54 protein-coding genes (2 of these 54 running past the window's edge) are annotated in these 55,984 nt (G+C 71.4%); 42 read left to right on the forward strand and 12 right to left on the reverse strand.

The window, feature by feature from the left end; genetic code table 11:
* The 3 genes from leuD to ACIQHQ_RS30205 all read left to right on the forward strand — a co-directional run.
* Positions 1 to 451, forward strand: partial view of a 3-isopropylmalate dehydratase small subunit gene (leuD, locus tag ACIQHQ_RS30195; RefSeq protein WP_390989419.1) — the 3' portion only. It extends 143 nt beyond the left edge of the window; only the last 451 of its 594 coding nucleotides appear in the window; its start codon lies off the left edge, out of view; its stop codon occupies positions 449 to 451.
* 277 nt (positions 452 to 728) lie between these two features.
* Positions 729 to 959 carry a hypothetical protein gene (locus tag ACIQHQ_RS30200; protein WP_402617731.1) on the forward strand — a complete coding sequence of 77 codons (231 nt, stop codon included), beginning with the start codon at positions 729 to 731 and terminating at the stop codon, positions 957 to 959.
* A 136-nt stretch (positions 960 to 1,095) separates the two neighbouring features.
* A complete protein-coding gene (locus tag ACIQHQ_RS30205; RefSeq protein ID WP_402617734.1) occupies positions 1,096 to 1,740 on the forward strand; it encodes an HU family DNA-binding protein in 645 nt (214 codons plus the stop codon).
* A gap of 71 nt (positions 1,741 to 1,811) precedes the next feature.
* Here the strand turns inward: ACIQHQ_RS30205 and ACIQHQ_RS30210 are convergent, their stop codons facing one another.
* Together ACIQHQ_RS30210 and cofC are read right to left on the reverse strand one after the other, a co-directional pair.
* Positions 1,812 to 2,015, reverse strand: a complete 204-nt coding sequence (locus ACIQHQ_RS30210; protein ID WP_402617737.1) for a hypothetical protein — start codon at positions 2,013 to 2,015, stop codon at positions 1,812 to 1,814.
* A gap of 9 nt (positions 2,016 to 2,024) precedes the next feature.
* Positions 2,025 to 2,663: a 2-phospho-L-lactate guanylyltransferase gene (gene cofC / locus ACIQHQ_RS30215; RefSeq protein ID WP_402617740.1), complete on the reverse strand. Its 639-nt coding sequence runs from the start codon at positions 2,661 to 2,663 to the stop codon at positions 2,025 to 2,027.
* Between the two features lie 158 nt (positions 2,664 to 2,821).
* Between cofC and ACIQHQ_RS30220 the strand changes: the two genes are divergently transcribed.
* Genes ACIQHQ_RS30220 through ACIQHQ_RS30230 form a run of 3 tightly spaced genes read left to right on the forward strand, consistent with a single transcriptional unit; the run spans position 2,822 to position 5,837 of the window.
* Complete coding sequence (locus ACIQHQ_RS30220; RefSeq protein ID WP_402617742.1) at positions 2,822 to 3,613, forward strand: lysophospholipid acyltransferase family protein; 792 nt, start codon at positions 2,822 to 2,824, stop codon at positions 3,611 to 3,613.
* Entirely contained in the window at positions 3,610 to 4,620 is a 1,011-nt protein-coding gene (locus ACIQHQ_RS30225; protein WP_402617745.1) for an NAD(P)H-dependent glycerol-3-phosphate dehydrogenase, read from the forward strand. The genes ACIQHQ_RS30220 and ACIQHQ_RS30225 overlap by 4 nt, the downstream gene beginning before the upstream one ends.
* A 59-nt stretch (positions 4,621 to 4,679) precedes the next feature.
* On the forward strand, positions 4,680 to 5,837 hold the full coding sequence (locus ACIQHQ_RS30230) for a D-alanine--D-alanine ligase family protein (RefSeq protein ID WP_402617748.1): 1,158 nt from the start codon (positions 4,680 to 4,682) through the stop codon (positions 5,835 to 5,837).
* Between the two features lie 22 nt (positions 5,838 to 5,859).
* Here ACIQHQ_RS30230 and ACIQHQ_RS30235 read toward each other — a convergent pair whose 3' ends face one another.
* The gene (locus ACIQHQ_RS30235) at positions 5,860 to 6,378 is read right to left on the reverse strand and encodes a DUF3515 domain-containing protein (protein WP_402617750.1); all 519 of its coding nucleotides are present in this window, start codon (positions 6,376 to 6,378) and stop codon (positions 5,860 to 5,862) included.
* Between the two features lie 20 nt (positions 6,379 to 6,398).
* On the reverse strand, positions 6,399 to 6,632 hold the full coding sequence (locus ACIQHQ_RS30240; RefSeq protein WP_003997603.1) for an Lrp/AsnC family transcriptional regulator: 234 nt from the start codon (positions 6,630 to 6,632) through the stop codon (positions 6,399 to 6,401).
* Between the two features lie 206 nt (positions 6,633 to 6,838).
* Here ACIQHQ_RS30240 and ACIQHQ_RS30245 point away from each other — a divergent pair, with 206 nt between their 5' ends.
* Together ACIQHQ_RS30245 and thiD are read left to right on the forward strand one after the other, a co-directional pair.
* Positions 6,839 to 7,804: a thiamine-phosphate kinase gene (locus ACIQHQ_RS30245; protein WP_402617753.1), complete on the forward strand. Its 966-nt coding sequence runs from the start codon at positions 6,839 to 6,841 to the stop codon at positions 7,802 to 7,804.
* Positions 7,801 to 8,592 carry a bifunctional hydroxymethylpyrimidine kinase/phosphomethylpyrimidine kinase gene (gene thiD / locus ACIQHQ_RS30250; RefSeq protein WP_402617755.1) on the forward strand — a complete coding sequence of 264 codons (792 nt, stop codon included), beginning with the start codon at positions 7,801 to 7,803 and terminating at the stop codon, positions 8,590 to 8,592. The genes ACIQHQ_RS30245 and thiD overlap by 4 nt, the downstream gene beginning before the upstream one ends.
* Positions 8,593 to 8,780: 188 nt before the next feature.
* On the opposite strand, the gene rpmB is transcribed toward thiD, so the two are convergent.
* Positions 8,781 to 8,966, reverse strand: coding sequence for a 50S ribosomal protein L28 (gene rpmB / locus ACIQHQ_RS30255; RefSeq protein ID WP_003993230.1), 186 nt, complete (start codon positions 8,964 to 8,966; stop codon positions 8,781 to 8,783).
* A gap of 266 nt (positions 8,967 to 9,232) precedes the next feature.
* On the opposite strand from rpmB, the gene ACIQHQ_RS30260 reads away from it, so the two are divergent.
* Positions 9,233 to 10,942, forward strand: a complete 1,710-nt coding sequence (locus tag ACIQHQ_RS30260; RefSeq protein ID WP_402617758.1) for a DAK2 domain-containing protein — start codon at positions 9,233 to 9,235, stop codon at positions 10,940 to 10,942.
* 84 nt (positions 10,943 to 11,026) lie between these two features.
* On the opposite strand, the gene ACIQHQ_RS30265 is transcribed toward ACIQHQ_RS30260, so the two are convergent.
* Together ACIQHQ_RS30265 and ACIQHQ_RS30270 are read right to left on the reverse strand one after the other, a co-directional pair.
* Positions 11,027 to 13,945: a tetratricopeptide repeat protein gene (locus tag ACIQHQ_RS30265; protein ID WP_402617760.1), complete on the reverse strand. Its 2,919-nt coding sequence runs from the start codon at positions 13,943 to 13,945 to the stop codon at positions 11,027 to 11,029.
* The gene (locus tag ACIQHQ_RS30270) at positions 13,942 to 15,780 is read right to left on the reverse strand and encodes an HSP90 family protein (protein WP_402618057.1); all 1,839 of its coding nucleotides are present in this window, start codon (positions 15,778 to 15,780) and stop codon (positions 13,942 to 13,944) included. The genes ACIQHQ_RS30265 and ACIQHQ_RS30270 overlap by 4 nt, the downstream gene beginning before the upstream one ends.
* A gap of 187 nt (positions 15,781 to 15,967) precedes the next feature.
* Here ACIQHQ_RS30270 and ACIQHQ_RS30275 point away from each other — a divergent pair, with 187 nt between their 5' ends.
* From ACIQHQ_RS30275 to mutM, 8 genes are all read left to right on the forward strand, one after another.
* The gene (locus ACIQHQ_RS30275) at positions 15,968 to 19,213 is read left to right on the forward strand and encodes a helicase-related protein (RefSeq protein WP_402617763.1); all 3,246 of its coding nucleotides are present in this window, start codon (positions 15,968 to 15,970) and stop codon (positions 19,211 to 19,213) included.
* Between the two features lie 107 nt (positions 19,214 to 19,320).
* Positions 19,321 to 19,908 (forward strand): 16S rRNA (guanine(966)-N(2))-methyltransferase RsmD, encoded by a 588-nt coding sequence (rsmD, locus tag ACIQHQ_RS30280; protein ID WP_402617766.1) that lies wholly within the window; start codon positions 19,321 to 19,323, stop codon positions 19,906 to 19,908.
* 26 nt (positions 19,909 to 19,934) lie between these two features.
* A complete protein-coding gene (gene coaD / locus ACIQHQ_RS30285) occupies positions 19,935 to 20,414 on the forward strand; it encodes a pantetheine-phosphate adenylyltransferase (RefSeq protein WP_402618060.1) in 480 nt (159 codons plus the stop codon).
* Positions 20,415 to 20,535: 121 nt separating this feature from the next.
* Positions 20,536 to 21,585, forward strand: a complete 1,050-nt coding sequence (locus ACIQHQ_RS30290; protein ID WP_402617769.1) for an ATP synthase F0 subunit B — start codon at positions 20,536 to 20,538, stop codon at positions 21,583 to 21,585.
* Between the two features lie 126 nt (positions 21,586 to 21,711).
* A complete protein-coding gene (locus ACIQHQ_RS30295; protein ID WP_402617772.1) occupies positions 21,712 to 22,356 on the forward strand; it encodes a YceD family protein in 645 nt (214 codons plus the stop codon).
* Between the two features lie 2 nt (positions 22,357 to 22,358).
* Entirely contained in the window at positions 22,359 to 22,532 is a 174-nt protein-coding gene (rpmF, locus tag ACIQHQ_RS30300; protein WP_007493396.1) for a 50S ribosomal protein L32, read from the forward strand.
* 7 nt (positions 22,533 to 22,539) lie between these two features.
* Positions 22,540 to 23,391: a ribonuclease III gene (rnc, locus tag ACIQHQ_RS30305; protein ID WP_402617775.1), complete on the forward strand. Its 852-nt coding sequence runs from the start codon at positions 22,540 to 22,542 to the stop codon at positions 23,389 to 23,391.
* 106 nt (positions 23,392 to 23,497) lie between these two features.
* Positions 23,498 to 24,358: a bifunctional DNA-formamidopyrimidine glycosylase/DNA-(apurinic or apyrimidinic site) lyase gene (gene mutM, locus ACIQHQ_RS30310; protein WP_402617778.1), complete on the forward strand. Its 861-nt coding sequence runs from the start codon at positions 23,498 to 23,500 to the stop codon at positions 24,356 to 24,358.
* On the opposite strand, the gene ACIQHQ_RS30315 is transcribed toward mutM, so the two are convergent.
* The gene (locus ACIQHQ_RS30315) at positions 24,348 to 24,746 is read right to left on the reverse strand and encodes a winged helix-turn-helix transcriptional regulator (RefSeq protein ID WP_402617781.1); all 399 of its coding nucleotides are present in this window, start codon (positions 24,744 to 24,746) and stop codon (positions 24,348 to 24,350) included. The genes mutM and ACIQHQ_RS30315 overlap by 11 nt on opposite strands.
* Before the next feature lie 107 nt (positions 24,747 to 24,853).
* Here ACIQHQ_RS30315 and ACIQHQ_RS30320 point away from each other — a divergent pair, with 107 nt between their 5' ends.
* Positions 24,854 to 25,438, forward strand: coding sequence for a flavodoxin family protein (locus ACIQHQ_RS30320; protein WP_402617784.1), 585 nt, complete (start codon positions 24,854 to 24,856; stop codon positions 25,436 to 25,438).
* Between the two features lie 15 nt (positions 25,439 to 25,453).
* Here the strand turns inward: ACIQHQ_RS30320 and ACIQHQ_RS30325 are convergent, their stop codons facing one another.
* Positions 25,454 to 26,575 carry a CAP domain-containing protein gene (locus ACIQHQ_RS30325; protein ID WP_402617787.1) on the reverse strand — a complete coding sequence of 374 codons (1,122 nt, stop codon included), beginning with the start codon at positions 26,573 to 26,575 and terminating at the stop codon, positions 25,454 to 25,456.
* 161 nt (positions 26,576 to 26,736) lie between these two features.
* On the opposite strand from ACIQHQ_RS30325, the gene ACIQHQ_RS30330 reads away from it, so the two are divergent.
* The 4 genes from ACIQHQ_RS30330 to ACIQHQ_RS30345 all read left to right on the forward strand — a co-directional run bounded on the left by ACIQHQ_RS30330 (position 26,737) and on the right by ACIQHQ_RS30345 (position 33,019).
* Positions 26,737 to 27,018: an acylphosphatase gene (locus ACIQHQ_RS30330; RefSeq protein ID WP_402617790.1), complete on the forward strand. Its 282-nt coding sequence runs from the start codon at positions 26,737 to 26,739 to the stop codon at positions 27,016 to 27,018.
* Positions 27,019 to 27,395: 377 nt separating this feature from the next.
* Positions 27,396 to 27,599, forward strand: a complete 204-nt coding sequence (locus ACIQHQ_RS30335; protein ID WP_402617793.1) for a hypothetical protein — start codon at positions 27,396 to 27,398, stop codon at positions 27,597 to 27,599.
* A gap of 211 nt (positions 27,600 to 27,810) precedes the next feature.
* A complete protein-coding gene (smc, locus tag ACIQHQ_RS30340) occupies positions 27,811 to 31,377 on the forward strand; it encodes a chromosome segregation protein SMC (protein ID WP_402617796.1) in 3,567 nt (1,188 codons plus the stop codon).
* 223 nt (positions 31,378 to 31,600) lie between these two features.
* Positions 31,601 to 33,019 carry a sugar porter family MFS transporter gene (locus ACIQHQ_RS30345; protein ID WP_402617799.1) on the forward strand — a complete coding sequence of 473 codons (1,419 nt, stop codon included), beginning with the start codon at positions 31,601 to 31,603 and terminating at the stop codon, positions 33,017 to 33,019.
* 515 nt (positions 33,020 to 33,534) lie between these two features.
* Here ACIQHQ_RS30345 and ACIQHQ_RS30350 read toward each other — a convergent pair.
* Positions 33,535 to 34,506: an LLM class flavin-dependent oxidoreductase gene (locus ACIQHQ_RS30350; RefSeq protein WP_402617801.1), complete on the reverse strand. Its 972-nt coding sequence runs from the start codon at positions 34,504 to 34,506 to the stop codon at positions 33,535 to 33,537.
* A gap of 150 nt (positions 34,507 to 34,656) precedes the next feature.
* Here ACIQHQ_RS30350 and ftsY point away from each other — a divergent pair, with 150 nt between their 5' ends.
* The gene (gene ftsY, locus ACIQHQ_RS30355; RefSeq protein WP_402618064.1) at positions 34,657 to 35,856 is read left to right on the forward strand and encodes a signal recognition particle-docking protein FtsY; all 1,200 of its coding nucleotides are present in this window, start codon (positions 34,657 to 34,659) and stop codon (positions 35,854 to 35,856) included.
* 99 nt (positions 35,857 to 35,955) lie between these two features.
* Here ftsY and ACIQHQ_RS30360 read toward each other — a convergent pair whose 3' ends face one another.
* A complete protein-coding gene (locus ACIQHQ_RS30360) occupies positions 35,956 to 36,621 on the reverse strand; it encodes a bifunctional DNA primase/polymerase (protein WP_402617803.1) in 666 nt (221 codons plus the stop codon).
* 444 nt (positions 36,622 to 37,065) lie between these two features.
* Between ACIQHQ_RS30360 and ACIQHQ_RS30365 the strand changes: the two genes are divergently transcribed.
* The 5 genes from ACIQHQ_RS30365 (at position 37,066) to ffh (ending at position 44,685) form a co-directional block, all read left to right on the forward strand.
* Positions 37,066 to 38,559 carry a hypothetical protein gene (locus ACIQHQ_RS30365; protein WP_402617806.1) on the forward strand — a complete coding sequence of 498 codons (1,494 nt, stop codon included), beginning with the start codon at positions 37,066 to 37,068 and terminating at the stop codon, positions 38,557 to 38,559.
* 342 nt (positions 38,560 to 38,901) lie between these two features.
* Positions 38,902 to 40,242, forward strand: a complete 1,341-nt coding sequence (locus tag ACIQHQ_RS30370; RefSeq protein ID WP_402617809.1) for an ammonium transporter — start codon at positions 38,902 to 38,904, stop codon at positions 40,240 to 40,242.
* On the forward strand, positions 40,239 to 40,577 hold the full coding sequence (locus ACIQHQ_RS30375; protein WP_030231663.1) for a P-II family nitrogen regulator: 339 nt from the start codon (positions 40,239 to 40,241) through the stop codon (positions 40,575 to 40,577). Before ACIQHQ_RS30370 ends, ACIQHQ_RS30375 begins: the two co-directional genes overlap by 4 nt.
* Before the next feature lie 28 nt (positions 40,578 to 40,605).
* Entirely contained in the window at positions 40,606 to 43,053 is a 2,448-nt protein-coding gene (locus ACIQHQ_RS30380) for a [protein-PII] uridylyltransferase (protein WP_402617812.1), read from the forward strand.
* 81 nt (positions 43,054 to 43,134) lie between these two features.
* A complete protein-coding gene (ffh, locus tag ACIQHQ_RS30385; RefSeq protein WP_402617815.1) occupies positions 43,135 to 44,685 on the forward strand; it encodes a signal recognition particle protein in 1,551 nt (516 codons plus the stop codon).
* Between the two features lie 177 nt (positions 44,686 to 44,862).
* Here the strand turns inward: ffh and ACIQHQ_RS30390 are convergent, their stop codons facing one another.
* Entirely contained in the window at positions 44,863 to 45,717 is an 855-nt protein-coding gene (locus ACIQHQ_RS30390) for a methyltransferase domain-containing protein (protein ID WP_402617818.1), read from the reverse strand.
* A 562-nt stretch (positions 45,718 to 46,279) separates the two neighbouring features.
* On the opposite strand from ACIQHQ_RS30390, the gene ACIQHQ_RS30395 reads away from it, so the two are divergent.
* The 14 genes from ACIQHQ_RS30395 to ACIQHQ_RS30460 form a co-directional block, all read left to right on the forward strand.
* Positions 46,280 to 46,882: a hypothetical protein gene (locus tag ACIQHQ_RS30395; protein ID WP_402617821.1), complete on the forward strand. Its 603-nt coding sequence runs from the start codon at positions 46,280 to 46,282 to the stop codon at positions 46,880 to 46,882.
* Between the two features lie 293 nt (positions 46,883 to 47,175).
* The gene (rpsP, locus tag ACIQHQ_RS30400; RefSeq protein WP_010044494.1) at positions 47,176 to 47,595 is read left to right on the forward strand and encodes a 30S ribosomal protein S16; all 420 of its coding nucleotides are present in this window, start codon (positions 47,176 to 47,178) and stop codon (positions 47,593 to 47,595) included.
* Between the two features lie 2 nt (positions 47,596 to 47,597).
* Positions 47,598 to 47,837, forward strand: coding sequence for an RNA-binding protein (locus tag ACIQHQ_RS30405; protein WP_003973401.1), 240 nt, complete (start codon positions 47,598 to 47,600; stop codon positions 47,835 to 47,837).
* Between the two features lie 81 nt (positions 47,838 to 47,918).
* Positions 47,919 to 48,461: a ribosome maturation factor RimM gene (gene rimM / locus ACIQHQ_RS30410; protein ID WP_402617825.1), complete on the forward strand. Its 543-nt coding sequence runs from the start codon at positions 47,919 to 47,921 to the stop codon at positions 48,459 to 48,461.
* Positions 48,461 to 49,294, forward strand: coding sequence for a tRNA (guanosine(37)-N1)-methyltransferase TrmD (gene trmD, locus ACIQHQ_RS30415; protein WP_402617827.1), 834 nt, complete (start codon positions 48,461 to 48,463; stop codon positions 49,292 to 49,294). Before rimM ends, trmD begins: the two co-directional genes overlap by 1 nt.
* Positions 49,295 to 49,430: 136 nt before the next feature.
* Positions 49,431 to 49,781, forward strand: a complete 351-nt coding sequence (gene rplS, locus ACIQHQ_RS30420) for a 50S ribosomal protein L19 (RefSeq protein WP_003993262.1) — start codon at positions 49,431 to 49,433, stop codon at positions 49,779 to 49,781.
* A 45-nt stretch (positions 49,782 to 49,826) separates the two neighbouring features.
* Entirely contained in the window at positions 49,827 to 50,552 is a 726-nt protein-coding gene (gene lepB, locus ACIQHQ_RS30425; protein WP_402617830.1) for a signal peptidase I, read from the forward strand.
* Complete coding sequence (lepB, locus tag ACIQHQ_RS30430) at positions 50,545 to 51,639, forward strand: signal peptidase I (RefSeq protein ID WP_402617833.1); 1,095 nt, start codon at positions 50,545 to 50,547, stop codon at positions 51,637 to 51,639. Before lepB (ACIQHQ_RS30425) ends, lepB (ACIQHQ_RS30430) begins: the two co-directional genes overlap by 8 nt.
* Positions 51,527 to 52,489: a signal peptidase I gene (gene lepB / locus ACIQHQ_RS30435; protein WP_402617836.1), complete on the forward strand. Its 963-nt coding sequence runs from the start codon at positions 51,527 to 51,529 to the stop codon at positions 52,487 to 52,489. Before lepB (ACIQHQ_RS30430) ends, lepB (ACIQHQ_RS30435) begins: the two co-directional genes overlap by 113 nt.
* Before the next feature lie 51 nt (positions 52,490 to 52,540).
* Positions 52,541 to 53,320, forward strand: coding sequence for a signal peptidase I (lepB, locus tag ACIQHQ_RS30440; protein ID WP_402617839.1), 780 nt, complete (start codon positions 52,541 to 52,543; stop codon positions 53,318 to 53,320).
* Positions 53,310 to 53,834 (forward strand): NUDIX hydrolase, encoded by a 525-nt coding sequence (locus ACIQHQ_RS30445; RefSeq protein WP_402617842.1) that lies wholly within the window; start codon positions 53,310 to 53,312, stop codon positions 53,832 to 53,834. Before lepB (ACIQHQ_RS30440) ends, ACIQHQ_RS30445 begins: the two co-directional genes overlap by 11 nt.
* Positions 53,835 to 53,890: 56 nt before the next feature.
* Positions 53,891 to 54,199 carry a DUF2469 domain-containing protein gene (locus ACIQHQ_RS30450; RefSeq protein ID WP_003993268.1) on the forward strand — a complete coding sequence of 103 codons (309 nt, stop codon included), beginning with the start codon at positions 53,891 to 53,893 and terminating at the stop codon, positions 54,197 to 54,199.
* Positions 54,200 to 54,329: 130 nt separating this feature from the next.
* A complete protein-coding gene (locus tag ACIQHQ_RS30455; RefSeq protein WP_402617845.1) occupies positions 54,330 to 54,701 on the forward strand; it encodes a YraN family protein in 372 nt (123 codons plus the stop codon).
* Positions 54,702 to 55,984 carry the 5' portion of a YifB family Mg chelatase-like AAA ATPase gene (locus ACIQHQ_RS30460; RefSeq protein WP_402617847.1) on the forward strand. Its footprint extends 343 nt past the window's final position, so the window shows 1,283 of its 1,626 coding nt (coding positions 1–1,283); its start codon is at positions 54,702 to 54,704; its stop codon lies off the right edge, out of view. It begins immediately after the preceding gene.

Below are 55,984 nucleotides of genomic sequence, written 5' to 3' on the forward strand. Positions count from 1 at the left end.
GGACGCGTCGTTCGTGCTCAACCAGCCCGAGCGGCAGGGCGCGACCGTGCTGGTCGCCGGTCCTGACTTCGGCACCGGCTCCTCCCGTGAGCACGCCGTCTGGGCGCTGCAGAACTACGGCTTCAAGGCCGTGATCTCCTCCCGCTTCGCCGACATCTTCCGCGGCAACTCGCTCAAGAACGGCCTGCTCACGGTGGTTCTGGAGCAGAAGATCGTGGATTCGCTGTGGGAGCTCACGGAGAAGGACCCGCAGGCCGAGATCACCGTCGACCTGGAGAGCCGCGAGGTGCGCGCCGAGGGCATCACCGCCTCCTTCGAACTCGACGAGAACGCCCGCTGGCGGCTGCTGAACGGCCTCGACGACATCTCGATCACCCTGCAGAACGAGGCGGACATCTCCGCGTACGAGGCGAAGCGCCCGGCGTTCAAGCCGCGGACGCTCCCGGTCTGACCCCGGGCACGCTCCGCCGCCCCTGGACAAGGCGACTTTCGGCCACTGCGGCACCCCCTCTGTACCCCCGATCAGCCCGATCGGGGGTACAGCCGTGTCTGCACCCGAACGGCCCTGTCCACCCTCTGTTCGGCTGCCAACTTCCCACGTTAAGGCGGTGGTTGCGGGGGTACGTGAGTGGTACAGCCGTGACTTCCACGTGTGCCGGAGAGGCCGTCCGAGGCGGCAGTTGTCCCCTGCGCAGGCGACAACTCGCCCCAGATGGCACAATCTGTGCATGGAACACGACGGCCAACTCGAGCTCTATGCGGCGGTCGCGGGCCAACTCAAGGAAGCGCACACAAGGGTGCGCGCACTGCAAGTCCCGGAGGGCGTACGGATGGCGCTGACCCGGAAGCTGCTGGTCATTACGGCCGCGGCCAAGCACGATCTCGCCGACGCGGCAAGGCGGCTGGAGCGGTTCACCGCGGACCTCGACGAGGGACGTCTCCCCGACGAGGAACCCTGAACCCACCGACACCGTCGAGTTCGTTGCGGCACAAGGGTGATAAGCCCGTTTCGTGTTTGATTTGCGGTATATATCTGCCTAACGTGCGAAAAAGCTTGAACACTTTCGTTCTAGCGATGTCTCCGAAGGGGAAGACGTGAACAAGGCGCAGCTCGTAGAAGCGATTGCCGACAAGATGGGCGGCCGCCAGCAGGCTGCCGACGCTGTCGACCATGTCCTGGACGCCATCGTCCGCGCGGTCGTCTCGGGTGAGCGGGTTTCGGTCACCGGCTTCGGTTCGTTCGAGAAAGTCGACCGTCCGGCGCGGTACGCCCGTAATCCTCAGACGGGCGAGCGGGTTCGGGTCAAGAAGACCTCCGTTCCGCGTTTCCGTGCCGGTCAGGGCTTCAAGGACCTGGTCAGCGGTTCGAAGAAGCTGCCGCGTGGTGGCGAGGTCTCCGTCAAGAAGGCGCCCAAGGGCAGCCTGAGCGGCGGTGCCGGCGCGACGGTCAAGAAGGCCGCCGCGAAGAAGGCGACCACGAAGTCGGCCGCCGCGAAGAAGACCACCGCCAAGAAGACGACGGCGAAGAAGGCCACCACCACGAAGTCGGCGGCCGCGAAGAAGACCACCGCGAAGAAGGCGCCCGCCAAGACCACGGCGACGTCCAAGACCACCGCCGCGAAGAAGACCACCGCCGCGAAGAAGGCCCCGGCGAAGAAGGCCACGGCCACGAAGGCGCCCGCCAAGAAGTCGACGGCGCGCAAGACCACCGCCAAGAAGACCACCGCCCGCAAGAAGTAAGGGCACTGGGGTACTCACGCGCCGGGCCGGACTCCGCATGGAGTCCGGCCCGCGGCGTGTTCAGGAAGTGATCAGAGGGTCTGCAGGGTCACCAGTGTGATCCGCGGGGCGTCTTTCGTGCCCTCCACCTCGATACGGACCCGCTGGCCGGGGCGCAGCAGCCGAAGGCCCCCCGCGTCGAACGCGGCCGCGTCGAAGGGCACCGGGGTGCCGTCGTCCAGGAGCACCTGCCCGCTGCGGCTTTCGGGGTCGTACGTGTACGCGGTCGCCTGCATGGCCGCAGCCTACTGCCCGGGTATCAGCAACCGCGCGGCGGCCGCGGCCGTATGAGGGCCGACCCCCAGGGCCAGCGCGCTGCGCAGGTCGGCGCCGGTGTCCACGTCCTGGCGTACGGAGTCCACCGCGGTGAGGGGCAGTTCCACCGCCCCGGAGGCACGGTGCCGGGCCCGGGAATCCGCACCGAAGGCCGGGCGCAATGCACAGCCCGGTGCTGCGGCCAGCAACGTCGTGCCGATTCCGGCCGCATCCGGAAGAAATGCGCGCGGGAATTCGGCGGCGGTTTCGAGAATGCGGGACAATTCCGCGGGGCGCAGTGCCGGCAGGTCGGCGTTCAGCGCGGCCACCGCGCCGGACGGGCGGACGGAGCGTACGGCCCGCGCCGCGTGTGCCAGGGCGGCGTTGAGGCCACCGCCGGGCTCGTCGGGGATGATCGCGGCGCCCAGTGCGGCCAGCTCACGGCCCGCCCGGGCGTCGTCCGTGACGACTGCCACATCCCGCACCGCGGGGCAGGCCAGCGCGGCCGCCACCGTGTCCTGGGCGAAGGCCAGCGCCAGGTCCGGCCGCAGCCCGTCGTCCGCGGTGTCCGCGAGCCTGCTCTTGGCCTGGGCCAGGGGCTTCAGGGGTACGACCAGGGTCCACTGCACGGATGTTCCGTCCTCCTCTTGTCGCGGTCATTGTCACCCGGGGCATCGGGCGGGCGGCGTGCCGGGGCGTACGGTGTTCTCGACAGACCGGCGGCCTGGGGCGACACTTGTGCGGCCCCCCGTGGCCCCGGCTTCAGGCCCTAGAGGAAGGTGTCCGCGTGCCCCGCCGCAGAATCGGCTTCTGGTACCGCTTCGCCGCGGTGATCTGTAAACCGCCGCTGGTGGTTCTGCTCAGGCGGGACTGGCGCGGAATGGAGCACATTCCGGCTGAGGGTGGCTTTATCACCGCGGTGAACCACAATTCGCACATCGACCCCTTCGCTTACGCACACTTTCAGTACAACACCGGGCGCGTCCCGCGATTCCTCGCGAAGAGCGGGCTTTTCAAGAAGGGATTCGTCGGAGCCGCGATGCGCGGCACCGGGCAGATCCCCGTCTACCGCGAGAGCACGGACGCGCTGAGCGCCTTCCGGGCCGCCATCGACGCCGTGGACCGCGGCGAATGCGTCGCGTTCTATCCCGAGGGCACCCTCACCCGCGACCCGGACGGCTGGCCCATGACCGGCAAGACCGGTGCCGCGCGCGTGGCCCTGCAGACCAAGTGCCCGGTGATCCCCGTGGCGCAGTGGGGCTGCAACGAACTGCTGCCGCCGTACGCGAAGAAGCCGCATCTGCTGCCGCGCAAGACGCACCGCGTGCTCGCCGGGCCGCCGGTCGACCTCGCCCGGTTCTACGACCGGGAGATGACTGCGGACCTGCTGAAGGAGGCCACGGAGGTCATCATGGCCGCCGTCACCACCCAGCTGGAGCTGATCCGCGGTGAGAAGGCGCCCGAGACGCCGTACGACCCGCGCCGGGAGCGGATCGAGCAACGGCGCCGCACCGAGGCGCAGACGACGACACACCAGAAGTCCGGACAGACCGTGCAGGAAGAGGGGCTGGGCAAGTGAGCAAGCCGGTCAAGGCGGCGGTCCTGAGCGCCGGTTCGTGGGGTACGGCCTTCGGCATGGTGCTCGCCGACGCGGGGTGCGAGGTCACCCTGTGGGCGCGCCGCCCGGAGGTCGCGGAGGCGATCAACGCCACGCGGACCAATCCCGACTACTTCCCGGGCGTCGAGCTCCCGGAGAACGTACGGGCCACCACCGACCCCGCGCAGGCCGTCGCGGACGCCGACTTCACCGTCCTGTCGGTCCCCTCGCAGACCCTGCGCGCCAACCTCGCCGAGTGGAGCCCGCTGCTGGCCCCCGACACGGTCCTCGTGTCGCTGATGAAGGGCGTCGAACTCGGCTCCGCGATGCGGATGAGCGAGGTCATCGACGACGTCGCGAAGGTCGGCCCGGACCGGATCGCCGTGGTCACCGGGCCCAACCTGGCCCGGGAGATCGCCGCGCGGATGCCGGCCGCGGCCGTGGTCGCCTGCACCGACGAGGCCGTCGCCCAGCGGCTGCAGGCCGCCTGCCACACCCCCTACTTCCGCCCGTACACCAACACCGACGTGGTGGGATGCGAACTGGGCGGAGCCGTGAAGAACGTCATCGGCCTCGCCGTCGGCATCGCGGACGGCATGGGCCTCGGTGACAACGCCAAGGGATCCCTCATCACCCGCGGTCTCGCCGAGACCACCCGTCTCGGCATGGCGCTCGGCGCCGACCCGCTGACCTTCTCCGGACTCGCGGGACTGGGCGACCTGGTGGCCACCTGCTCCTCGCCGCTGTCGCGCAACCACACCTTCGGGACCAACCTCGGCAAGGGCATGACCCTCCAGGAGACCATCGCGGTCACCAAGCAGACCGCCGAGGGCGTCAAGTCCTGCGAGTCGGTGCTGGATCTGGCCCGGCGGCACGGCGTCGACATGCCCCTCACGGAGACAGTCGTCGGCATCGTGCACGAGGGCAAGCCCCCGGTGGTGGCTCTCAAGGAGCTGATGTCGCGCAGCGCGAAGCCCGAACGACGCTGAGCGACGCGAGGCCGCGCGCGCTGACTCGCGGCCTTACCTACGGGTACTCTCAACGCGATATGAGCACCGAGAACCTCCCCCAGAGCCCCGAGCAGCCGCCTCGCAAGCCGCGTGTGGCCGTCGTGTTCGGCGGGCGCAGCTCCGAACACGGGATCTCCGTGGTCACCGCCGGCGCCGTCCTCAAGGCCATCGACCGGACGAAGTACGACGTCCTGCCGATCGGCATCACCCAGGACGGGCGTTGGGCGCTCACGGCGGACGAACCGGAGCGGATGGCGATCGTCGACCGGCGTCCGCCCAGCGTCGACCTGCTCGCCGAGTCCACCGAGGGCGCGGTGATCCTTCCCGTCGATCCCGCCAGCCGCGAAGTCGTCTACAGCGAGCCGGGTTCGGTGCCCAAGGCCCTCGGCGAGGTCGACGTGGTCTTCCCGGTGCTGCACGGCCCGTACGGTGAGGACGGCACCCTCCAGGGCCTCCTGGAGCTCTCCGGCGTCCCGTACGTGGGTTCGGGTGTGCTCGCCTCGGCCGTGGGCCAGGACAAGGAGTACATGAAGCGGGTGTTCACCTCCTTCGGGCTGAAGGTCGGCCCGTACGTGGTGGTGCGCCCGCGCGAGTGGGAGCAGAACCAGGCGGCCGCCCGCAAGAAGATCGTCGACTTCGCAGGCGAGCACGGCTGGCCGCTCTTCGTGAAGCCCTCGCGGGCCGGTTCCTCGATCGGCATCACCAAGGTCGACGACCTCTCCGGCCTCGACGAGGCCATCGCCGAGGCCCGGCGGCACGACCCGAAGATCCTCGTGGAGGCCGCGCTGCGCGGCCGTGAGATCGAATGCGGCGTCCTGGAGTTCGAGGACGGCCCCCGGGCCTCCCTCCCCGCGGAGATCCCCTCGCCCGAGGCGCACGCGTACTACGACTTCGAGGCCAAGTACATCGACTCCACCCCGGGGCTCGTCCCGGCGCCCCTGACGCCCGAGGAGACGGCCGAGGTCCAGCGCCTGGCGGTCGACGCGTTCGAGGCGGCGTCCTGCGAAGGCCTGGTGCGCGCGGACTTCTTCCTCACCGAGGACGGCGAGTTCGTGATCAACGAGATCAACACGATGCCCGGCTTCACGCCCATCTCGATGTATCCGCAGATGTGGCAGGCGAGCGGGGTGAGCTACCCGGAGCTGATCGACCGCCTGGTGCAGGCGGCACTGCGCAGGCCGACCGGGCTGCGGTGAACCGGCCCTAGAAACGCGGGCTTCAGGAGGCGATCCCCTCGGGGATCGCCTTCTTCACGGCCGGGGCCAGGTCGATCAGCACGCCGGAGCTGTCCGGACCCTCGGGTACCCGTACCTCCACGTAAGCCTCCCGGTTGGCGGTCGTGAAGAGGTGCCCCCCGCCTTCCCGGCTCTCCATCAGCCAGTCGACGCCGTTCACACCCCCGGCGACCGCGTCCGGATCCCGTCCGTCCGCCACCTTCGGGTCGATCATCTTCGGCGGCTGCGGCACACCGCAGCGAAGTATGATCGCCGGGCTGCCCCAGCCCGCCGTCAGCGCCGACGCGGGCTCGGGATCCTCACGGCGCTCACCGTCCACCGTCGCGGGCAGTACCTTGTCCAGGTCCCGGCACAGTTCCGCGACCTTCGGGTCCGGACTGGGAACCGCCGCCGACGCGCTGTCGTCTGCTGAGGAGCAGCCCGCAACAGTGATCAACAGCGCGAGAGCGGGCAGCCGGAACACGCGGAAGACACAACGGTGCCGGTGACGGAAAGAGTTCACCGGCACAGGGTAGACGGGGGCTACAGATGGACGACCGGGCAGGTCAGGGTGCGGGTGATGCCGTCCACCTGCTGGACCTTGGCGACCACCATGCGGCCGAGATCGTCGACGGTGTCGGCCTGCGCCCGCACGATCACGTCGTACGGTCCCGTCACGTCCTCGGCCTGGATGACCCCAGGGATCTTGCTGATCGTCTCGGCGACGGTCGACGCCTTGCCGACCTCCGTCTGGATCAGGATGTACGCCTGTACCACGGAACCTCCAGGGCGGCCACGAGGATCATGTGGGGAAAAGGAACGCCACGGTATCGCGTCGTCGCTCGCCGCGGGGAGACCTGCGGGGACCGGGTCTTGCGCGCCGGGGTGCAGGTCCGGCAGAACTTGACGGTCACTTCGACCGTAGCGAGGACTGAGATGCCTCGCGACCGGGCACGGACAGGGACAGAAGGGGCGAAAGGGCAATGAAGGGCACTGTTGGTGAGCTCGGTGAGTTCGGGCTCATCAGGGAGCTCACCTCCCGTCTGACCACCACCCCGGCGGTCCGGGTCGGCCCCGGCGACGACGCCGCCGTGGTGGCCGCGCCCGACCGCAGGGTCGTGGCGAGCACCGACATCCTGGTGGAGGGCCGGCACTTCCGCCGCGACTGGTCGACGGCCTACGACGTGGGCCGCAAGGCGGCCGCGCAGAACCTCGCCGACATCGCCGCCATGGGCGCGGTACCGACCGCGCTGCTGCTCGGCCTGGTCGTCCCGGCCGAGCTGCCGGTGACCTGGCCCAGCGAGCTGATGGACGGCTTGCGCGACGAATGCCAGGTGGCGGGCGCCGCCGTGGTCGGCGGAGACGTCGTACGCGGCGACTCGATCATGGTGTCGATCACCGCGCTCGGTGATCTGCGCAACCAGGAGCCGGTGACGCGGGCGGGGGCGCAGCCCGGCGATCTCGTCGCGGTGACGGGCTGGCTGGGCTGGTCCGCGGCCGGGTACGCGGTACTGTCCCGGGGGTTCCGCTCGCCGCGGGCCTTCGTGGAGGCCCACCGGCGGCCCGAGCCGCCGTACCACGCGGGTCCCGCGGCCGCCGGGCTCGGGGCGACCGCGATGTGCGACGTGAGCGACGGGCTGATCGCCGACCTCGGGCACATCGCGGAGGCCAGCAAGGTCCGCATCGACATCCGATCCGGGGCGATCGACATCCCGTCCCAGATGAACGACATCGGGCAGGCCGTCGGGGTCGACCCCATGCAGTGGGTGCTGACCGGGGGAGAGGACCACGCGATGGTGGCGACCTTCCCGCCGGACGTGAAGCTGCCCGCCCGCTGGAAGGTCATCGGCGAGGTCCTCAACCCCTCGGCGCTGCCGCAGGTGACGGTCGACGGGGCGCCGTGGACCAGCAAGGGCGGCTGGGATCACTTCGCCGACATAGAGTCATGATCCCCAACGTCCTGACGGTGGCGGGCTCCGACTCCGGCGGTGGCGCGGGCATCCAGGCCGACCTCAAGACGATGCTCGCGCTCGGCGTGCACGGCATGAGCGTCGTCACGGCGGTGACCGCGCAGAACTCCCTCGGCGTGCAGGGGGCTTGGGAACTGCCCGTGGAGGCCGTGCGGGCCCAGTACCGCAGTGTCGTCGACGACATCGGCGTCCAGGCGGTCAAGACCGGCATGCTGGCCTCCGCGGAACTGGTGGAGGCGGTGGCGGAGTTGATCGCGGGGACGGACGCCCCGGCCGTCGTCGACCCGGTGGGCGTCTCCAAGCACGGCGACGCCCTGCTCGCCGCCTCGGCGCTGGACTCCGTGCGTACGAAGCTGCTGCCGGTGGCGACGGTCGCCACACCGAACCTCGACGAGGTGGCCCAGATCACCGGCGTACGGGTCCAGTCGGAGGCGGAGATGCGGCAGGCCGCCTCGGCCGTCCTCGGATACGGGCCGCGCTGGGTGCTGATCAAGGGCGGACACTTGCCCGGTGACGCCGTCGACCTGCTCACCGACGGCTCCGAGGAGCACTGGCTGCGGGCGCCGAGGCATGACAACCGACACACCCACGGCACCGGCTGCACGCTCGCCTCCGCGATCGCCTCCCAGCTCGCGAAGGGGCGGTCCGTGCCGGAGGCGGTGGCGGCGGCGAAGCAGTACGTCACGGGGGCGGTGGCGGCCGGGTTCGCGCTCGGTGGGGGAATCGGGCCCGTGGATCACGGCTGGCGCTTCCGCGGGGGCGCGTAACCGCCGGGCCGCGGCGCCGGACTGCGACGCTCCGGCGTCGCACCGCGCCGCCCGGGCCCGCCGGGCCGTGGGCCCGCGGGGAACGCTTGGCTGGCCCGGGCAACGTCTCTGGGAACGGCAAAGAGCCGGCCCACCAGAGGTGGACCGGCTTTGCAGCGAACCAGCAGTGGCCGCGCGCTAGCTGAGCGTCAGCGCGAGACCTTGCCGGCCTTGATGCACGAGGTGCAAGCGTTCACGCGCTTCGGCGTCCCGCCCACCACGGTACGCACACGCTGGATGTTCGGGTTCCAGCGGCGGGACGTACGGCGGTGCGAGTGCGAGATGTTGTTGCCGAAGCCCGGCCCCTTGCCGCAGACGTCGCAGTTGGCAGCCACGGGTCACTCCAAAGACTTCAGATGCACTTACGGTTGATCCCGGCAGGCCGGGATCAAGATTCTCGGACTCCAGGAGCCCGCGAGATCTGAGTGGCGTTGCCAGGGGGAAGGCCCGATCAGATCGGGCAACCGGAGCAGCATACAACGGCTGCACCCGTGGAACGAAACTACCACGGCAGCTCAGGGGTCCGGTCCCCTCCCTCTTCCGGTGAACACCGCCCCGGGGTCTACGCTGCGTGCCACGTCCAGCAGCTCAGGGAGGCGCGGTGGCGCAGGTGCCGCAGACATTCTTCGATGCTCTCGCGGTGCGCACCTGGTGCGGTCTCGCGCTCGAGACCCTGGGGCGGGCGCGTGAGGAGATCGACGCGATCAACGTCTATCCGGTCGCGGACGGCGACACCGGCACGAACCTGTATCTGACCGTGGAGTCGGCCGCCGCGGCCGTCGAGGCGGTCTTCACCGGGCACGCGGCGGCGTCCGGCCCGGACGGCCCGACGCTCGCCGACGCGACCCGGGCCATGGCGCACGGCGCCCTGATCGGTGCCCGCGGGAACTCCGGGACGATCCTCGCCCAGCTGCTGCGTGGCATGGCCCAGGTGCTGGCCGGCGACGGCGCCGCCCGAGCGGACGGGCAGGGCCTGCGGCTCGCCCTGCGGCACGCGGCCGACTCCGCCCGCCGGGCCGTGGCCCACCCCGTCGAGGGCACCGTCCTCACCGTCGCCTCGGCCGCCGCCGACGCCGCGGACAGCGCGGAGGGCGACTGCGGGGCGGTGGCCCGGGCGGCCTACGACGGTGCCCGGGCGGCCCTCGCCGCGACCCCGGCCCGGCTGCCCGTCCTGGAACGTGCCGGAGTGGTCGACGCCGGGGGGCGGGGCCTGGTGGCGGTGCTCGGGGCGCTGGTGGAGACGCTCACGGGGGAGAAGCCGGGAGCGCTCGCGTGCAGCGGCCCCTTCGAGGCTCCCCACGCGCGCGTGGACCCGGGAGCGGGCCCCGTGCCGGTCGACGGCGTCCGGGACGAGTGCGCCGACAGCGCCGCCGCACCGGGCCGGGAGGCACCGGCGTTCGAGGTGATCTACCTCCTGGAAGCCGAGGACCGGGACGTGGAGCGGCTGCGCGAGCGGCTCGACGCCCTCGGCGACTCCCTCGTCGTGGTCGGCGGCGACGGACTGTGGAACGTCCACGTCCATGTGGACGACGCGGGCGCCGCCGTCGAGGCCGGCATCGAGGCCGGGCGGCCCCACCGGATCCGCATCACGCACTTCGGCGCGGGCGACGTGCACACCACCGGCGCCGAGCGGCCGCCCCGGGAACGCGCCCAGCGGGCCGTCGTGGCCGTCGTGCCCGGCGAGGGCCTGGCCGGTCTGTACACCGAGGCCGGCGCGACGACCGTGCTCGCCCGCCCCGGGGAGCCGCCCGCGAGCGGCGAGCTCGTCCAGGCCGTACGGCGGGCCCACGCGCGCGAGGTCGTGCTGCTGCCGAACGACGCCGACCTGCGCCACACGGCGGCGGCGGCCGCCGAGCAGGTCCGCACGGAGGGCATCCGCGTGGCGCTGATCCCCACCCGGTCGGCGGTCCAGGGCATCGCGGCGCTGGCCGTGCACGAGCCGGACCGCCGCTTCGACGAGGACGTCGTCTCGATGACGTCGGCCGCCGGGGCCACCCGCTACGCCGAGGTGACCGTCGCCGAACGCCAGTCCTGGACGATGGCCGGCATCTGCCAGGCTGGCGATGTCCTGGGGCTCATCGACGGGGACGTGGCCGTGATCGGCGCGGACGTCGCCGAGACCGCCGAGACCGTCCTGGACCGGATGCTCTCGGCCGGGGGCGAGATGGTCACCCTGGTCCTCGGCGACGAGGCCCCCGACACCGTCGCCGAGCACCTGGAGGGCCGGGTCCGCGAGAGGTACCTCGCCGTCGACACCGTTCTGTACCGGGGCGGACGGCAGGGGGCGCTGCTCCTCATCGGCGTGGAGTAGGCCCGGCATCGGCGTACGGACCCGGGCCCGCACCTGGGGGCTGCCTGGGCGGCCCTTGCCCGACACGTACCTGATCGAGCCCTCTCAGTCCGGCCGCCGCGCCGGCGGACGGAGCAGCTCCTCCGCCTCCAGCCGCCGGGCCCGCACCACATCGTCCTCACCGGCGCCGTGCTCCTCGTAGGCGGCCAGCACCGCACGCGCGCGTGCCATCGCGTCGGCGGGGCGGCCCAGGTCCGCCTCGAGCCGGCCCGCCGCGAGTTCCGCTCCGGTGCGGCTGTGCAGGGCGTCGTCCCCGAGAGAGGCGAACACCTCGGCCGACCGCGCCACGTGAGCCAGAGCCTCCTCGAACACGGCCCGGGCCGCGGGGCCTTCGGCGTCCCCGGAGACGGAGCGGACCAGCAGATCGCCGAACTGCCCGTGGGTATGGCCCAGTTCGGCGACGAGCTGCTGCCGGGACTCCTCGTCGGACGCCGTGTCCCGGGCCGCCTCGCACTCCCGGGCCGCCTCCGCCATCAGGTTCCGTGCCGCTCCCGGCCCGTCCTCGGCGTGCAGCGCCAGCCAGGCACGGGCCCGCAGGGAGCGGACCAGGCCGGTCGTGTTGCCGAGGTCGCGCCACAGATCGCCCGCGCGCGCGTAGGCCCGGTCCGCCTCGGCGGGCAGCCCGGCCTGCCCGAGGGACTCCCCGGCCAGGTGGGCGAGGGTCGCGTGGTCGTGCTGCTCGGGCCAGCGGCGGGCGATCTCGGCGGCCTGCAGCCGCCGTTCGGCGGCCGCGCGGTGCTCGCCGAGCTCGCTCAGGCAGTCGCCGAGCCACCACTGCGTCTGCACGACCGCCCCGTCGCCGTGCGTCTGGGCGGTCAGATCGGGCAGCGCCGACTCCAGCACCTCCGCGGCCTCGGCCCACCGCCCCTGCCGCAGCAGAAACCCGCCGAGCTGCTGTCGCGCCCAGGCACCCAGCGTCGCCGACTCGCCCGCCTCGTCGGCCCAGTGCGCGGCCTCCAGGGCGTGCCGGGCGGCCTCGACGGCCTCGCCCCGGCCACCGACGACCTCGGCGAGCTGGAGGTGCAGCTGGGCCCGTCCGGGCGCCTCCAGCTCCGCTCCGCCGTGCTCCAGGGCCGCCCGCAGTGCCCGCTCCGTCTCCGCCGTGTCGCCGAGGTGGTGGGCCAGGGAGGCCAGCCGGGCCTCGTACTCCACCGCGAACCACGGCAGCCCCGCCTCGACGAACGCCGCCGCGCCCCGGGCGAACAGCTCCGCGGCCGTCTCCAGGTCCCCTGCGAGCCCCGCCAGCTCCCCGAGCATCGCGCGGGCCTCGGCGGCCCGCGCGGCCAGCCGTACGTCCTCCCCGGCCCGGCCGTCGACCAGCGCGAGGACCTCCCGGACGGCCGCCTCGGCCTCGGCTCGCACCGCGCTGTCGCCCTCGCCGCCGTGCGCCCGCCGCGTCAGGATCCGCGCCCGGCTCATCACGACGGCCGCGGTCTGCCGTATACCGGTGCCGTCGGCGGCGTACAGCGCGAGGACCTCGTCGTACGGACCCGTCACCGCCGCGACGGCGCCGTCCACATCGCCCGCGAGCGCGCGGACGTACGCTCCACGCGCGCGTGCCGCGAGGGCCTCGCCCGGGTCGCCCGCCTCCGTGTAGAGGCCGGCGGCCCGTTCGAAGAGGGCGATGCCCTCGGGGCCGAGGGACATCGCCTCGTGGTCGGCCATCTCCGCACGGTCGCGCGGATCCAGTTCGACGCCCTGAGCGGCCTCGGCGACCGCCGCCCACGCCTCCACGGCGCCCGGCCGCAGGGTGTCCGACAGCTGTCGTGCCCCGGCCAGGAGGGAGGGCAGATCCGGCTGCCGGGTGACGGGGGCCAAAGCCGTGGAGGGAGCGGGCAGGGGCGCCCGCCGCACCGACCGCACGCCCAGCGGCAGCCGTTCCACCAGCGGTCGCCGCGCCATACGCGCGCGTGCCCGTTCGCTCACGTGCGTGGTGCCGTTGCGCTCGTCGAAGCGCGCCGCCAGGGCGAGGGCCTCCCCGCGCGCGTGCGCGGCGAGTTCACGGGCGGTCCACTCCCGGCCGGCCGGGCCCGGCACCTGCCGCTCGCCCAGCCCGAGCCCGGTCAGGCGGTCCATGAGCAGGGCCACCACGCTCATGAAGTCCAGCTTGCCCCGCGGATGCCCGTCACCGGTGAAGTACGCCGGCCGCTCCGCGAGCAGTTCCAGGCCCCGCGCCTCGTTGCCGGTCAGCGCGCAGAACTCCACGTGCTCCGCGTACGCGCCGCGCATGCTCTCCATCGCCCGGACGAGCCGAAGGCCCCGCAGGTGGTGGGCGCGGGCCTCGTCCAGGCGGCCCAGCCGCAGCAGCGGCACCAGGGAGGACGCGAGGGCCGAGTGCGGCTCGTGGGCGCAGGCGTACTCGCCCTCCAGCACCGGCCGCCACAGCTGCAGGGCCTGAGCGTCCCGCCCCTGCTCCGCCTGCCACCAGCCCTGACCGTGCAGCTCGCAGGCGTGGCAGTCGGACATGCCGTCCCGGTCGGCGGCCAGCCACGCGGCGTACGCCCGCTCGGCCCGCGCCACGTCCCCGACATGCGCGGCCACACTGTGCTCGGCACTGCGCACCGCCCGCTCGGAGTGCCCGGCCAGCCGGTAGCGGTGCTCCATCTCGCCGAGCCACTTCTCGATCGACGCGAGCGGGATGTGCGGCTGGTCCAGCATGCCGGCCGAGACCCATTTGAAGACCCAGTGCAGCGAGTGGGTCTCGTGCGCGTCGAAGTCCTCGGGCCGTTCGTCCCACATGCGCAGCAGACGCGCGAAGGGGACGAACATCTTCCCCTTCTCGGAGCTGTAGTTGTAGACCTTCAGCTGATGGCCGAGGGCCTCGATCACGGCGAGCGGGTTGTTCAGCTTCTCGGCCGCCGTCAGCAGCTGCTCCGCGCGCGCGTTGCGGGCCGGCCCCTCCGGCCGCCCGGCGTTCTCCGCCATCGCCTCGCGCAGCGCGTCGAGGTCCAGGATCCCGCTCATGCCCGACCGTCCTCGCTGTGCGTGGCCCACTCCAGGAGGCCGATGAACGCGCGGTTGAGCAGCGCCGAGTCGGCCGGCCTCAGGGGCCGCTGCGCCATCAGCAGCGCCTGCCCGTACAGCGACTCCGTGGCGGTGCCGATCAGCTCCGGGTCGGGCAGCGCGGCTATCCGCCGCACGAGCGGGTTGAGATGGTTCAGCACCAGACGCGCGCGGGGGGCGCTGCCGCGCAGGGAGCCGAGGATGCCCGCCCACAGGTCGTCGGCCCGCGCCTCGGCGTCCGCCCTGGCCTGCTCGTGCCGGGCGTCCCGGTCGTCGAGGTGCAGCGCGGGCAGGGTCAGCGGGTGGAAGGCCCGCAGGACGACGTCGCAGCCGAGCGGGTCGAGCCGGGCCCGGGCCGCCGCCAGGAAGCCGGACAGGGCCAGTTCCTCGGCCGGGTCGACCGCGTCCAGATGCGCGGTCACCGTCTCCGCGTCCAGCTCGGCGACCACCGTGCCCGGCCGCACCGACGGCAGCGCCTGAATCAGCTCGCTGTCGTACGTGTAGCCGCCGTTGATCACGCCGATGCCCTGCGCGGACGCGATCGGCGCGACCTGCCGGTACTCCTCGACGGTCCGTGTGAAGTGCACCACCGCATGCCGCTGCGCGAACTCCTCCAGGGACAGCCGCCCGCCGGTCGTCTCGAACGGCAGCCACGGCAGCATCGTGCGCAGCATCTCCCGGTCGTGCCGGGCCAGCGACTTCACGCCCAGGTGGTGCACCGACAGGAACGCGGCCAGCCGCTCCGGGTCACCGGCCGCCAGCGCCGTCAGCCAGGAACGGATCCGCTCGCCCAGCGCCTCCCGCACACCGGCCAGCGTCTCGTCCTCGTACAGCGCCTCGCGCGACGCCGTGGGCCGCAGGCTGTCCGTGTCGAGCACGCAGCGCACGAAGAACGCCCAGTCGGGCAGCAGCTGTTCGGCCCGCTCGGTCAGCAGCATGCCCTTCAGATGCACGCGGTGACCCGCGCGCTGGGCCGGGTTCACCGCCGAGGGCAGCACGAAGGCCACCCCGCGGATGCCGGCCACCGGCACGGACAGGTCGATCGTGTCCAGCGGGGTGAAGCCGAACAGCTCGTGACAGTGCCGGGCGAGGGCGACGCGGCGGGCGGCCGGGCCCGGGTACGGGCGGTCCCACGGTGCCGGAAGGTCGGTGACCGCCTCGTCTCCGACCCGCACGTCGTACGGCAGCAGCGACCCGAAGTTCCGTGCCAGCGTCTCGACCCGTCCGGGCGCGAGCCACTCCGCGGCGCCCGCCCGGGCCACCAGATGCACGGTGGTGCCCGGTTCGGGCCGCTCGGCGTCCGGCAACGTCCGCACGGTGTACGAACCGTCCTCGGACGCCGTCCACTCGACCGGCGGCGCCCCGGGCGTACGGGCGCTGCGGCTGACGACCCGGATCCGCTCGGCGACGACGAAACAGGCCAGCAGCCCGATCCCGAACTGCCCGAGGAAGCCGGACCGGACCTCCTGAAGCCCCTCGGCGCGCTTCGAGCTGCGCCCGATGGTGGCCAGCAGGCTGTGCACGTCCGCCTCGGTGAGCCCCACGCCGGTGTCCTCGACACGCAGGGCACCGCCCTCCGCGTACAGCCGGACCCGGGCAGGGGCGCCGGGCTCGTCCGCGCGTCTGGCCGTGATGGCGTCCACGGCGTTCTGCAGCAGCTCGCGCAGATACACCTTCGGACTGGAGTAGAGGTGCTGGGAGAGCAGGTCCACCAGGCCACGCAGGTCGACCTGGAACGTATGAGGTGAAGGGGGCGGCGGGGAGGGCTGGGATGCCGGTGAGGTCTGGGAGTCCATCATCACGGCGCCGGTGGGGGACTCGCGACGGCGCGGGGTCGGGCGGTCCCGGTGAGGCGGTGACCGCGAAGAAGGGCCAAGAGCGCGTCATCCTAAGGCCCGAACCAGCCGCCTGACCAGGGGTTTCCGGGATCTTTACGGCGATCCGGCCGCGGCCTGGAAGCCATTGTCAGTGGCGTGGTGTGCAATGGATCTCGTGCCCGCACTGGAAGAACCCCTGCGCCAACCGCTGAAGTCGGTGCTCGGCCCCGCCACCGCGAAGGTGATGGCCGAGCACCTCGGCCTGCTCACCGTCGGCGACCTCCTCCACCACTACCCGCGCAGATACGAGGAGCGCGGCCAGCTCACCCACCTCGCCGACCTTCCGATGGACGAGCACGTCACGGTGGTCGCGCAGGTCGCCGACGCCCGCCTGCACACCTTCGCCTCCGCCAAGGCCCCGCGCGGCAAGGGCCAGCGCCTGGAGGTCACGATCACGGACGGCAGCGGCCGGCTCCAACTGGTCTTCTTCGGCGCCGGAGTCCACAAACCCCACAAGGAACTCCTGCCGGGCACCCGCGCGATGTTCGCGGGCAAGGTCTCCGTCTTCAACCGACGCCTCCAACTCGCCCATCCGGCCTACGAGTTGCTGCGCGGTGACCCGGAGGAGTCCGTCGAGACCTGGGCGGGTGCCCTGATCCCGATCTACCCCGCCACCGCCAAGCTGGAGTCCTGGAAGATCGGCAAGGCGATCCAGACGGTCCTGCCCACCGCCCAGGAGGCCGTCGACCCGCTCCCCGACACCCTGCGTCGGGGCCGCGGCCTGGTGCCCCTCCCCGAGGCCCTCCTCAAGATCCACCGCCCGCACACCAAGGCGGACATCGAGGACGCCCGCTCCCGCCTCAAGTGGGACGAGGCCTTCGTCCTCCAGGTCGCCCTGGCCCGCCGCCGTCACGCGGACGCCCAACTCCCCGCCGTCCCCCGCAAGCCCGCCCCCGACGGCCTCCTCACCGCCTTCGACGCCCGCCTTCCCTTCACCCTCACCGACGGCCAGCAGCGCGTCTCCCGGGAGATCTTCGACGACCTGGCCACCGACCACCCGATGCACCGGCTGCTGCAGGGGGAGGTCGGCTCGGGCAAGGCCCAGCCCCTCGACTCGCTGGTACTCACTCCCACGGGTTTCCGCCGCATGGGCGAGCTTCGGGTCGGGGACGAAGTGGTGGTGCCGGACGGGGAGATCGCGCTGATCGACGGCGTCTTCCCTCAGGGGGAACGCGACGTGTGGCGCATCGTTCTGTCCGACGGAAGTTCCGTCGAGTGCGATGACGAGCACCTTTGGATCGTCGGCACCAGGTGCGGACGGCATCGCAGTCAGGCACCCGAGGTCATGGCGACCCGGGAGATCCGTCTCGACACGTTCGAGGCCGACGGTTCATCGAAGTGGTACATCCCCGTGGCCAAGCCGGTCGACCTGGGTGGCGACGCGGGTCTGCCCCTCGACCCGTACCTGCTCGGTGTACTGCTCGGAGACGGTTCGTTCCGGCACAGTCTCCGGCTCTCCACCATCGACGCGGAGATCCATGACGCGGTGGCCGCCGCAGTAGCGCCTGCATGTCGGCTGGTACCGGTGAGGGGAGCCCGCTGCGACTACACGATTCAGCTCGTGGAGCGGGCCGGAGGCATGCGGAACCCCGTGATCCAGGCCCTGCGTGAAGTGGACCTGTGGGGAGTGACGTCCCACGGCAAGTTCGTCCCGGACGCTTTCAAGAACGCGTCGGTCAAGGACCGTCTCGCACTCTTGCAAGGGCTCATGGATACGGACGGCACCGTCGACGCCGACGGCATGAGCATCTCCCTGTGCTCCGCGTCACGCCGGCTCGCCGAGGACGTCGCCTGGCTCGTCCGTTCTCTCGGCGGCCGGGCACTGGTGCTCCCGAAGAAGCCCGCCTGCACCGTGTCGGTCGCCCTGCCTGACGAGTACGCCCCGTTCCGGCTTGCGCGCAAGGCCGGCCGCGTGCGTCCGAGGCCGCAGCACGACACGTTCCGGCGCGGCATCCGGGCGGTCGAGTACGTGGGGCGCAAGCCCGTCCAGTGCATCAGCGTCGCCCACCCCGGCCATGCCTACGTCACCGACAACTTCACCGTCACCCACAACACCATGGTCGCCCTGCGCGCCATGCTCGCCGTGGTCGACGCGGGCGGCCAGGCCGCCATGCTCGCGCCCACCGAAGTGCTCGCGCAGCAGCATCACCGGTCCATCGTCGAGATGATGGGCGAGCTGGCCGAGGGCGGCATGCTCGGCGGGTCCGAACAGGCCACCAAGGTGGTGCTGCTCACCGGTTCCATGGGGACGGCCGCCCGGCGGCACGCCCTGCTCGACCTCACCACCGGCGAGGCCGGCATCGTCATCGGCACGCACGCGCTGATCGAGGACAAGGTGCAGTTCCACGACCTGGGCCTGGTCGTGGTCGACGAACAGCACCGCTTCGGCGTCGAGCAGCGCGACGCCCTGCGCGGCAAGGGCAAACAGCCCCCGCACCTCCTGGTCATGACGGCCACGCCCATCCCGCGCACGGTCGCCATGACCGTCTTCGGCGACCTGGAGACCTCCGTCCTGGACCAGCTCCCGGCCGGCCGCTCGCCGATCGCCAGCCATGTCGTCCCGGCCGCCGACAAGCCCCACTTCCTGTCCCGCGCGTGGGAGCGGGTCCGCGAGGAGGTGGAGAACGGCCATCAGGCATACGTCGTCTGCCCCCGCATCGGCGACGACGAGGAGGACGACCCGAAGAAGGCCGGCCGGAAGAAGGCCGTAAAGCCCCCGGAGGACGCCGCGGAGAAGCGCCCGCCGCTCGCCGTCCTCGAAGTGGCCGACCAGCTGTCCAAGGGTCCCCTCCAGGGCCTCCGAGTGGAGGTCCTGCACGGCAGGATGCACCCCGACGACAAGGACGCCGTCATGCGCCGCTTCGCCGCCGGCGAGACCCACGTCCTGGTCGCCACGACGGTCATCGAGGTCGGCGTCAACGTCCCCAACGCCACCGTCATGGTGATCATGGACGCCGACCGCTTCGGCGTCTCCCAGCTCCACCAGCTGCGCGGCCGCGTGGGCCGTGGCTCGGCCCCCGGCCTGTGCCTCCTGGTCACCGAGATGCCCGAGGCGAGCCCGGCGCGCCAGCGCCTGGGTGCGGTCGCCGCCACCCTCGACGGCTTCGAACTGTCCCGCATCGACCTCGAACAACGCCGCGAGGGCGATGTCCTCGGCCAGGCCCAGTCGGGCGCCCGCACCTCCCTGAGGATGCTCGCGGTCATCGAGGACGAGGAGATCATCGCCGAGGCGAGGCGGGAGGCGACCGCGGTGGTGGCGGCCGACCCGGAGCTGACCGGCCTGCCCGGCCTGCGCACGGCTCTCGACGCCCTTCTGGACGAGGAGAGGGAGCAGTACCTGGACAAGGGCTGAGTACGGCCACCTCAGGGGCGCGGGCCCGTACTCCTCATGCGGCTACCGCCGCGCGGGCGCGACCAGCCACACTGAACCTAGATGCGACCCACGACCAAGGACCACAGATGACCCGCGTGATCGCCGGCCGGGCCGGCGGACGCCGCCTGGCCGTTCCGCCGGGGACAGGAACCCGCCCCACCTCCGACCGGGCCCGGGAGGGCCTCTTCTCCACCTGGCAGTCGCTCCTCGGCGGCCCTCTGGAAGGCGAACGCGTCCTCGACCTCTACGCGGGCTCGGGGGCCGTGGGCCTGGAGGCACTCTCCCGGGGGGCCGGCCACGCCCTCCTGGTGGAGGCCGATGCCAAAGCCGTCCGCACGGTCCGCGAGAACGTGCAGAGCCTCGGGCTCCCCGGCGCGGAGGTCAGATCAGGCAAAGCGGAACAGATCATCCGCACGCCACCCCCCGGTGACCCGTACGACCTCGTCTTCCTCGACCCGCCGTACGCCGTCGCGGACGACGATCTTCGGGAGATCCTCCTCACACTCCGCACGGAGGGCTGGCTCACCGAGGATGCCCTCGTCACCGTGGAGCGCAGCACCAGAGGCGGTGAATTCCGGTGGCCCGGGGGTTTCGAACCCCTCCGGGCCCGTCGCTACGGCGAGGGAACGTTTTGGTACGGTCGCGCCGCCTCTACGTGCGAAGACGCACGATGACCGGACCGGAGAGCGAGGGATCACAAGTGCGCCGCGCCGTCTGTCCCGGGTCGTTCGACCCGATCACCAACGGACACCTCGACATCATCTCCCGCGCCTCCAGGCTGTACGACGAGGTCTACGTCGCGGTGATGATCAACCAGGCCAAGAAGGGCCTGTTCGAGATCGATGAGCGGATCGACCTGATCCGCCGGGTCACCGCCGAGTACGGCAACGTCCGCGTGGAGGCCTTCCACGGCCTGCTCGTCGACTTCTGCAAGCAGCGCGAGATCCCCGCCATCGTCAAGGGCCTGCGCGCGGTCAGCGACTTCGACTACGAGCTGCAGATGGCCCAGATGAACAACGGCCTCTCGGGCGTGGAGACCCTCTTCATCCCCACCAACCCCACCTACAGCTTCCTGTCGTCCTCCCTGGTCAAGGAAGTCGCGACCTGGGGCGGTGACGTCTCCCACCTGGTCCCGGCGGAGGTCCTCCAGGAGCTCACCGAGCGCCTGAGGAAGGGCTGAGGGCGCCCCGGCCCTCCCGCGGGGTCCCGACTGCCCGTCACCCGGTGTCCCGAGGCGACCTCATGGCCGTACAGTCGTCCCGTCCGTCTCCAACGCATCTGTAGAGAGTGGCGAGCACACGGTGGACGTGCAGAAGAAGCTCGACGAGATCGTCTCCGCGGTCTCCGGCGCCCGGTCCATGCCCATGTCGGCCTCGTGCGTGGTCAACCGCGCCGACCTGCTCGCGATGCTGGAAGAGGTGCGCGCGGCCCTGCCCGACTCCCTCGCCCAGGCGCAGGAGCTGATCGGCGGCCGTGAGCAGATGGTCGAGCAGGCCCGCCAGGAGGCTCAGCGGATCATCGAGAGCGCGCACGCCGAGCGCGGCTCGCTGATCTCCGGCACCGAGATCGCCCGCCGCTCCCAGGCCGAGGCCGACCGGATCCTCGCCGAGGCCCGTCAGGAGGCCGAGGAGATCCGCGCCGAGGCCGACGAATACGTCGATTCCAAGCTCGCCAACTTCGAGGTCGTCCTCACCAAGACCCTGGGTTCCGTCGGCCGCGGCCGCGAGAAGCTCCTGGGCACCGGCCCCGGCACGGACGAGCAGGGCTACGAGGACGAGGACGCCCCCGAGCGCAGCCACGACCCGCAGACCCAGCGCCGCAGCGCCGACGAGTACGTCGACGTCAAGCTCGGCGCCTTCGAGGCGGTCCTCGCCAAGACCCTGGAGGCGGTCGGCCGCGGCCGGCAGAAGCTGCACGGCCGGATCGCCACCGACGACCTCGGCGCCCTCGCCCACGACGCGAGCACCATCCAGCACTCCAGCGACGCCGACTACCTCGCCGACCTGGCCGCCCTCGCGGAAAAGCCCTTGGCCGAGCGGCCCGGGCCGCAGGAGGAGTACGCGCAGCCGCAGCCGGCGTACGCCCCCGCCCAGCAGCAGCCCGACCCGTACGCGGGGTACCCGCAGCAGGCCTACGCCGCCCAGCAGGACCAGTACGGCTATCCGCAGGCCGACCCCTACGCCTACCAGGGCTACGACCCCCAGCAGGCCGCCTATGACCCGCACCAGTCCCAGCAGCAGGCGCAGCAGGCCCAGCAGGGGTACGCCCTCGACGAGACCAGTCTCTTCGACACCGGCATGATCAGCGCCGAGCAGCTGCGCGCCTACGAGCAGGGCCGCGGCCAGGGCTGAGCACCGGATTGGGACGACAGCGAAAGGTCCAGTATCCTGGCTCTTCGGTCGCGCGTACGTCCGCGATCAACGCTGCCCGGGACACCGCAGGGCGGCGGCTCCCCGAGTGACAGATCGAAAGCAGGAATGGCTCTGAACGCCCGCCTCGACCACCGCAACCCCCTCGTGTTCGACACGCACGAGCTGGGCCGGCGGCCTGGTGCGCTCCAGCGCCTGACCCGCACGGTCGACGCTCCCAGGGACCTCGGTCTCAAGGGAGTCATCGGAGTGCCGGAAGGCGCCCCGGTGGAGCTCGAACTCCGCCTGGAGTCGGTCATGGAAGGGGTGCTCGTCACAGGCACCGCCCGTGCCGCGGCCGAAGGGGAGTGCGTAAGGTGTCTGGAGCCGCTCGAGCAGGAGCTCGAAGCGGAGTTCCAGGAGATGTTCTCGTACCCTGACGCCGACGACCGGGGCCGCGTGATCGCGGAACCGGGCGACGACGCCGAGGATGACGAGGACAGGCTCTTCCTCGAGGACGGCTTGTTCGACCTCGAGCCCGTGCTGCGTGACGCGGTGGTGCTCTCACTGCCGATGCAGCCGGTGTGCCAGGAAGACTGCCCGGGTCTGTGCGCCGAATGCGGCGCGCGGCTGGCGGACGACCCGGACCACCACCACGACGCCGTCGACATCCGTTGGGCGGCATTGCAGGGACTCGCCGGCACCATGAAGGACGGCGAGAAGGACGAGATGAGCGGCGCCGAAGCGGGCGTCGACGAGAAGCAGGAGAAGTAGCCGTGGCTGTTCCGAAGCGGAAGATGTCGCGCAGCAACACGCGCCACCGCCGGTCGCAGTGGAAGGCTGCGGTCCCCACCCTGGTTGCGTGCGAGCGCTGCCACGAGCCCAAGCTGCAGCACATCGCGTGCCCGTCGTGCGGCACCTACAACAAGCGCCAGGTCCTCGAGGTCTGAGCGGCTGGTGAGAGGCACTGTGTCCACGCCTAAGAACAAGTCTTCCCGTGTGAGCGGGAGTGCTCCGGCGGACAACAACCAGGCCTCGTCCCACACGCTTCTGGAAGGGCGGCTCGGCTACAAGCTCGAGTCCGCCCTTCTGGTGCGCGCACTGACCCACCGGTCGTACGCATACGAGAACGGCGGTCTGCCGACCAACGAGCGCCTGGAGTTCCTCGGGGACTCCGTCCTCGGCCTCGTGGTCACGGACACGCTGTACCGCACCCACCCCGACCTGCCGGAAGGCCAACTGGCCAAACTGCGGGCCGCGGTGGTCAACTCGCGTGCACTCGCCGAAGTGGGCCGCGGGCTCGACCTGGGCTCCTTCATCCGGCTCGGCCGGGGTGAAGAGGGCACGGGCGGCCGGGACAAGGCGTCCATCCTCGCCGACACCCTCGAAGCGGTGATCGGCGCGGTCTACCTCGACCAGGGCCTGGACTCGGCGGCGGAGCTCGTGCACCGCCTGTTCGACCCCCTGATCGAGAAGTCCTCGAACCTCGGAGCCGGCCTGGACTGGAAGACCAGTCTCCAGGAGCTCACCGCGACCGAGGGGCTCGGTGTTCCCGAGTACCTGGTCACGGAGACCGGCCCCGATCACGAGAAGACCTTCACTGCTGCCGCCCGCGTCGGAGGCGTCTCGTACGGCACCGGCACCGGCCGCAGCAAGAAGGAGGCGGAGCAGCAGGCCGCCGAGTCCGCATGGCGGTCCATCCGGGCCGCGGCGGACGAGCGCGCCAAGGCGGCGAAGGCCGCGCAGGCGACGCAGACGGCAGCCGCTCAGGCCGCCCACGAAGCCGTCGACGCCGCCGTCGACGGCTGACCGCCGCCGCCCTGCACCGGGCGGTATGAGTACAGCGCACCCGAGCGCCCGCCCCTGCCCGGGGCGGGCGCTCGCGTCATCCACAGGCTTGTGACGGGGGACCCCCATGCCCGAGTTGCCCGAGGTCGAGGTCGTACGGCGCGGTCTCGAGCGGTGGGTCGCCCACCGGACCGTCGCCGAGGCCGAGGTGCTGCACCCGCGTGCGGTGCGCCGCCACCTCGCGGGCGCCGACGACTTCGCGCACCGTCTGAAGGGCCACCGCGTCGGCGTCCCCAGCCGTCGCGGCAAGTACCTGTGGCTACCCCTGGAGGACACGGACCAGTCGGTCCTCGCCCACCTCGGCATGAGCGGCCAGCTCCTGGTCCAGCCGCACACGGCCCCGGACGAGAAGCACCTGCGCATCCGGGTCCGATTCACCGACGCGCTGGACACCGAACTCCGCTTCGTCGACCAGCGGACCTTCGGCGGTCTGTCGCTGCACGAGAACTCCCCCGAGGGCCTGCCCGACGTCATCGCGCACATCGCCCGCGACCCGCTCGACGAGCTCTTCGACGACGAGGCCTTCCACCAGGCGCTGCGCCGCAAGCGGTCCACGATCAAGCGCGCCCTGCTCGACCAGTCGCTGATCAGCGGCGTCGGCAACATCTACGCGGACGAGGCGCTGTGGCGCGCCCGCATCCACTACGAGCGCCCGACCGCGACCTTCACCCGCCCGCGCACCCTGCTTCTCCTGGGTCATGTGCGAGACGTGATGAACGCCGCCCTCGCGGTGGGTGGCACCAGCTTCGACAGCCTGTACGTCAACGTCAACGGCGAGTCCGGCTACTTCGACCGGTCGCTCGACGCGTACGGCCGTGAGGGTCTGCCCTGCCGGCGCTGCGGCACGCCCATGCGGCGGCGGCCCTGGATGAACCGGTCGAGCTACTTCTGCCCGAAATGCCAGCGGCCGCCGCGGATCACTTCCTAGCGGAGTCGTACCGCTCGCGCGCGGCCAGGACATCGTCCATGTTGCCCTCCACGAAGTGGATGAGGGCGAGCAGGCGTTCGGCCACGGCGCGCCCCAGCGGTGTCAGTTCGTAGTCCACACGGGGTGGGTTGGTGGGCTGGGCCTCGCGGTGGACCAGGCCGTCGCGCTCCAGGGCGTGCAGGGTCTGGGACAGCATCTTCTCGCTCACCCCGTCGACGCGGCGGCGCAGCTCGTTGAAGCGCAGCGAGCCCTCGTACAGGGCGCCGAGCGTGAGGCCGCCCCAGCGGCCCGTGATGTGCTCCAGCGTGCCGCGCGACGGACAGGCCTTGGCGAACACGTTGTACGGGAGGTCGTCCAGCCCCTCGGTGAGCTCCTGGGTGGTGGTCATATGCCCAGCCTACGTCAGCACAGCGCTAACCAGAAGGTTGCACTAACCAAAAGTTAGTGCTTTCCTTTGTTCATCGTCAGCGACCTGCCTACTCCAGGAGTACTCACGTGACCACCCCTGTTGTCTCCCTCGCCTACCACTCCGGCTACGGCCATACCGCCGTGATCGCCGAGGCCGTCCGTGCCGGTGCCGTCGAGGCCGGTGCCGAGGTCCATCTGATCAAGGTCGACGAGATCACCGAGGAGCAGTGGGCGATCCTCGACCGCTCGGACGCCATCGTGTTCGGATCGCCGACCTACATGGGCACCGCGTCCGGCGCCTTCCACGCCTTCGCGGAGGCCACCTCCAAGCGCTGGGCCACCCAGGCCTGGAAGGACAAGCTGGCCGCGGGCTTCACCAACTCCGCGTCCAAGAGCGGCGACAAGCTGCACACCCTGCAGTACTTCCAGATCCTCGCCGCGCAGCTCGGCATGCACTGGGTCAGCCTCGGTCTGCTCCCGGGCTGGAACAGCAGCACCGGCTCCGAGCACGACCTGAACCGTCTCGGCGTCTTCCTGGGCGCGGCCGCTCAGACCAACGCCGACGAGGGCCCGGACGCCGTCCACAAGGCCGACATCGCCACCGCCGAGCATCTGGGCCGCCGCGTGACGGAGACGGCCAGGGTGTTCCTCAAGGGCCTGGCCGCCGCCTGAGCACGGCCGAGAAGCCTAGTAGCCGAAGTTCTGGGTCCACCAGGGGCCGCCCGAGCCGAGCTCGACACCGACGCCCAGCGTCTTGAAGTCGCAGTTCAGTATGTTCGCGCGGTGGCCGGGGCTGTTCATCCAGGCGTCCATCACGGCCGCGGCGTCGGCCTGGCCGCGGGCGATGTTCTCACCGCCCAGGTTGGATATCCCGGCCTTCTCGGCCCGGTTCCAGGGCGTGCGCCCGTCCGGGTCGGTGTGGTCGAAGAAGCCCCGCGCGGCCATGTCCTCGCTGTAGCTCTGGGCCAGGCCGGTCAGGGCGCTGTTGGCGGCGACCGGGCTGCAGCCCACCTTGGCCCGCTCCTCGTTCACGAGGCTGAGGACCTGGGCCGCGGCGGCGGACTCTCCGGACAGGGCGGCGGAAGCGCTGGGCTTCCTCGGTGCCTTCGTGGCCGTGCGCGAGGGCGTGTCGTCCGGCGTCTGGCTCGGGGTGGCCGCCGGCTTCTTCTTCTCCGGAGTCTTCTCCGGCGTCTTCTCCGGCTTCTCCGGCGTCTTCGTCGGCGCTGCCGACGACTTCGAGGCGGACGGCGACGGCGAGCCGGCACGCTCGGCGTTCCGGCTGGGGGACGCCTCGTCGCGGCTTTCGGCGCTGCCGGAGGTGCCGCCCTGCTCGATTGGGGTGTTGGTCGGGGTGTCCCCTGCCTGCACCTTGTCGGCCCCGCCGTTGCCGCCGAGCTGGTAGTTCTCGAGACCGGGTACGGCGCCCGTGGCGACCGCGACCGTACCGAGGGCGACGGCGGCGGAGACACCGAGCAGTCCGGTGCGCATGGGCCGGGCGGTCTTCTTGCGGCGGCGGTGCGAACCCGCGCGCCGGGCGCCGCCGTCGGGCGTGAAGCCCTCGCTCGCGAAGACGGCCGTGTCTCCGTAGCGGTCACCCGCGGCGGCAGCCTCCGCCCCGAACAGGTAGGCCTCGCTCTTCGCGTGGGCGTACGCCTCCGGGTTCAGATAGGGAGCGATGCCCATCGTCGGGGCGTCGTCCGCGCCGGAGTACAGCGGATCGTGGCCCTCCGCGAAGCCGTCGGCGTGGGTGGTTCCCGTGGCGCGGCCCGTGGCGGCGCGGCCGGCGTCGGAGCGTCGGTGGCGTCCCATGTCCTGGCCTTCCTCGTCCTGGCGGTCGACTCGTCCTCGAGATCAACACCAAACTCACTCGATTGTGTGAGTTTCATATGAGATTCGTTGAGGGGGGACGGTACCGCATGACGCAAGGGGACGAAGTGCCCGGAGGGAGAATGGGCGGTTAGGTTGCAGTCATGAGCGAGGATGTGCGATTGGTCGCCTGGGTGCGCGGACGCGTCCAAGGTGTGGGTTTCCGCTGGTTCACGCGGGCCAAGGCATTGGAGATCGGCGGCCTGAGTGGTTTTGCTCTCAATTTGGGCGACGGGCGGGTCCAGGTGGTCGCCGAGGGTGGGCGCCAGGGCTGTGAAGGCCTGCTGGAGTGGCTCCGGAGTGACGACACGCCCGGCCGCGTGGACGGCGTCACCGAGATCTGGGACACACCTCGCGGCGGTTATGACGGCTTCGCCATCCGGTGATCACCCGCGCCGGGCGGTTGCCGAGGCCGCCCGCTAACGGCTCGCGGACGACCGCCCCGAACGAAAACTCCCTGGTGATTGCCAGAACCGCTTGCCTTGGCCCGCTCCACACGCAAGGATGATCGCCACGCCCCGAGGGCCCCGCAGAAGCCGCAGTACGGCCGTTCCAGGCCGTCCGTGCCCGGGTCGCCCCCAATACGGGGCGTGATCGTGTTGACCGTCAAACTTTTTGGTGAGACGCTGAAAGCCCCGCGCACCTTAGCTGTTTGGCATGGCTGAACGGCAGTACAACTCCAGGCCCTGCCAAAACCGCGGGTGCGAATCCCTCACGACCCACACCGCAGCGGTCGGTCACGCATTGTGGAGGACCATCCATCATGGCAAAGGCGCTTCTCGGTTACGTCGGCGGCTCCGACCCGCGACTCCTCGCCGAGATGCGACGGCTCCAGCAGCGCGTCCAGGACCTGGAATCCGAGCTCGGACGAATCCAGGCCGAGAACGAAGCGCTGACGGCTGCCGCTTCTCACGACAGGATCCTGGAGAGCGTTGACGCACACCAGGCGGAGCCTGCGCTCACCTGATCACTGCATCGCTCCACAACAGCACAGCAGTGGTTGGGCCGCCCGTCACAACCACCTAGTTGTCAGAAGTGCAAGGGACGCCCTGTCGGCGTCCCTTCTTTCTTGCCCCCGCATCCTTCACCGTCTTTAACGTCTGATGTGCCCTGCGTGTTCAGCGGCGAAACCGCGGGTTCATGGAGTGAGACCGACCCGGGCGGTAGAGTCCGGCGGCGTGCACCTCAAGGCCCTGACCCTCCGCGGGTTCAAGTCGTTCGCCTCTGCGACCACCCTCCGGTTCGAGCCGGGGATCACGTGCGTCGTCGGACCGAACGGCTCGGGCAAGTCCAACGTCGTCGACGCGCTCAGCTGGGTCATGGGCGAGCAGGGCGCCAAGTCGCTGCGCGGCGGCAAGATGGAGGACGTCATCTTCGCCGGCACCACCGGCCGCCCCCCGCTGGGCCGTGCCGAGGTGTCCTTGACCATCGACAACTCCGACGGGGCCCTGCCCATCGAGTACGCCGAGGTCACCATCACGCGGATCATGTTCCGCAACGGCGGCAGCGAATACCAGATCAACGGCGACACCTGCCGTCTGCTCGACATCCAGGAACTCCTCTCCGACTCCGGCATCGGCCGCGAGATGCACGTGATCGTCGGGCAGGGCCAGCTCGACTCCGTGCTGCACGCCGACCCCATGGGCCGCCGCGCCTTCATCGAGGAGGCCGCCGGCGTCCTCAAGCACCGCAAGCGCAAGGAGAAGGCGCTGCGCAAACTGGACGCGATGCAGGCCAACCTCGCCCGCGTGCAGGACCTCACCGACGAACTCCGACGCCAGCTCAAGCCGCTCGGCCGCCAGGCCGCCGTCGCCCGCAGGGCCGCCGTCATCCAGGCCGACCTGCGCGACGCCCGCCTGCGCCTCCTCGCCGACGACCTCGTACGGCTCCGGGAAGCCCTCGACGCCGAGGTCGCCGACGAGGCCGCGCTGAAGGAGCGCAAGGAGTCCGCGGAGCAGGAGCTGCGCAAGGCGCTCCGGCGCGAGGCCCTCCTGGAGGACGAGGTCCGGCAGCTCACGCCGCGTCTCCAGCGGGCCCAGCAGACCTGGTACGAGCTCTCCCAGCTCGCCGAGCGGGTGCGCGGCACGATCTCGCTGGCCGACGCCCGGGTGAAGAGCGCCACCTCCGCGCCCCCCGAGGAGCGGCGCGGACGCGACCCCGAGGACATGGAGCGTGAGGCCGCCCGCATCCGTGAGCAGGAGGCCGAGCTGGAAGCGGCCCTGGAGGCGGCCGAACGCGCCTTGGAGGACACGGTCGCCCACCGCGCCGAGCTGGAACGCGCGCTCACCCAGGAGGAACGGCGTCTGAAGGACGCCGCCCGCGCCATCGCCGACCGGCGTGAGGGCCTGGCCCGGCTCGGCGGCCAGGTCAACGCCGCCCGCTCGCGCGCGGCCTCCGCCCAGGCCGAGATCGAACGCCTGGCCGCCGCGCGCGACGAGGCGCAGGAACGTGCCGTCGCCGCCCAGGAGGAGTACGAGGCGCTCAAGGCCGAGGTCGACGGCCTCGACGCCGGCGACGCGGAGCTCTCCGAGCTGCACGAGGCGGCGAAGCAGCGGCTGGCCGAGGCCGAGGCCGCCCTCACGGCAGCGCGCGAGGACGCCACGGCGGCGGAACGCAAGCGGGCCGCCACCCAGGCCCGTCACGAAACCCTGGCACTCGGTCTGCGCCGCAAGGACGGCACCGGGATACTGCTCGCGGCGAAGGACCGCCTCTCCGGCCTGCTCGGCCCGGCGGCGGAACTCCTCACGGTGACCCCGGGGCACGAGGTCGCCCTGGCCGCGGCGTTCGGGGCGGCGGCGGACGCCATCGCGGTGACGAGCCCGGCATCGGCCGCGGACGCGATCAGACTCCTGCGCAAACAGGACGGAGGCCGGGCGACACTGCTCCTGGCGGGAGACACTCACCCCGCAGGCGCGGCGGGCCCCGACGGGCCCGCGGACGCCGGTCACACCTTCGCCGCGGACCTGGTCCGCGGCCCTTGTGACCTCATGCCGGCCGTCCGCCGCCTCCTTCGCGGCATCGTCGTCGTCAGCACCCTCGAAGACGCCGAAGACCTCGTCTACGCCCACCCCGGCCTCACCGCCGTCACCGCCGAGGGCGACCTCCTGGGCGCGCATTTCGCCCACGGCGGCTCCGCCGGCGCCCCGAGCCTCCTGGAGGTCCAGGCCTCCGTCGACGAGGCCGCCGCCGAGCTCGAAGAGCTGGCGGTCCGCTGCGAGGAGCTCACCGAGGCCCAGCACACGGCCGTCGAACGCCGCACGGAGTGTGCCGCGCGGGTCGAGGAACTGGGGGAGCGGCGCCGGGCCGCCGACCGGGAGAAGTCGTCCGTCGCCCAGCAGCTCGGCCGCCTCGCCGGACAGGCCCGCGGGGCGGCGGGAGAGGCCGAGCGGTCCGCCGCCGCCGCGGCCCGGGCGCAGGAGGCCCTCGACAAGGCGCTCCAGGAGGTCGAGGAACTCGCCGAGCGGCTCGCCGTCGCCGAGGAGATGCCGATCGAGGAGGAGCCCGACACCTCCGCACGGGACCGGCTCGCGGCCGACGGTGCCAACGCCCGCCAGACCGAGATGGAGGCACGCCTCCAGGTCCGTACGCACGAGGAACGGGTCAAGGGCCTGGCGGGCCGGGCCGACTCCCTGGACCGGGCAGCCCGCGCGGAGCGCGAGGCACGCGCGCGTGCCGAGCAGCGGCGGGCCCGGCTGCGGCACGAGGCGGCCGTCGCCGAAGCCGTCGGCTCGGGCGCCCGGCAACTGCTCGCGCACGTCGAGGTCTCCCTCGCCCGGGCCGACGAGGAGCGCACCGCCGCCGAGGCCGCCAAGGCCCGCCGGGAGCAGGAGCTCGTCCGTGCCCGCACCGAGGGACGCGACCTCAAGGCCGAGCTCGACAAGTTGACGGATTCGGTCCATCGCGGCGAGGTACTCGGCGCCGAGAAGCGGCTGCGCATCGAGCAGCTGGAGACCAAGGCGCTGGAGGAGCTGGGTGTCGAACCGGCCGGACTGGTGGCGGAGTACGGGCCGCGCCAGCTCGTGCCGCCCTCGCCCCCCGCCGAGGGCGAGGAGCTGCCGGAGGACCCGGAGCACCCGCGCAACCGGCCCCGGCCGTATCTCCGGGCCGAGCAGGAGAAGCGTCTCAAGGCCGCCGAGCGTGCCTACCAGCAGCTCGGCAAGGTGAATCCGCTCGCCTTGGAGGAGTTCGCGGCGCTGGAGGAACGCCACCAGTTCCTCAGCGAGCAGCTCGAGGACCTGAAGAAGACGCGAGCGGACCTCCTGCAGGTGGTGAGGGAGGTCGACGAGCGCGTCGAGCAGGTCTTCACCGAGGCCTACCGCGACACGGCCCGGGAGTTCGAGGGCGTCTTCAGCCGGCTGTTCCCCGGTGGTGAGGGGCGGTTGGTGCTGACCGACCCCGACAACATGCTCACCACGGGCGTGGATGTCGAGGCGCGGCCGCCGGGCAAGAAGGTCAAGCGGCTGTCACTGCTCTCGGGCGGGGAGCGGTCGCTGACGGCGGTGGCGATGCTCGTGTCGATCTTCAAGGCGCGGCCCAGCCCGTTCTACGTCATGGACGAGGTCGAGGCCGCCCTCGACGACACCAACCTCCAGCGGCTCATCCGGATCATGCAGGAGCTCCAGGAAGCCTCCCAGCTGATCGTGATCACTCACCAGAAGCGCACGATGGAGGTCGCCGACGCGCTCTACGGCGTCTCCATGCAGGGCGACGGTGTGTCGAAGGTCATCAGCCAACGCCTTCGCTAGATGCATGGGCGGTACACCGGCCCCACCTGCGACTCCTCGGTGACTTCATTTCTTGAACACATAGCTGACACACTCCTGCATCGGATTCCCTGCAGTCGACTATTGACTTCGAAACTTGAAGACATAGTCTCGGCAACGTTCCTTTTACCTTCAGGTACCTTCAGGTGGCACCTCGAAGGGCTGATCCCCTCCGGCAGCGTTGCCGGTGGCCCGAGGAGTACACGTGACCAGCACAGCGCAGGCACCCAAGTCAGGAGCCAGGACGGCTCACCCCGATCATCTCGGGCACGTCATCTTCATCGCCGCGGCTGCCGCCATGGGCGGTTTCCTCTTCGGCTACGACAGCTCCGTGATCAACGGCGCCGTCGAGGCCATCCGCGGCCGCTACGACGTCGGCTCCGCAGCCCTGGCCCAGGTCATCGCCATCGCCCTCATCGGCTGCGCCGTCGGCGCCGCCACCGCCGGCCGCATAGCCGACCGCATCGGCCGTATCCGGTGCATGCAGATCGCCGCGGTTCTCTTCACGATCAGCGCCATCGGCTCCGCGCTGCCCTTCGCGCTGTGGGACCTCGCCTTCTGGCGCGTCGTGGGCGGCTTCGCCATCGGCATGGCCTCCGTGATCGGCCCGGCCTACATCGCCGAGGTCGCCCCGCCCGCCTACCGCGGCCGGCTCGGCTCCTTCCAGCAGGCCGCGATCGTCATCGGCATCGCCGTCTCGCAGCTGGTCAACTGGGGTCTGCTGAACGCCGCCGACGGTGACCAGCGCGGCAAGCTGATGGGCCTGGAGGCCTGGCAGGTCATGCTCGGCGTCATGGTCGTCCCGGCCGTCCTCTACGGACTGCTCTCCTTCGCCATCCCCGAGTCCCCGCGCTTCCTGATCTCCGTCGGCAAGTACGAGCGCGCCCGGGAGATCCTCACCGAGGTCGAGGGCAAGGACGTGGACCTCGACGCCCGTGTCGCCGAGATCGAGGGCGCCATGAAGAGCGAGCACAAGTCGAGCTTCAAGGACCTGCTCGGCGGCAGCTTCTTCTTCAAGCCGATCGTCTGGATCGGCATCGGCCTGTCGGTCTTCCAGCAGTTCGTCGGCATCAACGTCGCGTTCTACTACTCCTCGACGCTGTGGCAGTCGGTCGGGGTCGACCCGACGGACTCGTTCTTCTACTCCTTCACCACGTCGATCATCAACATCCTCGGCACCGTCATCGCGATGATCTTCGTCGACCGCATCGGACGCAGGCCCCTCGCGATCATCGGATCGGTCGGCATGGTCGTCGGCCTCGCCCTGGAGGCCTGGGCGTTCTCGTACCACCTCGTCGACGGCAAGCTGCCGGCCGCGCAGGGCTGGATCGCCCTGATCGCCGCGCACATCTTCGTCCTCTTCTTCGCCCTGTCCTGGGGCGTGGTCGTCTGGGTCATGCTCGGCGAGATGTTCCCGAACCGGATCCGTGCCGCCGCGCTGGGTGTGGCCGCCGCCGCGCAGTGGATCGCCAACTGGGCCATCACCGCGAGCTTCCCGTCGCTGGCCGACTGGAACCTCTCCGTGACCTACGTGATCTACACCGCCTTCGCCGCGCTGTCGATCCCGTTCGTCCTGAAGTTCGTGAAGGAGACCAAGGGCAAGGCCCTGGAGGAGATGGGCTGACCCGTTCCCCCGACTCGGGGAGAAGGGCCAAAGTCCCCGCTGCCCCTCTCCCCGTGACCCGCCACCGCCCCGGCTCGGCCACTGCCCGCGCCGGGGCGGTGGTCCGTCGCGTCACCAGACGAGGACACCGCCCCCGATCACCCGGGCGCGCAGGGGGCCACCTCCGGGTTCCGGGCGACGCACCAGCCCTTCCCGGTGCTCGGCGAACCCCCGCGGGCGTCCTGTACTCGCGACGACGGCATCGAGGCGATCGCGCAGCGGCGCCGGCCTCGCGCAGGAACTCCGCCACGTCCCGACCTCCAGGTCGTAGTCGACCGCCACCGGCAAGAACCGGGCCACCCAGCGCGCACCGGCGGTGCCAGGACTCGAACCCGGCCGAGTCGTCGCGCCCCTCGGGGGCGTCGAGTATCCGCCGTTGTCCGTCCGGCTCGCGCAGGAACACGTCGGCCGAGAGACACATGGCGTCAGCGGATCACCGAGGGCGCCCCGGCCGGCCACCGGACATCCGTGAGCGTTCAGCTCCCCAGCCGCGGCAGCACCTGCTCGCAGAAGAGCCGCAGACTGCGCCACCCCTCCTCCACCGGCATCCCGCCCGCCAGCGGATGCAGGACATAGGAGTCCAGTCCCAGCGCCACGCACGCGTCCGGGGTGAGGATCCGGTAGACGCCCTCCGCGCGCAGGTCCTCCACGGTCGTGGCGGCCGACTTCACGGCGGAGCGCACCGCGCCCGACTGCCAGGAGGCGTACGTCCGCGCCTCGTGCAGGAAATGCCGGCCGTACCGCGCCCAGGCCCGGTCCGGGTCCTCGGCCACGTGCAGCAGCGCTGTCTCGGCGGCGGGCATCATGACCCAGCCCTCGGTGCCGTACTCGACGAGCAGCTCCTTGTAGTACGCCGCCAGCTCCGGCAGATGCGCGCTCGGGAAGAAGGGCAGACCGAGCCGGGCGGCCCGGCGCGCGGCGGCCCTGGAGGAGCCGCCGACCAGGAGCGGCGGGTGCGGTGCGGTGAAAGGGCGCGGGGTGATGCGCACCGTGCGGCCCCGGTAGGAGAAGGGTTCGCCGGTCCACGCCTTCAGCAGGGTCTCCAGCAACTCGTCCTGGAGTGCGCCGCGCCGGGCGAAGTCCACGCCGAACAGGTCGTACTCCTGCGGCCGGTACCCGATGCCGGCGACCGTCACCAGCCGGCCGCTGCTCAGCAGGTCCAGCACGGCCATCTCCTCGGCCAGCCGCAGCGGGTCGTGTAGCGGGCCGATGATCGCCGAGACGGTGACCGCGACGCGCCGGGTGGCGCCGAAGACCGCCCCCGCGAAGGCGAACGGCGACGGCAGCCAGTTGTTGTCCGCCCCGTGGTGCTCCTCCGTCTGCACCGTCGTGACGCCCCGGTCGTCGGCGTACGCGGCCATCTCCAGGGCCGCCCGGTACCTGGCGCCGAGCTCGGCGGGGCCGGCCCCGGGAGCGACGAGGTTGAAGCGTGCGACCGTGACGGGCATGGGGCGTCTCCCTCCGCCGGGCGGGTGTCCGGGGGACGCTAGCTGACGATGTGTCAGATATCCAGGGGTGTGGAGATCCGGCGGCCCGCGGCGTTCCGGGGCGGTGCGAGCAGGGTGCCCCGGGGCCCCATGGCTGATACTGGACGCGTTATGGACATCGTCATCCTTGCTGTAGTCATCGCCGTGGTCGTGATCGGCGCGCTCGGCGGGCTCATCGTCGGCAGCCGGCGCAAGAAGCAGCTGCCCCCGCCCCCGCCCGCCGCGCCCGACATCACCGCCCCACCGGCCGAGCCGCACGTCGGCGACGAGGCCGAGACGCCGCGGGAGGAACCGCGGCGCACGATAGAGGAGGTGGATCTCCCGGACGGCTCGGCCCCGGTCGTAGTCGAGGAGCCGCCCGCCGAAGCTCCCGCGATCGAGATTCCGGAACCCACCGCCGGCCGCCTGGTCCGGCTGCGGACCCGGCTCTCCCGCTCGCAGAACGCCCTCGGCAAGGGACTGCTCACCCTGCTGTCGCGCGAGCACCTCGACGAGGACACCTGGGAGGAGATCGAGGACACGCTGCTCACCGCCGACGTCGGCGTGCAGCCCACCCAGGAGCTGGTCGAGCGGCTGCGCGAGCGCGTGAAGGTGCTCGGCACCCGCACCACCGAGGAACTGCGCACCCTGCTCCGCGAGGAGCTGATCACGCTGGTCGGCCGCGACATGGACCGCGCGGTCAAGACCGAGCCGGAGGACCGCAAGCCGGGCATCGTCATGGTCGTCGGCGTCAACGGCACCGGCAAGACCACCACCACCGGCAAGCTCGCCCGTGTCCTGGTGGCCGACGGTCAGAGCGTCGTCCTCGGCGCCGCCGACACCTTCCGGGCCGCCGCGGCCGATCAGCTGCAGACCTGGGGCGAGCGCGTCGGCGCCCACACCGTGCGCGGACCCGAGGGCGGCGACCCGGCCTCCGTGGCGTTCGACGCGGTCAAGGAGGGCAAGGAGATGGGCGCGAACGTCGTGCTCATCGACACCGCCGGCCGTCTGCACACCAAGACCGGCCTCATGGACGAGCTCGGCAAGGTCAAGCGGGTCGTGGAGAAGCAGGCCCCGGTCGACGAGGTGCTGCTCGTCCTGGACGCCACCACCGGCCAGAACGGCCTGGTCCAGGCGCGGGTCTTCTCCGAGGTCGTCAACATCACCGGCATCGTGCTCACCAAGCTCGACGGCACGGCCAAGGGCGGCATCGTGGTCGCGGTCCAGCGCGAGCTGGGCGTCCCGGTCAAGCTCATCGGGCTCGGCGAGGGCGCGGACGACCTGGCGCCGTTCGAGCCGGAGGCCTTCGTCGACGCCCTTATCGGGGAGTGAGCTCCCCTCAGCCGTACCGCGCGATCCGCGCGTCACAGAAGCGCCCGTCCCGAGATGCAGTCGGGTACGGGCGCTTCGCCATGTACGTCCGCGGCGCGGTCAGGCCCGCGACCGGTGGGCCACATACGCCAGTGTGCCCAGCACCAGGCGGGCTTCCGGCGGGCGGGACGCCGAGTCCAGGGCGGGGGAGCGCAGCCAGCGCACCTGGCCGAGGCCCCCGCGGTCGGACGGCGGTGCCGTGATGTGCGCGCCGGGGCCGAGGCCGCGCAGGTCGAGGGAGTGCGGGTCGTCCCAGCCCATGCGGTAGAGGAGGCCGGGCAGATCGGCGGCGGCGCCGGGGGCGACGAAGAAGTGCGCGCGGCCGTCCGGGGTCGCCGCGACCGGGCCGACGGGCAGGCCCATGCGCTCCAGCCGGGCCAGAGCGCGGCAGCCGGCGGGCTCCGCCACCTCGATGACGTCGAACGCCCGGCCCACCGGCAGCATCACCGAGGCGCCGGGGAACTCGCCCCAGATCTCGGTCACGTCGTCCAGCGTGGCGCCGGCGGCGAGCACCGGCGCGAAGTCCAGCGGGTGCGCGCCCGGCGCCGGGCAGTCGCCGCGGCCGCAGGAGCAGGCGCCCGCCGAGGCCCGGGCTCCCGGCACCACGTCCCAGCCCCACAGCCCTGTGTACTCGGCCACGGCCGTGGCGTCCGACGTGCGGCCGCGGCGGCGTGAGCCGGACCGGATGTCGCGCATGCCCCGGCTGATGCCGATCGTGAAGCCCATGCCCCCTCCAACGGGTCCGACGCACCGGTGGTTACGCTGCGGACGCGATGCGTGACTCTCTGTTTCCGCCTTCCCGGTGGCGGTCGGTTCATTCGGCGCCCGGATGTGTTCAGGGTTGCGTGCCCGGCGGTGCGCGCCCCCGAGTGCGCCGCTGCACCCGCTCCGGTTGTGCTCTGTCAAGTGAATCGCGCCCAGGTGTACAGGAGTTCATTCGATGGGGTGGCGAATGGTGGCGTTTCCGTGCGGGCCGTGGTCAGACGGGTGATCGTAGGATTACTCTGTGTGCACGAGACCTGGGGGCACATGCGCTCGCGGGTATGCCGGAGGCAAGTCGTCATTCCGTTCGAAGGGTGACAAGGGCCGGACGGACGGCAGTGCGAACCGGCATGCTGATGGGGCTTGGCGCACTCGGCGGCAAGTGGTCTCAGGGATGGGGGCGTTCCAGTGAGCGGCAACGGCGGAAGCGCGACGAACGCTGCGAGCGCGACGCACGCTGACAAGCGCCCGAACGAGCTGCTCACCTCCTGGTTCGTGCGCAGCGGCTGGTCCAAGGGCGAGCTGGCCCGCCAGGTCAACCGCAGGGCACGGCAGTTGGGCGCCAACCACATCTCCACGGACACCTCCCGCGTGCGCCGCTGGCTCGACGGCGAGAACCCCCGCGAACCGATCCCCAGGATCCTGTCCGAGCTGTTCTCGGAGCGCTTCGGCGTCGTCGTCTCCGTCGAGGACCTGGGGCTGCGCACCGCGCGCCAGTCACCCTCCACGACCGGCGTCGACCTGCCCTGGACGGGCCCGCAGACCGTGGCCCTGCTCAGCGAGTTCTCGCGCAGCGACCTGATGCTGGCGCGGCGCGGCTTCCTCGGGAGCTCGCTGGTCCTGTCCGCGGGCCCGGCCCTCATCGAACCCATGCAGCGCTGGCTCGTCCCCTCGCCGCCGGCCCCGCGTTCCGAGCCCGACCCCGGTTCGGGACGCGCCCGCGGCCGGCTCTCCAAGCCGGAGCTGGACCTGCTGGAGTCCACCACGATGATGTTCCGGCAGTGGGACGCCCAGTGCGGCGGCGGCCTGCGCCGCAAGGCGGTCGTCGGGCAGCTGCACGAGGTGACGGACCTCCTCCAGGAACCCCAGCCCGAGGCCACGACCCGGCGGCTGTTCAAGGTCGCCGCCGAGCTCGCCGAGCTGGCCGGCTGGATGTCGTACGACATCGGGCTCCAGCCGACCGCGCAGAAGTACTTCGTCCTCGCGCTGCACGCCTCCAAGGAAGCCGGTGACCGGCCCCTCGGCTCCTACGTGCTGTCCAGCATGAGCCGCCAGATGATCCACCTCGGGCGCCCCGACGACGCGCTGGAGCTGATCCACCTCGCGCAGTACGGCAGCCGGGACTGCGCGAGCCCGCGCACCCAGTCGATGCTGTATGCGATGGAGGCCCGCGCCTACGCCAACATGGGGCAGCCCGGCAAGTGCAAGCGGGCGGTCCGGATGGCCGAGGACACCTTCTCCGAGGCCGACGAGTGGGACGAACCCGACCCCGACTGGATCCGCTTCTTCTCCGAGGCCGAGCTGTACGGCGAGAACTCCCACTCCTACCGCGATCTGGCATACGTCGCCGGGCGCAGCCCCACCTACGCCTCGCTGGCCGAGCCGCTGATGCAGCGAGCGGTGGAGCTCTTCGCCGAGGACGGCGAGCACCAGCGGTCGTACGCACTGAACCTCATCGGCATGGCCACGGTGCACCTCCTCCAGCGCGAGCCCGGGCAGAGCACGGTCTTCGCGGCCGAGGCCATGCAGGTCGCCAAGAAGGTCCGCTCCGAGCGCGTCAACACCCGTATCCGCAAGACGGTCGACACGGCCGCACGCGACTTCGGTGACCTCGGCGAGGTCGTCGATCTCACCGAGCGGCTCGCCGCCGAACTGCCCGAGACCGCAGCCGAAGCGGTCTGATCAAGCCGCACGACCCGACTCCGGAACCCCGGCCGCGGCCGGCCCTCCCGAACTGCCCGACTCGGCTCCCCCATGCCAGGTCATCGGAAGGCCGGCCGCGGCCGGTCCGGGTGCCCGCGGCTGCCCGAAACCGAAGGTTGCGCCACGATAACGATCGGCGCGCCCGCAATCCGGCAGTTCATCGAGGCGTAACACAGCACGCGCCTTCGTCACGGCCGCGAAACAACGAGGGGCTTCCACCGAAACCGCGCTGCGCCAATCTCGTGGCGCATAACCGGCCCACCCCTCATTCCGCTCGAGGCTTCGCCCGCACGGGGCCGTACCAATGACGAGGAGACGCCGATGGCACCAGCCATCACCCTTGCCGCAGAAGCGCCCAAGCTGTCTGCCGCGAACACAGGGTTCATGCTCATCTGTTCCGCCCTGGTGATGCTCATGACGCCGGGTCTGGCCTTCTTCTACGGAGGCATGGTCCGCGTCAAGAGCACCCTGAACATGCTGATGATGAGCTTCATCAGCCTCGGGATCGTCACCATCCTGTGGGTGCTGTACGGCTTCTCCATGGCGTTCGGCACCGACTCCGCCAGCCTCATCGGCTGGAACTCCGACTGGGTCGGCCTCGGCAACATCGGCCTGACGGAGCTGTGGCCCGGCTACACGATTCCGGTGTTCGTGTTCCTGGTCTTCCAGCTGATGTTCGCGATCATCACGCCCGCCCTGATCAGCGGTGCCCTCGCGGACCGCGTGAAGTTCAGCGCCTGGGCGCTGTTCATCGCCCTGTGGGCCACGGTCGTCTACTTCCCGGTCGCGCACTGGGTGTGGGGCGCCGGAGGCTGGGCCTTCGAAATGGGCGTCATCGACTTCGCCGGTGGTACGGCGGTGCACATCAACGCCGGTGCCGCGGCGCTCGGCGTGATCCTCGTCATCGGCAAGCGCGTCGGCTTCAAGAAGGACCCGATGCGCCCGCACAGCCTGCCGCTGGTCATGCTCGGCGCCGGTCTGCTGTGGTTCGGCTGGTTCGGCTTCAACGCCGGCTCCTGGCTCGGCAACGACGACGGCGTCGGCGCGCTGATGTTCGTCAACACCCAGGTCGCCACCGCCGCCGCCATGCTGGCCTGGCTGCTCTACGAGAAGATCCGCCACGGCGCCTTCACCACGCTGGGTGCCGCCTCCGGCGCGGTCGCGGGCCTGGTCGCCATCACCCCCGCCGGCGGCGCGGTCACCCCGCTCGGCGCGATCGCCGTCGGCGCCATCGCCGGTGTGCTGTGCGCCATGGCCGTCGGCCTGAAGTACAGGTTCGGCTACGACGACTCCCTCGACGTCGTCGGCGTCCACCTGGTCGGCGGTGTCCTCGGCTCCCTGCTGATCGGCTTCTTCGCCAGCGGCAAGGGCCAGTCCGAGGTCGAGGGCCTCTTCTACGGCGGCGGCCTGACCCAGTTCTGGAAGCAGTGCGCCGGTGTCTTCGCGGTGCTCGCCTACTCCCTGATCGTCTCCGCGATCCTCGCCTTCATCCTCGACAAGACCATGGGCATGCGGGTTCCCGAGGACGACGAGGTCGCCGGCATCGACCAGGCCGAGCACGCCGAGACCGCATACGACTTCAGCGGTGCCGGTGGCGGCGCCGCCAAGACGGCCGTCACGGCCCCGGTCGCCGCAGCCGCGAGCAAGAAGGTGGACGCATGAAGCTCATCACCGCCGTCGTGAAGCCGCACCGGCTCGACGAGATCAAGGAGGCCCTGCAGGCCTTCGGAGTACACGGCCTGACGGTCACCGAGGCCAGCGGCTACGGTCGTCAGAGGGGCCACACCGAGGTCTACCGCGGTGCCGAGTACACCGTCGACCTCGTCCCCAAGATCCGCATCGAGGTCCTGGTCGAGGACGACGACGCCGAGCAGCTGATCGACGTGGTGGTCAAGGCGGCCCGCACCGGCAAGATCGGTGACGGCAAGGTCTGGTCCATCCCGGTCGAGACGGCCGTACGGGTCAGGACCGGCGAGCGCGGTCCCGACGCGCTCTGAGGCAGGACGACGGAACAGGAGCCACTGGGTGACGGGTACGGACGTGCAGAAGGAAGCAGAGGACTCGGGACCCAGCGGCTACGCGGCGGCCCGGCTGCGTCTCCTCACCGAGGAGACGCGGTCCGGGCCGCCGCGCCGTGCGGCCCTGGCCGAATTGACGGACGACTGGCTGACCGGCCTGTTCACCGCGGGCGCGGAGGGGCTGCGCGGGGCCTCCCTGGTCGCCGTCGGCGGCTACGGGCGCGGAGAGCTGTCCCCGCGCAGCGACCTCGACCTGCTCCTGCTGCACGACGGCAGCGACGCCAAGGCGGTCGCCGCCCTGGCCGACCGGCTCTGGTACCCCGTCTGGGACCTGGGCCTGGCCCTCGACCACTCCGTCCGCACACCCGCCGAGGCCCGCAAGACCGCGGGCGAGGACCTCAAGGTGCAGCTCGGCCTGCTCGACGCCCGGCACGTCGCCGGTGACCTCGGGCTCACCGCGGGACTGCGCACCGCCGTCCTGGCCGACTGGCGCAACCAAGCGCCCAAACGCCTCCCCGAGCTCCAGGAACTGTGCGCCGAGCGTGCCGAACGCCAGGGCGAGTTGCAGTACCTGCTGGAGCCCGACCTGAAGGAGGCCCGTGGCGGGCTGCGGGACGCCACCGCCCTGCGGGCCGTCGCCGCCTCCTGGCTCGCCGACGCCCCCCGCGAGGGCCTCGCCGACGCCCGGCGCCGGCTGCTCGACGTCCGGGACGCCCTGCACCTGGCCACTGGGCGGGCGACCGACCGGCTCGCCCTCCAGGAGCAGGACCAGGTGGCCGCCGAGCTCGGCCTGCTCGACGCGGACACCCTGCTCCGGCAGGTGTACGAGGCGGCGCGGCTCGTGTCGTACGCCAGCGATGTCACCTGGCGCGAGGTGGGACGCGTCCTGCGGTCGCGCGCCGTGCGACCCCGGCTGCGCGCCATGCTGGGCGGCGGGAAGCCGACCGCCGAGCGGTCCCCGCTGGCCGAGGGCGTGGTCGAGCAGGACGGCGAGGTGGTGCTCGCCCGGGCCGCGCGCCCCGAGCGCGACCCGGTACTGCCGCTGCGCGCCGCGGCCGCCGCCGCGCAGGCCGGACTCCCGCTCTCGTTGCACGCCGTACGGCGCCTGGCGGCCACCGTGCGCCCGCTGCCCACGCCCTGGCCCGCCGAGGCCCGCGAACAGCTCGTCACCCTGCTCGGCTCCGGCCGCCCCACCATCGAGGTCTGGGAGGCGCTGGAGGCGGAGGGGCTGATCACCCGGCTGCTGCCCGACTGGGAGCGGGTCCGCTGCCGCCCGCAGCGCAACGCCGTGCACCTGTGGACCGTCGACCGGCACCTGATCGAGACGGCGGTGTGCGCCTCCGAGTTCACCCGCCGGGTCAGCCGCCCCGACCTGCTGCTGGTCGCCGCGCTGCTGCACGACATCGGCAAGGGCTGGCCCGGCGACCACTCGGTCGCGGGCGAGATCATCGCCAAGGACGTCGCCGCCCGCATCGGCTTCGACCGCCACGACGTGACCGTCGTCGCCACCCTCGTACGCCACCACCTGCTGCTCATCGACACCGCCACCCGGCGCGACCTGGAGGACCCTGCCACCGTGCGCGCGGTCGCCGAGGCCGTCGGCTCCCAGGGCACCCTGGAGCTGCTGCACGCGCTCACCGAGGCCGACGCCCTCGCGACCGGCCCGGCCGCCTGGTCGTCCTGGCGCGGCTCCCTCGTCGCGGACCTGGTCAAGCGGGTCTCGGCGGTGCTCGCCGGAGACGCGCCGGACGACCCCGAGGAGGCCGCGCCGACCGCCGAGCAGGAGCGCCTCGCCCTGGAGGCGGCCGCGACGGGCAGCCCGGTGCTCGCCCTGCGGGCGCAGACCGAGCCGCCCGCCGGGCAGGAACCGTCCGGCGACCCCGAGCCGCTCGGCGTGGAGCTGCTCATCGCCGTCCCCGACCAGCCCGGGGTGCTGCCGGCGGTGGCCGGTGTCCTCGCCATGCACCGGCTGACCGTACGGACCGCGGAACTGCGCTCCCTGCACCTCCCGGACGGTGTCGAGGGCTCCGTCCTGCTGCTGGACTGGCGGGTCGCCGCCGAGTACGGCTCCCTGCCGCAGGCCGCCCGGCTGCGCGCGGACCTCGTCCGGGCCCTGGACGGCTCCCTGGACATCGCCGGCCGCCTCGCCGAACGGGACGCGGCCTATCCGCGCCGCCGGGGCGTGATCGCGCCGGCGGCCCGGGTGTCCGTCCACCCGGCCGCCTCCCGGCTGGCCACGGTCATCGAGGTCCGCTCCCAGGACGCCCCGGGGCTGCTGTTCCGCATCGGCCGTGCCCTGGAGGACGCGAGCGTGCGGGTACGCAGCGCGCACGTCTCCACGCTCGGCGCCAACGCCGTCGACGCCTTCTACGTGACCGGGCCGGAGGGCGCGCCCCTGCCCGGGGAGGAGGCGGCATCCGTGGCGCGGAAGCTGGAGGAGACACTGCGGGGCTGAGGCCGACCCGGCGACTTGTCACGCCGGGATACCCTGGAGGGCGATTCCCTGTAGCCACCGACCCCGAGGACCGCGAGCGCCGTGTTCGATACTCTTTCCGATCGCCTCTCAGCGACCTTCAAGAACCTGCGCGGCAAGGGACGGCTCTCCGAGGCGGACATCGACGCCACGGCGCGCGAGATCCGGATCGCGCTCCTCGAGGCGGACGTGGCGCTTCCCGTCGTCCGGACGTTCATCAAGAACGTCAAGGAGCGCGCCCTCGGCGCCGAGGTCAGCAAGGCGCTCAACCCCGCCCAGCAGGTCCTCAAGATCGTCAACGACGAACTCGTGACCATCCTCGGCGGTGAGACCCGGCGCCTGCGCTTCGCCAAGCAGCCGCCCACCGTGATCATGCTGGCGGGTCTGCAGGGTGCCGGTAAGACGACCCTCGCGGGCAAGCTCGGCCACTGGCTCAAGGAGCAGGGACACTCGCCGCTGCTGGTCGCCTGTGACCTCCAGCGCCCCAACGCCGTCAACCAGCTCAGCGTCGTCGCCGAGCGCGCCGGTGTCGCGGTCTACGCCCCCGAGCCGGGCAACGGCGTCGGTGACCCGGTCAAGGTCGCCAAGGACTCCATCGAGCACGCAAGGACCAAGGTCCACGACATCGTGATCGTGGACACCGCCGGCCGCCTCGGCATCGACCAGGAGATGATGCGGCAGGCCGCGGACATCCGCGACGCCGTCTCCCCGGACGAGATCCTGTTCGTCGTCGACGCGATGATCGGCCAGGACGCCGTCAACACCGCCGAGGCCTTCCGTGACGGTGTCGGCTTCGACGGCGTGGTGCTCTCCAAGCTCGACGGTGACGCCCGCGGTGGTGCGGCCCTGTCGATCCGGCAGATCACCGGCAAGCCGATCATGTTCGCGTCGAACGGCGAGAAGCTCGACGACTTCGACGCGTTCCACCCTGACCGGATGGCTTCCCGCATCCTCGACATGGGTGACCTGCTCACCCTGATCGAGCAGGCGGAGAAGACGTTCAGCCAGGAAGAGGCCGAGAAGATGGCCTCGAAGCTGGCGTCCAAGAAGGGCCAGGACTTCACCCTGGACGACTTCCTGGCCCAGATGGAGCAGGTCCGCAAGATGGGCTCCCTCTCCAAGCTGCTCGGCATGCTGCCGGGCATGGGCCAGATGAAGGACCAGATCAACAACCTCGACGAGCGGGACGTCGACCGCACGGCCGCCATCATCAAGTCGATGACCCCGGCCGAGCGCCAGGAGCCGACGATCATCAACGGCTCGCGCCGCGCCCGTATCGCCAAGGGCTCCGGCGTCGAGGTCAGCGCGGTCAAGAACCTGGTCGAGCGGTTCTTCGAGGCCCGCAAGATGATGTCCCGCATGGCCCAGGGCGGCGGCATGCCCGGGATGCCGGGGATGCCCGGCATGGGTGGCGGTCCGGGCCGGACGAAGAAGAAGCAGAAGCAGGCCAAGGGCAAGCAGCGCTCCGGCAACCCGATGAAGCGCAAGCAGCAGGAGCAGGAGGAGGCCGCCCGCCGGGCCGCCGCGGCCGAGGGCGGCAACGCGTTCGGGCTGCCGCAGCAGGGCGGCAAGGACTTCGAACTCCCCGACGAGTTCAAGAAGTTCATGGGCTGACGACCCGCCCGGAACCGCGGTGAGGGGCGCCCCCTTTTCTCGGGGGGCGCCCCTCGCCTTCGCCGCCTCCGCCTCGGTGTCCGCGTCGGCCTCCTGCGCCGGGCCCCCGGTGCTTTCCTCGTGCCCTTCACGCCCGCGTCGGAAGCCTGTCCGTCAGGGCTTCAGGGCTTCAGGGACTCAGGGCGTCCTGGCGATCAGATAGCGGAACACGTTCGGCATCCACACCGTCCCGTCCTGCCGCTGGTGCGGATGCAGGGCCTCGGTCAGTTCCTTGTCCACCTGCACCTGGTCCGTCGCCGTCATCGCCGCGTCGAACAGCCCCGTCGACTTCAGGCCGCGTACCGCGCTGTCCACGTCGGCGTAGCCGAAGGGGCACGCCACCCGCCCCGACCCGTCCGGCTTGAGCCCGGCCCGCTGGGCGACGTCCTCCAGATCGTCCCGGCAGGCGGGACGCCAGCTGCCCGAGGCGCGCAACGGCTCCGCCAGCTTCGTGGCCACCCGCATCACGGACGCCGTCGCGCAGCGCTCCGGCGGGCCCCAGCCGGCCAGTACCACGGCCGCACCGCGCTGGGCGAGCGGCGTGGCCTCCTCGAGCAGTCCGCCCAGCCCCTCCGAGTCACCCGCGAGGCACCCGATCGGCTCGAAGGCGGTCACCAGGGTGTACCCCGGAGCGCCCGGCTCCGCGGTGTCCCGCGGCGAGCCGTCGACCAGCCGGGTGCGCGGACGCGGACGTGCACCCGGCGCCTCGGGGAGCAGCCGCTCCCGTGCGAGGGCCATTCTTTCGGGGGAAGCGTCGACACCGGTGACCGCCGCTCCCCGGGTGGCGGCCATGAGCAGGGAGAGCCCGGAACCGCAGCCGAGGCCGAGCAGCCGCGTGGCGGGACCCACTTCCAGTCGCTCGTAGACGGCCTCGTAGAGCGGTACGAGCATCCGCTCCTGGATCTCGGACCAGTCACGCGCGCGTGCACGTACATCCACGCGGGGTGCGGTCCCCGCGTGAGGCAGGTGCTGCCGCACGAGCGTAGGTGTCATAAGTAAGCGCCCCAATCCGCCGAGAGTTGCCTCTTGCCCGATTCCATGGCCCCCGTGACAGTGCGCTCGCACTACCCCCGTATGCCAGGTAACTCCCCCCTCGACCTGTCGTCCAGTGGGATGCGGCCCGGTTCGTGAGTTGTCATGTGCCTATGGCGAGATTTCACATTCCGGCAACCCGGGCGCCCCGATGGCGCGGCGGCCGCACGGTGTCCGGCCGCAGGGGGGCGGGTCGGTGCCGGACGCCGGCGGCGCACCGGGTAACCTCGCGGTCGTCGCACGCGCTCACCAAGGAGTGCCCGCGCCGACCGAGCGGGGCGCGAGGTGACCGAAACGCCTCTTGCGTATCGGCGGATCCCTGGTGCACCGGCGCGCGTATGCGCTCTACGCGCCGGCGCGTACGCGGAACTACGCACCACCTTGTGGCGAGCTGTGAGGCTTCTCCCCAGATCAGCGCACCCGCCCTCGTCGGGACGCATCAGAGGCAACTGACGGGTACGTGCAAATTATTTGGGATGGCCCGGAATCGGAACACCGGGGCACCCCGGCTCGTTGTCATTACGTGAGCACGACACAGACACCACCTGTACTCGCCGCAGAGCTGGCACAGGCGTGGGCCGACATTCAGCGGTACCACCCCGAGCTGCCCGACCTTGCCGCGCCAGAGTCCCTGATCGGGGAGTCGTCGTCCGCGTGCGGTCACGAGCTCTCCTTCGAGCGACTGCTCCATGAGGCAGTCCATGGCATCGCCGCCGCGCGCGGCGTCCGCGACACCTCCCGTGCCGGCCGCTACCACAACCGCAGATTCCTCGCGATCGCCGAGGAGCTGGGCCTGGACCACCCCGAGGAACCGCATCCCAGCAGCGGCTTCTCCCTGGTCACGCTCACCCCCGAGGCGAAGCGCCGTTACCGCCCGACCATGGAACGCCTCCAGCGGGCCCTGAAGGCCCACACCGTCGCGACCTCCTCCGACACCTCCCGCACCTTCCGGGGCCCGGCCGCCCGCCACGGCTCCTCCGGCGGCGGCGTCCGGGTCAAGGCGGTCTGCGACTGCGGCCGCAACGTCCGGGTCGTCCCGTCCGTCCTCGCCCAGGCCCCCATCGTCTGCGGCGGCTGCGGCAAGCCGTTCCGGATCCCGGACGTCGTGGGAGCGGTAGCGAGCTGACGCCCTCCACCGGCATCTCGTGGCTGCCGGTCAGTGGCGCAGGATCGGGCCGTGAGGCGCACCCGACGGCTTCACCTCCACGCCGGGTGCGCTTTCGGCGTGCCCGCGCAGCGGCTCATGCCCCCGGCCCGGAGGGACCCACAGGGTGTGGCACAATGGCTAGCTGTACTCGACAGCCGCACAGGAACCCTCTCGCCTCCGGCTGACGCGTCCATCGGGCACTCGGGTACCGCAACCCCACGCGGCTTTTCCCGCCGTGCCCAACCACGTCAAAACCAGGAGAACCCACTCCCGTGGCAGTCAAGATCAAGCTGAAGCGTCTGGGCAAGATCCGTTCGCCTCACTACCGCATCGTCGTCGCCGACTCCCGTACCCGCCGTGACGGCCGGGCCATCGAGGAGATCGGCAAGTACCACCCGACGTACAACCCGTCGGTGATCGAGGTCGACGCCGAGCGCGTGGCGTACTGGCTCGGTGTCGGCGCTCAGCCGACCGAGCCCGTGATGGCCATCCTCAAGAAGACCGGCGACTGGCAGAAGTTCAAGGGCGAGCCCGCCCCGGCTCCGCTGCTGACGCAGCCGGAGAAGGCCGCGCGTCCGTCGTTCGAGGCCATCGGCGGCGACGACGAGGGCAAGGGTGAGGCGATCACCCAGAAGAAGAAGGCTGAGAAGAAGGACGAGGCCGCCGCTGAGTCCGCTTCGACCGAGGCCTGAGCATGCTCGAGGAGGCTCTCGAGCACCTCGTGAAGGGCATCGTCGACAACCCTGACGATGTGCAGGTCGCCTCGCGCAACCTGCGCCGCGGTCGCGTGCTCGAGGTCCGGGTCCACCCGGACGACCTCGGCAAGGTGATCGGCCGCAACGGCCGCACCGCACGCGCCCTGCGTACCGTCGTGGGCGCCATCGGCGGTCGCGGTGTCCGCGTCGACCTCGTCGACGTGGACCACGTCCGCTGACGCCTATCGCAACCGGCTCGGGCCGGGGAGGGCCTGAGGGCCGTCCCCGGCCCGTCGCTGTATGACAGGAGACTTGGACACGTGCAGCTGGTAGTCGCACGGATCGGCCGTGCCCATGGCATCAAGGGTGAGGTCACCGTCGAGGTACGGACCGACGAACCGGAGCTGAGACTCGCCCCCGGTGCCGTGCTCGCCACCGATCCCGCCACCACGGGACCGCTCACCATCGAGACGGGCCGCGTCCACAGCGGCCGCCTCCTGCTGCGCTTCGAAGGCGTCAGCGACCGCAGCGGCGCCGAGGCCCTGCGCAACACCCTCCTGATCGCCGAGGTCGATCCGGAGGAACGTCCCGAGGACGAGGACGAGTACTACGACCACCAGCTCATCGACCTCGACGTGGTCACCGCGGACGGCACCGAGGTCGGCCGGATCACGGAGATCTCCCACCTGCCCTCGCAGGACCTGTTCATCGTGGAGCGCCCCGACGGCAGCGAGGTGCTGATCCCCTTCGTCGAGGAGATCGTCGCCGAGATCGACCTGGAGGAGCAGAGGGCCGTCATCACCCCGCCGCCCGGTCTGATCGACGACCGTGCCGAGATCGCCTCCAGCCGGGAAGAGCCGTAATGCGCCTCGACGTCGTCACGATCTTCCCCGAGTACCTGGAACCGCTGAACGTCTCCCTCGTCGGCAAGGCGCGCGCGCGGGGACAGCTCGGCGTGCACATCCACGACCTGCGCTCCTGGACCTACGACCGCCACAACACGGTCGACGACACCCCGTACGGCGGCGGCCCCGGCATGGTCATGAAGACCGAGCCGTGGGGGGACGCGCTGGACTCCGTCCTGGCCGACGGCTACGAGACGGGCTCCCGGGCGCCCGCCCTCATCGTGCCCACGCCCAGCGGCCGCCCCTTCACCCAGGAACTCGCCGTCCACCTCTCCGAGCGCCCGTGGCTGATCTTCGCGCCGGCCCGCTACGAGGGCATCGACCGCCGCGTCGTCGACGAGTACGCGACCCGGATGCCGGTCTACGAGGTGTCCATCGGCGACTACGTCCTGGCCGGCGGCGAGGCCGCCGTCCTCGTCGTCACGGAGGCCGTGGCGCGGCTGCTGCCCGGTGTCCTGGGCAACGCCGAGTCCCACCGGGACGACTCCTTCGCCCCCGGCGCCATGGCGAACCTGCTGGAGGGGCCCGTCTACACCAAGCCCCCCGAGTGGCGCGGCCGCGACATCCCCGACGTGCTGCTCAGCGGCCACCACGGCAAGATCGCCCGCTGGCGCCGCGACGAGGCACTGAAGCGCACCACCGCCCACCGGCCCGACCTCATCGAGCGCTGCGACCCCAAGGCCTTCGACAAGAAGGACCGCGAGATGCTCTCCATCCTGGGGTGGGCACCGGACCCGGCGGGGGAGCCGTACGGCCGATTTTGGCGCAGGACCGAGGGCGTGGAAGAATAGCCAGCTGTTGTGCGTCCGTCCGGCGTGCGCCCCTGCCACAGGGGGAGACGACGTCCGCCCCGACCCGCGCAACCCACATTCCGAAAGACCTAGTTTCCGTTGATGACCTGTGGCATCAGCGAGGAAAGCAGACGAAATGTCTCACCTGCTCGACACCGTCGACTCCGCGTCGCTGCGCAGCGACGTCCCCGCCTTCCGCCCGGGCGACACGGTCAACGTGCACGTCCGCGTCATCGAGGGCAACCGCTCCCGTGTGCAGCAGTTCAAGGGCGTCGTGATCCGCCGCCAGGGCTCCGGCGTGCGCGAGACCTTCACGGTCCGCAAGGTCTCCTTCTCCGTCGGCGTCGAGCGCACCTTCCCGGTGCACACCCCGATCGTGGAGAAGATCGAGCTCGTCACCAAGGGTGACGTCCGCCGCGCCAAGCTGTACTACCTGCGCGAGCTGCGCGGCAAGGCCGCGAAGATCAAGGAGAAGCGCGAGAGCTGAGCGCTCTCCGGGGTTCGCGTCGGGGCCGGATAGCATCTGGCTCCGATGGACACCGAAGCACAGCCGACGGAGCGCGACCGCTCCTCCCGCCCTTCCGGTTCCGAGGCGACGACCTCGGAAGCCGCAGGGCCGGAGGACCGGTCGCGCTTCGCGTTGGTGGCGCGGGTCAGCTCCTGGGTCCCGGGCGGCCGGATCACTCTCACCCTGCTGCTCTGCCTGCTGTTCCTGCTGCTGCTCAGCACGTTCGTGCTGCGCCCGTTCCAGATCCCCAGCGGATCCATGGAGCCGGGATTGAGGATCGGGGACCGGGTTCTCGTAAATAGGTTGGCGTACCGTTTCGATGCCGCGCCGCAGCGGGGAGACATCGTCGTGTTCGACGGGACCGGGTACTTCGGGCACGCGGACTACATCAAACGCGTTGTCGGCGTGGGGGGAGACCACGTGGTCTGCTGCGACAGCGAGGGGAGGATCCAGGTGAACGGCCGGCCGGTCGACGAGTCGGGCTTCCTGTATCCCGGCGACAGCCCGTCCGCGGTGCCCTTCGACGTCGTCGTGCCCGAGGGCGCCCTGTTCGTCCTCGGCGACCACCGCGGCGACTCCAGCGACTCCCGCGACCACCTCGGATCGCCCGGCGGCGGCATGATCCCCGTCGGCGAGGTGATCGGACGCGCCGACTGGATCGTCTGGCCCTTCGGCCACGCCGGCCGGCTGCACCGCCCCGACGCCTACGCGCGCGTGCCCGCGGCCGCGAGGGCGGGCGCCCATGGGTAACCGAGGCAAACCGCGTGGCGTCCCCGCGGGCCCCGCGGAGAACCTGCTGCCCACCGGCGTCCGGCGCGCCGCCGCCCCGTCCGGCAGCGGTCGTACGCGCGCCGAGCGCCGCAAGCTCCAGCGCAAGGTCAAGCGGCGCCGCAGGCGCGGTGCCGTCAAGGAGATACCGCTCCTGGTGGGCGTCGCCGTCCTGATAGCGCTCGTGCTGAAGACGTTCCTCGTCCAGGCTTTCGTCATCCCGTCCGGCTCCATGGAGCAGACGATCCAGATCGGCGACCGCGTCCTGGTGGACAAGCTCACCCCGTGGTTCGGCTCGAAGCCGCAGCGCGGGGACGTCGTCGTGTTCAAGGACCCGGGAGGCTGGCTCAAGGACGAGCAGCCGACCACGCAGAAGACCGACCCCATCGTCGTCAAGCAGGTCAAGGAAGGGCTCACCTTCATCGGCCTGTTGCCCTCCGAGAACGAGAAGGACCTCATCAAGCGGGTCGTCGGCGTCGGTGGCGACCGGGTCAAGTGCTGCGACACGCAGGGGCGCGTCACCGTCAACGGCGTCCCGCTGATCGAGGACTACCTCCATCCCGGCGCCGCCCCGTCCGACACGCCGTTCGACATCACCGTCCCCCAGGGGCGGTTGTGGGTCATGGGCGACCACCGGAACAATTCCGCGGACTCCCGCGCCCACCAGGACACCGACTACGGGGGCACGGTCTCCGAGGACGAGGTCGTGGGCCGCGCCATGGTCATCGCCTGGCCCTTCGGCCACTGGAACATGCTGGAGGAACCGAATACGTACGCCTCCGTGTCCGACTCGGCCACCGGGTCGACCGCTGCTCCCGAACTGTCGCATAGGGTTGCCCCCTACGATTCGAACGGAACGATCCAGCTCCCGACCCCTGCGGAACTCCCGCTCGTTATGGGAGTGGTGGGCCTGCGCCGTATCGGCGGCAGGCAGCGGCACAGAGTGAGGAGTTGGCGTGGGGGATGTGGCGGTTGGCGCACGGTCCGGACACGACGGCGAGGAGCATCGCGGACGCCCCGCGCAATCCGCCGTCCCGGCCGCGGACAGCGCCGTGACCTCCGGGAATGACTCCGGGGCAGCCGAGGACGACAGGGTGACGGGCGAGCACACGACAGCCGAGGACCAGGGGCCGGGCGGCACGGCCCGGACACCGAAGAAGCCGCGTTCCTTCTGGAAGGAGCTGCCCATCCTGATCGGTATCGCGCTGGTACTGGCGCTGCTGATCAAGACCTTCCTGGTGCAGGCCTTCTCCATCCCCTCCGACTCGATGCAGAACACCCTCCAGCAGGGTGACCGGGTCCTGGTCGACAAGCTCACCCCCTGGTTCGGGTCCGAGCCGGAGCGCGGCGAGGTCGTCGTCTTCCACGACCCGGACAACTGGCTGGCGGGCGAGCCCACCACGGACCCGAACGCCCTGCAGACCTTCCTCAGCTGGATCGGCCTCATGCCGTCCTCCGAGGAGAAGGACCTCATTAAGCGCGTCATCGGCGTCGGCGGCGACACGATCCAGTGCAAGGGCACCGGCCCGCTCACGGTCAACGGCAAGGCGCTGGACGAGCGGTCGTACGTCTACGCCGGCAACACGCCGTGCAGCCAGGACGACCAGGGCGGCCAGTTCAAGGTGAAGATCCCCGAGGGCTTCATCTGGGTCATGGGCGACCACCGGCAGAACTCGCGGGACTCCCGCTACAACCAGGCCGACAAGAACCACGGCATGGTCCCGGTGAAGGACGTCGTCGGACGCGCCGTCGTCGTCGCCTGGCCGATCAACCGCTGGGACACCCTGCCGGTCCCGGACACCTTCGACCAGTCCGGGCTGAACGCCCAGCCGGCCGCCGCCGATTTGCCGGCCGCGCCGCAGGGCCTGGCCCTGGCTGGCGTGGTGCCGGTGGTGTGGTGGCGTAGCCGGAAGCGGTGATCCCGGCCATGGGCTGACCCCGGCCGGTACCCCCGGGTAGGGTGCGGACCCATGGGTGGCGAGAGCATGACGCACACGGCCCCGCGCAGCGGTGGCCCGAGCACGGGCCCGGTGGGCAGTCGGACCGGACAGCGGTTGTCCGGGCTGGCCGTCGCACTGGGCCTTGTGTTGTTCCTCGGCGGTTTCGCCTGGGGAGCGGTGGTCTACCGGCCGTACACGGTCCCCACCAGTTCCATGACCCCGACGATCGACGCGGGCGAGAGGATCCTGGCGCAGCGCGTCGACGGAGCCGAGGTCCGCCGCGGTGACGTCGTCGTCTTCAAGGACGCGACCTGGGCCAACGCGCCGATGGTCAAGCGCGTGGTCGCCGTCGGCGGTGACACGGTCTCCTGCTGCCAGGACGGCAGGCTGAAGGTCAACGGCAAGGAGATCGACGAGACGTACCTGCCCGAGGGCACCCCGGCCGAGATGAGCAATTTCCCGACCGTGGCCGTCCCCAAGGGCCGTCTCTTCCTGCTCGGCGACGAGCGCGGCAACTCCGTGGACTCCACCGCCCACCTGACCGACGCCGCCAGCGGCACGGTGGCGCGCTCCGCCGTGGACGCCCGCGTCGATGCCGTCGTGTGGCCGATGAAGGGCATGCTGGAGCGCCCCACCGGCTTCGAGCCGCTCGGCGCCCTCTCCTCGCCCGGCCCGCTGCGGACGATCACCCTTCTCGTGATCGTCGGCGCCGTGCTCGTCCTGGGCGGGGGCGCCTACGGGCCCATCGCCAAGCGCTCCGCGGCCGCCCGGGCCCGACGGGCGAGCTCGGAGCCCGCAGGTGTCCGCTGAGGCCGTGGAGCCGAGCCAGGACACCTACCGGGGCGGGCTGCGCAGGGTCGCCCGGGTCGTGCTGCTCGACCCGCAGGACCGCATCCTCCTGCTGCACGGACACGAGCCCGACGACCCGGCCGACGACTGGTGGTTCACGCCCGGCGGGGGAGTGGAGGGCGAGGAGAGCCGTGAACAGGCCGCCCTGCGGGAACTCGCCGAGGAGACGGGTATCACCGAGGTGGAGCTCGGACCGGTGCTGTGGCGGCGGAGGTGCTCCTTCCCGTTCGCGGGCCGCCGCTGGGACCAGGACGAGTGGTACTACCTGGCTCGCACGGACCGCACGACGGTCGCCGCCGCCGGGCTGACCGAGCTGGAACGGCGCAGCGTCGCCGGAGCGCGCTGGTGGACGTGTCCGGAACTGAGCCGGGCACATGAGACGGTGTATCCGACCAGACTCGCCGGGCTGCTGCGCACGCTGCTCGACGAAGGTCCCCCGGCCAGGCCTGTGATCCTTGACCCGGAAATCGTCTAGGGGCTCACCGGACTGGCGCACAATGGGGGGATCGCACGGCTGAAGGGGAACATGCCATGAGCGCCGAGGACCTCGAGAAGTACGAGACCGAGATGGAGCTGAAGCTCTACCGGGAGTACCGCGATGTCGTCGGTCTGTTCAAATACGTGATCGAGACCGAGCGGCGCTTCTACCTCACCAACGACTACGAGATGCAGGTGCACTCGGTCCAGGGTGAGGTGTTCTTCGAGGTCTCCATGGCAGACGCCTGGGTGTGGGACATGTACCGGCCCGCGCGGTTCGTGAAGCAGGTTCGGGTCCTCACGTTCAAGGACGTGAACATCGAGGAACTGAACAAGAGCGATCTGGAGCTGCCGAGCGGGTGAGCCCGCCCCGGCGTCGCGGCATCCGGTCACCCGGGTGGGCGGCGAGGTTGTCCACAGCCACTGAGCTGTCCACCAAGATCCACTTCGTGGCGGCGGGTGCCCGATCGTTGGCGCCGGAGGTGGTGCCGACATGAACGCACATCTGGCCCGCAGCGCGATGGGCAGGTACGGGGAGAGTCTGGCCGCACGGCGGCTGGCCGAGGCCGGTCTGACGGTCCTGGAGCGCAACTGGCGCTCCGGCCGCGTCGGCGAGATCGACATCGTGGCCAGGGACGGGGACGTCCTGGTCGTCTGCGAGGTGAAGACCCGCAGGGAGAGCCCCTTCGAGCATCCGATGGCGGCCGTGACCCCGCAGAAGGCGCAGCGGCTGCGGGACCTGGCGGAGCGGTGGATCCAGACGCACGGGGGCGCCCCGCCCGGCGGGGTCCGCATCGACGTGATCGGTGTACTGCTGCCCGCCCGCGGCGCCGCCGTGGTCGAGCACGTGCGGGGGGTGGCCTGAATGGCATTCGCCCGTACGTGTTCGGTCGCCCTGGTGGGCGTCGAGGGCGTGGTCGTCGAGGTCCAGGCCGACCTCGAACCCGGCGTCGCGGCGTTCACCCTGGTGGGACTGCCCGACAAGAGCCTCACGGAGAGCCGGGACCGGGTGCGCGCCGCGGTCGTCAACTCGGGCGCGGCCTGGCCCCAGAAGAAGCTCACGGTCGGTCTGAGTCCGGCCTCGGTGCCGAAGTCCGGCAGCGGCTTCGACCTGGCCGTCGCGGCGGCGGTCCTCGGTGCGGCGGAGCGAATCGACCCACGGGTCCTCGCCGACATCGTGATGATCGGCGAGCTCGGGCTGGACGGGCGGGTGCGGCCGGTGCGGGGAGTGCTGCCGGCGGTGCTGGCGGCGGCCGACGCGGGGTATGAGCAGGTGGTGGTGCCGGAGTGTGCCGCCGCAGAGGCCACCCTCGTGCCCGGGGTGTCGGTGCTGGGCGTGCGCAGTCTGCGGCAGCTGATCGCCGTCCTGGCCGACGAACCCCTGCCCGACGAGGAACAGGACGAGCTGGGCCGCCCCGACCCGCTCCTCGCCGGCCTCCGGGTCCCGGGCACGGGCGCGGCCACGGGCATGCGCAGCCTCGGTGCGACCCAGCACGACCACGGTCACGACCTGGCGGACGTCGTCGGGCAGACGTCGGCACGCACGGCGGTGGAGGTGGCAGCAGCGGGCGGACACCACCTCTTCCTCGAAGGGCCGCCCGGCGCCGGCAAGACGATGCTCGCGGAGCGGTTGCCGGCCATCCTGCCCCGGCTCGGCCGGCAGGATTCGCTGGAGGTCACCGCGGTCCACTCGGTGGCCGGCCTACTGCCTCCGGGCAAGCCGTTGATCGACGTCGCCCCCTACTGCGCCCCCCACCACTCGGCCACGATGCAGGCACTCGTCGGCGGCGGCCCGGGCACCGCGCGGCCCGGGGCGGTGTCGTTGTCTCATCGCGGCGTGCTGTTCCTGGACGAGACGCCGGAATTCAGCAGCCATGCGTTGGACGCCCTGCGACAGCCGCTGGAGGCGGGCCATGTCGTGATCGCGCGCAGTGCGGGAGTCGTGCGCTTCCCGGCGAAGTTCCTGATGGTCCTCGCCGCCAACCCCTGCCCGTGCGGCCGGTTCTCGCAGCGGGACGACCTGTGCGAGTGTCCGCCCTCGGCGATCCGCCGCTACCAGGCCAGGCTGTCCGGTCCGCTGCTCGACCGGGTCGATCTGCGCGTCGAAGTGGACCGCGTCACCCGCACCGAGCTGACCGCCTCCGGCGC

Source organism: Streptomyces sp. NPDC092370 (assembly GCF_044755265.1).
In the GTDB taxonomy this organism is placed as follows: domain Bacteria; phylum Actinomycetota; class Actinomycetes; order Streptomycetales; family Streptomycetaceae; genus Streptomyces.

What these genes read in the sequence shown, in the direction of transcription:
- ACIQHQ_RS30330 (WP_402617790.1), top strand. Translation starts at nt 26,737, where the DNA reads ATGAGCGAGGATGTGCGATTGGTCGCCTGGGTGCGCGGACGCGTCCAA.
- ACIQHQ_RS30390 (WP_402617818.1), bottom strand. Translation starts at nt 45,717, where the DNA reads ATGACACCTACGCTCGTGCGGCAGCACCTGCCTCACGCGGGGACCGCA.
- ACIQHQ_RS30245 (WP_402617753.1), top strand. Translation starts at nt 6,839, where the DNA reads ATGAAGGGCACTGTTGGTGAGCTCGGTGAGTTCGGGCTCATCAGGGAG.
- ACIQHQ_RS30325 (WP_402617787.1), bottom strand. Translation starts at nt 26,575, where the DNA reads ATGGGACGCCACCGACGCTCCGACGCCGGCCGCGCCGCCACGGGCCGC.
- ACIQHQ_RS30370 (WP_402617809.1), top strand. Translation starts at nt 38,902, where the DNA reads ATGGCACCAGCCATCACCCTTGCCGCAGAAGCGCCCAAGCTGTCTGCC.
- rsmD (WP_402617766.1), top strand. Translation starts at nt 19,321, where the DNA reads ATGACCCGCGTGATCGCCGGCCGGGCCGGCGGACGCCGCCTGGCCGTT.
- ACIQHQ_RS30335 (WP_402617793.1), top strand. Translation starts at nt 27,396, where the DNA reads ATGGCAAAGGCGCTTCTCGGTTACGTCGGCGGCTCCGACCCGCGACTC.
- lepB (WP_402617833.1), top strand. Translation starts at nt 50,545, where the DNA reads ATGGGTAACCGAGGCAAACCGCGTGGCGTCCCCGCGGGCCCCGCGGAG.
- lepB (WP_402617830.1), top strand. Translation starts at nt 49,827, where the DNA reads ATGGACACCGAAGCACAGCCGACGGAGCGCGACCGCTCCTCCCGCCCT.
- ACIQHQ_RS30360 (WP_402617803.1), bottom strand. Translation starts at nt 36,621, where the DNA reads ATGGGCTTCACGATCGGCATCAGCCGGGGCATGCGCGACATCCGGTCC.
- ACIQHQ_RS30200 (WP_402617731.1), top strand. Translation starts at nt 729, where the DNA reads ATGGAACACGACGGCCAACTCGAGCTCTATGCGGCGGTCGCGGGCCAA.
- ACIQHQ_RS30375 (WP_030231663.1), top strand. Translation starts at nt 40,239, where the DNA reads ATGAAGCTCATCACCGCCGTCGTGAAGCCGCACCGGCTCGACGAGATC.
- ftsY (WP_402618064.1), top strand. Translation starts at nt 34,657, where the DNA reads ATGGACATCGTCATCCTTGCTGTAGTCATCGCCGTGGTCGTGATCGGC.
- ACIQHQ_RS30270 (WP_402618057.1), bottom strand. Translation starts at nt 15,780, where the DNA reads ATGGACTCCCAGACCTCACCGGCATCCCAGCCCTCCCCGCCGCCCCCT.
- rplS (WP_003993262.1), top strand. Translation starts at nt 49,431, where the DNA reads ATGTCTCACCTGCTCGACACCGTCGACTCCGCGTCGCTGCGCAGCGAC.
- ACIQHQ_RS30210 (WP_402617737.1), bottom strand. Translation starts at nt 2,015, where the DNA reads ATGCAGGCGACCGCGTACACGTACGACCCCGAAAGCCGCAGCGGGCAG.
- lepB (WP_402617839.1), top strand. Translation starts at nt 52,541, where the DNA reads ATGGGTGGCGAGAGCATGACGCACACGGCCCCGCGCAGCGGTGGCCCG.
- ACIQHQ_RS30295 (WP_402617772.1), top strand. Translation starts at nt 21,712, where the DNA reads ATGGCTCTGAACGCCCGCCTCGACCACCGCAACCCCCTCGTGTTCGAC.
- trmD (WP_402617827.1), top strand. Translation starts at nt 48,461, where the DNA reads ATGCGCCTCGACGTCGTCACGATCTTCCCCGAGTACCTGGAACCGCTG.
- ACIQHQ_RS30350 (WP_402617801.1), bottom strand. Translation starts at nt 34,506, where the DNA reads ATGCCCGTCACGGTCGCACGCTTCAACCTCGTCGCTCCCGGGGCCGGC.
- mutM (WP_402617778.1), top strand. Translation starts at nt 23,498, where the DNA reads ATGCCCGAGTTGCCCGAGGTCGAGGTCGTACGGCGCGGTCTCGAGCGG.
- ACIQHQ_RS30455 (WP_402617845.1), top strand. Translation starts at nt 54,330, where the DNA reads ATGAACGCACATCTGGCCCGCAGCGCGATGGGCAGGTACGGGGAGAGT.
- ACIQHQ_RS30315 (WP_402617781.1), bottom strand. Translation starts at nt 24,746, where the DNA reads ATGACCACCACCCAGGAGCTCACCGAGGGGCTGGACGACCTCCCGTAC.
- ACIQHQ_RS30265 (WP_402617760.1), bottom strand. Translation starts at nt 13,945, where the DNA reads ATGAGCGGGATCCTGGACCTCGACGCGCTGCGCGAGGCGATGGCGGAG.
- ACIQHQ_RS30450 (WP_003993268.1), top strand. Translation starts at nt 53,891, where the DNA reads ATGAGCGCCGAGGACCTCGAGAAGTACGAGACCGAGATGGAGCTGAAG.
- thiD (WP_402617755.1), top strand. Translation starts at nt 7,801, where the DNA reads ATGATCCCCAACGTCCTGACGGTGGCGGGCTCCGACTCCGGCGGTGGC.
- ACIQHQ_RS30405 (WP_003973401.1), top strand. Translation starts at nt 47,598, where the DNA reads ATGCTCGAGGAGGCTCTCGAGCACCTCGTGAAGGGCATCGTCGACAAC.
- ACIQHQ_RS30230 (WP_402617748.1), top strand. Translation starts at nt 4,680, where the DNA reads ATGAGCACCGAGAACCTCCCCCAGAGCCCCGAGCAGCCGCCTCGCAAG.
- ACIQHQ_RS30275 (WP_402617763.1), top strand. Translation starts at nt 15,968, where the DNA reads ATGGATCTCGTGCCCGCACTGGAAGAACCCCTGCGCCAACCGCTGAAG.